The sequence below is a fragment of the Streptomyces sp. SD15 genome, assembly GCF_054462255.1.
Map to the genome: position 1 here is coordinate 1 of NZ_JBTLMO010000001.1, position 54441 is coordinate 54441.

The 54441-nt window shown below is 70.0% G+C and carries 59 protein-coding genes and 3 pseudogenes (1 of these 62 only partly in view); 30 read left to right on the forward strand and 32 right to left on the reverse strand.

The window, feature by feature from the left end; all coding sequences use genetic code 11:
* Positions 1-444: 444 nt before the first annotated feature.
* From ACX28W_RS00005 to ACX28W_RS00020, 4 genes are all read left to right on the forward strand, one after another.
* Entirely contained in the window at positions 445-870 is a 426-nt protein-coding gene (locus ACX28W_RS00005) for an STAS domain-containing protein (RefSeq protein WP_458996648.1), read from the forward strand.
* Between the two features lie 80 nt (positions 871-950).
* The gene (locus tag ACX28W_RS00010) at positions 951-1532 is read left to right on the forward strand and encodes a hypothetical protein (RefSeq protein WP_458996649.1); all 582 of its coding nucleotides are present in this window, start codon (positions 951-953) and stop codon (positions 1530-1532) included.
* Positions 1529-2290: an ANTAR domain-containing protein gene (locus ACX28W_RS00015; protein ID WP_458996650.1), complete on the forward strand. Its 762-nt coding sequence runs from the start codon at positions 1529-1531 to the stop codon at positions 2288-2290. The genes ACX28W_RS00010 and ACX28W_RS00015 overlap by 4 nt, the downstream gene beginning before the upstream one ends.
* 78 nt (positions 2291-2368) lie before the next feature.
* A complete protein-coding gene (locus ACX28W_RS00020; RefSeq protein WP_458996651.1) occupies positions 2369-3088 on the forward strand; it encodes an ANTAR domain-containing protein in 720 nt (239 codons plus the stop codon).
* A gap of 376 nt (positions 3089-3464) precedes the next feature.
* Here ACX28W_RS00020 and ACX28W_RS00025 read toward each other — a convergent pair.
* Both ACX28W_RS00025 and ACX28W_RS00030 read right to left on the reverse strand, forming a co-directional pair.
* A pseudogene (locus tag ACX28W_RS00025) lies at positions 3465-3641 on the reverse strand (YihY/virulence factor BrkB family protein); the annotation flags it as partial.
* A 191-nt stretch (positions 3642-3832) separates the two neighbouring features.
* Entirely contained in the window at positions 3833-4261 is a 429-nt protein-coding gene (locus ACX28W_RS00030) for a hypothetical protein (RefSeq protein ID WP_458996652.1), read from the reverse strand.
* A gap of 178 nt (positions 4262-4439) precedes the next feature.
* Here ACX28W_RS00030 and ACX28W_RS00035 point away from each other — a divergent pair, with 178 nt between their 5' ends.
* Positions 4440-4610, forward strand: coding sequence for a hypothetical protein (locus tag ACX28W_RS00035; RefSeq protein WP_458996653.1), 171 nt, complete (start codon positions 4440-4442; stop codon positions 4608-4610).
* A 162-nt stretch (positions 4611-4772) separates the two neighbouring features.
* Here ACX28W_RS00035 and ACX28W_RS00040 read toward each other — a convergent pair whose 3' ends face one another.
* Both ACX28W_RS00040 and ACX28W_RS00045 read right to left on the reverse strand, forming a co-directional pair.
* Positions 4773-5609, reverse strand: a complete 837-nt coding sequence (locus ACX28W_RS00040) for a DUF1206 domain-containing protein (RefSeq protein ID WP_458996654.1) — start codon at positions 5607-5609, stop codon at positions 4773-4775.
* Positions 5606-6424 (reverse strand): SigB/SigF/SigG family RNA polymerase sigma factor, encoded by an 819-nt coding sequence (locus ACX28W_RS00045; protein ID WP_458996655.1) that lies wholly within the window; start codon positions 6422-6424, stop codon positions 5606-5608. The genes ACX28W_RS00040 and ACX28W_RS00045 overlap by 4 nt, the downstream gene beginning before the upstream one ends.
* A gap of 325 nt (positions 6425-6749) precedes the next feature.
* Between ACX28W_RS00045 and ACX28W_RS00050 the strand changes: the two genes are divergently transcribed.
* Positions 6750-8129, forward strand: coding sequence for a diacylglycerol/lipid kinase family protein (locus ACX28W_RS00050; protein ID WP_458996656.1), 1380 nt, complete (start codon positions 6750-6752; stop codon positions 8127-8129).
* 188 nt (positions 8130-8317) lie between these two features.
* Here ACX28W_RS00050 and ACX28W_RS00055 read toward each other — a convergent pair whose 3' ends face one another.
* From ACX28W_RS00055 to ACX28W_RS00070, 4 genes are all read right to left on the reverse strand, one after another.
* Entirely contained in the window at positions 8318-8677 is a 360-nt protein-coding gene (locus tag ACX28W_RS00055; RefSeq protein ID WP_458996657.1) for an ANTAR domain-containing protein, read from the reverse strand.
* A gap of 40 nt (positions 8678-8717) precedes the next feature.
* Positions 8718-9074: a PRC-barrel domain-containing protein gene (locus tag ACX28W_RS00060; RefSeq protein WP_458996658.1), complete on the reverse strand. Its 357-nt coding sequence runs from the start codon at positions 9072-9074 to the stop codon at positions 8718-8720.
* Positions 9071-9472 carry an ANTAR domain-containing protein gene (locus ACX28W_RS00065; RefSeq protein ID WP_458996659.1) on the reverse strand — a complete coding sequence of 134 codons (402 nt, stop codon included), beginning with the start codon at positions 9470-9472 and terminating at the stop codon, positions 9071-9073. Before ACX28W_RS00065 ends, ACX28W_RS00060 begins: the two co-directional genes overlap by 4 nt.
* A 146-nt stretch (positions 9473-9618) precedes the next feature.
* Positions 9619-9825 carry a hypothetical protein gene (locus tag ACX28W_RS00070; RefSeq protein ID WP_458996660.1) on the reverse strand — a complete coding sequence of 69 codons (207 nt, stop codon included), beginning with the start codon at positions 9823-9825 and terminating at the stop codon, positions 9619-9621.
* 384 nt (positions 9826-10209) lie between these two features.
* On the opposite strand from ACX28W_RS00070, the gene ACX28W_RS00075 reads away from it, so the two are divergent.
* From ACX28W_RS00075 to ACX28W_RS00105, 7 genes are all read left to right on the forward strand, one after another.
* Positions 10210-10422 (forward strand): hypothetical protein, encoded by a 213-nt coding sequence (locus tag ACX28W_RS00075; protein ID WP_458996661.1) that lies wholly within the window; start codon positions 10210-10212, stop codon positions 10420-10422.
* A gap of 116 nt (positions 10423-10538) precedes the next feature.
* Positions 10539-10706, forward strand: coding sequence for a hydrophobic protein (locus tag ACX28W_RS00080; RefSeq protein WP_458996662.1), 168 nt, complete (start codon positions 10539-10541; stop codon positions 10704-10706).
* A gap of 92 nt (positions 10707-10798) precedes the next feature.
* On the forward strand, positions 10799-10972 hold the full coding sequence (locus ACX28W_RS00085) for a CsbD family protein (protein ID WP_458996663.1): 174 nt from the start codon (positions 10799-10801) through the stop codon (positions 10970-10972).
* Positions 10973-11096: 124 nt separating this feature from the next.
* Complete coding sequence (locus ACX28W_RS00090; RefSeq protein ID WP_458996664.1) at positions 11097-11720, forward strand: hypothetical protein; 624 nt, start codon at positions 11097-11099, stop codon at positions 11718-11720.
* The gene (locus ACX28W_RS00095; RefSeq protein WP_458996665.1) at positions 11720-12163 is read left to right on the forward strand and encodes a hypothetical protein; all 444 of its coding nucleotides are present in this window, start codon (positions 11720-11722) and stop codon (positions 12161-12163) included. Before ACX28W_RS00090 ends, ACX28W_RS00095 begins: the two co-directional genes overlap by 1 nt.
* A 288-nt stretch (positions 12164-12451) precedes the next feature.
* Positions 12452-13666: a ferredoxin reductase gene (locus ACX28W_RS00100; RefSeq protein ID WP_458996666.1), complete on the forward strand. Its 1215-nt coding sequence runs from the start codon at positions 12452-12454 to the stop codon at positions 13664-13666.
* A gap of 59 nt (positions 13667-13725) precedes the next feature.
* On the forward strand, positions 13726-14583 hold the full coding sequence (locus ACX28W_RS00105; protein ID WP_458996667.1) for a hypothetical protein: 858 nt from the start codon (positions 13726-13728) through the stop codon (positions 14581-14583).
* Here the strand turns inward: ACX28W_RS00105 and ACX28W_RS00110 are convergent.
* From ACX28W_RS00110 to ACX28W_RS00120, 3 genes and pseudogenes are all read right to left on the reverse strand, one after another.
* Positions 14577-15650: a fatty acid desaturase family protein gene (locus ACX28W_RS00110; protein ID WP_458996668.1), complete on the reverse strand. Its 1074-nt coding sequence runs from the start codon at positions 15648-15650 to the stop codon at positions 14577-14579. The two genes, ACX28W_RS00105 and ACX28W_RS00110, sit on opposite strands and share 7 nt — an antisense overlap.
* 725 nt (positions 15651-16375) lie before the next feature.
* Positions 16376-17176, reverse strand: coding sequence for a maleylpyruvate isomerase family mycothiol-dependent enzyme (locus tag ACX28W_RS00115; RefSeq protein ID WP_458996669.1), 801 nt, complete (start codon positions 17174-17176; stop codon positions 16376-16378).
* Between the two features lie 12 nt (positions 17177-17188).
* Positions 17189-17593: pseudogene (locus tag ACX28W_RS00120) on the reverse strand (carbohydrate kinase family protein); the annotation flags it as partial.
* A 141-nt stretch (positions 17594-17734) separates the two neighbouring features.
* Here ACX28W_RS00120 and ACX28W_RS00125 point away from each other — a divergent pair.
* The 4 genes from ACX28W_RS00125 (at position 17735) to ACX28W_RS00140 (ending at position 20843) form a co-directional block, all read left to right on the forward strand.
* Positions 17735-18028 (forward strand): transposase, encoded by a 294-nt coding sequence (locus ACX28W_RS00125; RefSeq protein WP_458996670.1) that lies wholly within the window; start codon positions 17735-17737, stop codon positions 18026-18028.
* A gap of 648 nt (positions 18029-18676) precedes the next feature.
* On the forward strand, positions 18677-19741 hold the full coding sequence (locus ACX28W_RS00130; RefSeq protein ID WP_458996671.1) for an aromatic ring-hydroxylating dioxygenase subunit alpha: 1065 nt from the start codon (positions 18677-18679) through the stop codon (positions 19739-19741).
* Positions 19738-19908 carry a hypothetical protein gene (locus ACX28W_RS00135; RefSeq protein WP_458996672.1) on the forward strand — a complete coding sequence of 57 codons (171 nt, stop codon included), beginning with the start codon at positions 19738-19740 and terminating at the stop codon, positions 19906-19908. Before ACX28W_RS00130 ends, ACX28W_RS00135 begins: the two co-directional genes overlap by 4 nt.
* On the forward strand, positions 19905-20843 hold the full coding sequence (locus ACX28W_RS00140) for a PDR/VanB family oxidoreductase (protein ID WP_458996673.1): 939 nt from the start codon (positions 19905-19907) through the stop codon (positions 20841-20843). Before ACX28W_RS00135 ends, ACX28W_RS00140 begins: the two co-directional genes overlap by 4 nt.
* On the opposite strand, the gene ACX28W_RS00145 is transcribed toward ACX28W_RS00140, so the two are convergent.
* Positions 20794-21612: an IclR family transcriptional regulator domain-containing protein gene (locus ACX28W_RS00145; protein ID WP_458996674.1), complete on the reverse strand. Its 819-nt coding sequence runs from the start codon at positions 21610-21612 to the stop codon at positions 20794-20796. The genes ACX28W_RS00140 and ACX28W_RS00145 overlap by 50 nt on opposite strands.
* A 189-nt stretch (positions 21613-21801) precedes the next feature.
* On the opposite strand from ACX28W_RS00145, the gene ACX28W_RS00150 reads away from it, so the two are divergent.
* Genes ACX28W_RS00150 through ACX28W_RS00165 form a run of 4 tightly spaced genes read left to right on the forward strand, consistent with a single transcriptional unit; the run spans position 21802 to position 25155 of the window.
* On the forward strand, positions 21802-22773 hold the full coding sequence (locus ACX28W_RS00150; protein ID WP_458996675.1) for an ABC transporter substrate-binding protein: 972 nt from the start codon (positions 21802-21804) through the stop codon (positions 22771-22773).
* Entirely contained in the window at positions 22770-23543 is a 774-nt protein-coding gene (locus ACX28W_RS00155; RefSeq protein WP_458996676.1) for an ABC transporter permease, read from the forward strand. Before ACX28W_RS00150 ends, ACX28W_RS00155 begins: the two co-directional genes overlap by 4 nt.
* A 5-nt stretch (positions 23544-23548) precedes the next feature.
* Entirely contained in the window at positions 23549-24328 is a 780-nt protein-coding gene (locus tag ACX28W_RS00160) for an ABC transporter permease (protein WP_458996978.1), read from the forward strand.
* Between the two features lie 20 nt (positions 24329-24348).
* On the forward strand, positions 24349-25155 hold the full coding sequence (locus ACX28W_RS00165) for an ABC transporter ATP-binding protein (RefSeq protein ID WP_458996677.1): 807 nt from the start codon (positions 24349-24351) through the stop codon (positions 25153-25155).
* Here the strand turns inward: ACX28W_RS00165 and ACX28W_RS00170 are convergent.
* The 12 genes from ACX28W_RS00170 to ACX28W_RS00225 form a co-directional block, all read right to left on the reverse strand.
* Positions 25127-27277: a discoidin domain-containing protein gene (locus tag ACX28W_RS00170; RefSeq protein ID WP_458996678.1), complete on the reverse strand. Its 2151-nt coding sequence runs from the start codon at positions 27275-27277 to the stop codon at positions 25127-25129. The genes ACX28W_RS00165 and ACX28W_RS00170 overlap by 29 nt on opposite strands.
* Positions 27278-27362: 85 nt before the next feature.
* Positions 27363-28973 carry a glycoside hydrolase family 13 protein gene (locus ACX28W_RS00175; RefSeq protein WP_458996679.1) on the reverse strand — a complete coding sequence of 537 codons (1611 nt, stop codon included), beginning with the start codon at positions 28971-28973 and terminating at the stop codon, positions 27363-27365.
* 39 nt (positions 28974-29012) lie between these two features.
* Complete coding sequence (locus tag ACX28W_RS00180; protein WP_458996680.1) at positions 29013-29888, reverse strand: carbohydrate ABC transporter permease; 876 nt, start codon at positions 29886-29888, stop codon at positions 29013-29015.
* A complete protein-coding gene (locus ACX28W_RS00185) occupies positions 29885-30847 on the reverse strand; it encodes a carbohydrate ABC transporter permease (protein ID WP_458996681.1) in 963 nt (320 codons plus the stop codon). The genes ACX28W_RS00180 and ACX28W_RS00185 overlap by 4 nt, the downstream gene beginning before the upstream one ends.
* Before the next feature lie 8 nt (positions 30848-30855).
* On the reverse strand, positions 30856-32202 hold the full coding sequence (locus ACX28W_RS00190; RefSeq protein ID WP_458996682.1) for an ABC transporter substrate-binding protein: 1347 nt from the start codon (positions 32200-32202) through the stop codon (positions 30856-30858).
* A gap of 144 nt (positions 32203-32346) precedes the next feature.
* On the reverse strand, positions 32347-33345 hold the full coding sequence (locus ACX28W_RS00195; protein WP_458996683.1) for a LacI family DNA-binding transcriptional regulator: 999 nt from the start codon (positions 33343-33345) through the stop codon (positions 32347-32349).
* 148 nt (positions 33346-33493) lie between these two features.
* A complete protein-coding gene (locus ACX28W_RS00200; protein WP_458996684.1) occupies positions 33494-34189 on the reverse strand; it encodes a GntR family transcriptional regulator in 696 nt (231 codons plus the stop codon).
* A gap of 59 nt (positions 34190-34248) precedes the next feature.
* The gene (locus ACX28W_RS00205; protein WP_458996685.1) at positions 34249-35250 is read right to left on the reverse strand and encodes a proline racemase family protein; all 1002 of its coding nucleotides are present in this window, start codon (positions 35248-35250) and stop codon (positions 34249-34251) included.
* Between the two features lie 32 nt (positions 35251-35282).
* On the reverse strand, positions 35283-36179 hold the full coding sequence (locus ACX28W_RS00210; protein ID WP_458996686.1) for a dihydrodipicolinate synthase family protein: 897 nt from the start codon (positions 36177-36179) through the stop codon (positions 35283-35285).
* A gap of 76 nt (positions 36180-36255) precedes the next feature.
* Positions 36256-37911: an FAD/NAD(P)-dependent oxidoreductase gene (locus tag ACX28W_RS00215; protein ID WP_458996687.1), complete on the reverse strand. Its 1656-nt coding sequence runs from the start codon at positions 37909-37911 to the stop codon at positions 36256-36258.
* Complete coding sequence (locus ACX28W_RS00220) at positions 37904-38203, reverse strand: (2Fe-2S)-binding protein (protein ID WP_458996688.1); 300 nt, start codon at positions 38201-38203, stop codon at positions 37904-37906. Before ACX28W_RS00220 ends, ACX28W_RS00215 begins: the two co-directional genes overlap by 8 nt.
* A complete protein-coding gene (locus ACX28W_RS00225; protein WP_458996689.1) occupies positions 38200-39351 on the reverse strand; it encodes an NAD(P)/FAD-dependent oxidoreductase in 1152 nt (383 codons plus the stop codon). The genes ACX28W_RS00220 and ACX28W_RS00225 overlap by 4 nt, the downstream gene beginning before the upstream one ends.
* Before the next feature lie 81 nt (positions 39352-39432).
* Between ACX28W_RS00225 and ACX28W_RS00230 the strand changes: the two are divergent.
* Positions 39433-40166: pseudogene (locus ACX28W_RS00230) on the forward strand (aminopeptidase P N-terminal domain-containing protein).
* A gap of 10 nt (positions 40167-40176) precedes the next feature.
* On the opposite strand, the gene ACX28W_RS00235 reads toward ACX28W_RS00230, so the two are convergent.
* Genes ACX28W_RS00235 through ACX28W_RS00250 form a run of 4 tightly spaced genes read right to left on the reverse strand, consistent with a single transcriptional unit; the run spans position 40177 to position 44169 of the window.
* On the reverse strand, positions 40177-40992 hold the full coding sequence (locus ACX28W_RS00235) for an ABC transporter permease (RefSeq protein WP_458996690.1): 816 nt from the start codon (positions 40990-40992) through the stop codon (positions 40177-40179).
* A 10-nt stretch (positions 40993-41002) separates the two neighbouring features.
* The gene (locus ACX28W_RS00240; RefSeq protein WP_458996691.1) at positions 41003-41893 is read right to left on the reverse strand and encodes an ABC transporter permease; all 891 of its coding nucleotides are present in this window, start codon (positions 41891-41893) and stop codon (positions 41003-41005) included.
* A gap of 3 nt (positions 41894-41896) precedes the next feature.
* The gene (locus ACX28W_RS00245) at positions 41897-43105 is read right to left on the reverse strand and encodes an ABC transporter substrate-binding protein (RefSeq protein ID WP_458996692.1); all 1209 of its coding nucleotides are present in this window, start codon (positions 43103-43105) and stop codon (positions 41897-41899) included.
* 26 nt (positions 43106-43131) lie between these two features.
* The gene (locus ACX28W_RS00250) at positions 43132-44169 is read right to left on the reverse strand and encodes an ABC transporter ATP-binding protein (RefSeq protein ID WP_458996693.1); all 1038 of its coding nucleotides are present in this window, start codon (positions 44167-44169) and stop codon (positions 43132-43134) included.
* Positions 44170-44282: 113 nt separating this feature from the next.
* Between ACX28W_RS00250 and ACX28W_RS00255 the strand changes: the two genes are divergently transcribed.
* The gene (locus tag ACX28W_RS00255) at positions 44283-45101 is read left to right on the forward strand and encodes a FadR/GntR family transcriptional regulator (protein WP_458996694.1); all 819 of its coding nucleotides are present in this window, start codon (positions 44283-44285) and stop codon (positions 45099-45101) included.
* Complete coding sequence (locus tag ACX28W_RS00260; RefSeq protein ID WP_458996695.1) at positions 45058-45846, forward strand: cache domain-containing protein; 789 nt, start codon at positions 45058-45060, stop codon at positions 45844-45846. Before ACX28W_RS00255 ends, ACX28W_RS00260 begins: the two co-directional genes overlap by 44 nt.
* A gap of 62 nt (positions 45847-45908) precedes the next feature.
* On the opposite strand, the gene ACX28W_RS00265 is transcribed toward ACX28W_RS00260, so the two are convergent.
* Entirely contained in the window at positions 45909-46565 is a 657-nt protein-coding gene (locus ACX28W_RS00265) for an MmyB family transcriptional regulator (RefSeq protein ID WP_458996696.1), read from the reverse strand.
* Positions 46566-46783: 218 nt separating this feature from the next.
* On the opposite strand from ACX28W_RS00265, the gene ACX28W_RS00270 reads away from it, so the two are divergent.
* The 4 genes from ACX28W_RS00270 to ACX28W_RS00285 are packed head-to-tail and all read left to right on the forward strand — an operon-like array spanning position 46784 to position 50679.
* Positions 46784-47443 carry a helix-turn-helix domain-containing protein gene (locus ACX28W_RS00270; protein WP_458996697.1) on the forward strand — a complete coding sequence of 220 codons (660 nt, stop codon included), beginning with the start codon at positions 46784-46786 and terminating at the stop codon, positions 47441-47443.
* Positions 47444-47475: 32 nt separating this feature from the next.
* Positions 47476-48006, forward strand: coding sequence for a toxin-antitoxin system, toxin component (locus tag ACX28W_RS00275; RefSeq protein WP_458996979.1), 531 nt, complete (start codon positions 47476-47478; stop codon positions 48004-48006).
* A gap of 14 nt (positions 48007-48020) precedes the next feature.
* On the forward strand, positions 48021-49235 hold the full coding sequence (locus ACX28W_RS00280) for an MAB_1171c family putative transporter (protein WP_458996698.1): 1215 nt from the start codon (positions 48021-48023) through the stop codon (positions 49233-49235).
* Entirely contained in the window at positions 49219-50679 is a 1461-nt protein-coding gene (locus ACX28W_RS00285; RefSeq protein WP_458996699.1) for an NAD(P)/FAD-dependent oxidoreductase, read from the forward strand. The genes ACX28W_RS00280 and ACX28W_RS00285 overlap by 17 nt, the downstream gene beginning before the upstream one ends.
* Positions 50680-50815: 136 nt before the next feature.
* Here the strand turns inward: ACX28W_RS00285 and ACX28W_RS00290 are convergent, their stop codons facing one another.
* A complete protein-coding gene (locus ACX28W_RS00290; RefSeq protein ID WP_458996700.1) occupies positions 50816-51859 on the reverse strand; it encodes an alpha/beta fold hydrolase in 1044 nt (347 codons plus the stop codon).
* Between the two features lie 239 nt (positions 51860-52098).
* On the opposite strand from ACX28W_RS00290, the gene ACX28W_RS00295 reads away from it, so the two are divergent.
* A complete protein-coding gene (locus ACX28W_RS00295; RefSeq protein ID WP_458996701.1) occupies positions 52099-52353 on the forward strand; it encodes a hypothetical protein in 255 nt (84 codons plus the stop codon).
* A gap of 5 nt (positions 52354-52358) precedes the next feature.
* On the opposite strand, the gene ACX28W_RS00300 is transcribed toward ACX28W_RS00295, so the two are convergent.
* Positions 52359-53141, reverse strand: coding sequence for a 4'-phosphopantetheinyl transferase family protein (locus ACX28W_RS00300; protein ID WP_458996702.1), 783 nt, complete (start codon positions 53139-53141; stop codon positions 52359-52361).
* Positions 53089-53997 carry a metallophosphoesterase family protein gene (locus ACX28W_RS00305; RefSeq protein ID WP_458996703.1) on the reverse strand — a complete coding sequence of 303 codons (909 nt, stop codon included), beginning with the start codon at positions 53995-53997 and terminating at the stop codon, positions 53089-53091. The genes ACX28W_RS00300 and ACX28W_RS00305 overlap by 53 nt, the downstream gene beginning before the upstream one ends.
* 381 nt (positions 53998-54378) lie before the next feature.
* On the opposite strand from ACX28W_RS00305, the gene ACX28W_RS00310 reads away from it, so the two are divergent.
* Positions 54379-54441, forward strand: the 5' end (the start) of a protein-coding gene (locus ACX28W_RS00310; protein WP_458996704.1) for an ATP-grasp domain-containing protein. Its footprint extends 1098 nt past the window's final position; only the first 63 of its 1161 coding nucleotides appear in the window; it begins with the start codon at positions 54379-54381; its stop codon lies off the right edge, out of view.

Consider the following 54441-nt stretch of genomic DNA (forward strand, 5'->3'; position numbering starts at 1 on the left):
TCGGCAACCGACGACAACGCCGCAGATCGGCGTGCCGGACCCCGCGTCTCCGGCATGATCCGCCGGACAGGCCCTAGCCCAAGTACCGTGCAGGGCACCGCATATGCGCGCGCCACCGCGTTTTGGCACTGTCCACACCCTGGGAATGGGCGACTTCCGGCCGTCCACCGGACCCGGTTGAGGACTATGCTGCGTTACGGACGTCCCAGACCCCGGCGGCTTGTCGTTGCTCGACACAGATGGCTGCAGGGAGCGGATCTTTCCTCCGTCACCCGGCGCATCCCTGGAGGGAACTGGGTGGGTCCGCTGTCCTGTCGCACAGACTGTCGGACCGGCCTTGCTCCGCCTCCTTCGAACGTACGCCCCTGCCGGAGCGCGCCAAGGGGGCCGGGAATCCCGGCGTCACCGCGTGCACTGCCGGATGGTCTTCTGAACCGAGGCGTCATGCCCCTACCGCAGCTCACCGTCTACCGTCATGACCGAAGGCACCGGGCGCTGATCACCCTGGCCGGTGAGATCGACCTGGAATCGGCGCCCTTGGTGCGCGCAGCACTGGTGCGGTGCCTGCGCGACGGCATGCGCACCATCGACGTCGACCTCACCCCCGTCACTTTCTGCGACTGCAGCGGCCTCAACGCCTTCCTGCACGCCGCGCAGCAGACCACGGAGGCCGGCGGAGCCCTGCTACTGCACCACCCGCCACCGATGCTGGGCCTCATACTCGACCTCACCGGCTCCGGGTTCCTGCTCCTCGGCGTTCCGTTCGGGCATCTGTCACCTCCTCTCGGAGGTGTTCCCGCCCCCGCCGCCCAAGCCCCGCCGCAGCGGACTGTTCCACTCGCCTCCGTCCTCTCGGGCGATGTGCGGTGACGGCCCGGCCGGAGCGGAGGCAGCCGCACAAGTCCCATGGCGGCGAGCCGTCCACCATGGATGCGGTCCGCTTACGTCGGGTGAACCGCTGGCAGGCGCAGGGCGTGAGCGGAGGGCTCGCGGACCTGTACGTGGACTCCCGCGAGACATCACCCCGTGAGGAGTACCGCCCTCCAGGCCGCCAAGACTTTCTGAACCGTCTCGCCGGCGACATCCGGCGGCCGGGGTTCGCCATGGTGATCGCGGAGACGGACCACCTGATGGGATGCGCCTACGGATTCCCGGTGCGCAGCGACGGCTTCTGGTGGCTCGGGTTCGACGGGGCACTGCCGCGCAGCATCGAGCAACTCACCGAGTCCGGCAGTGTCTTCGCGATCACCGACATCCTGGTCCGCCCGCACCCGCAGGACCAGGACGTGGCCCGCCGGTTGCAGGTGCGGCTGCTGACCGACCATCAGGCGTCGCTCGGCGCCACCTTGGTGGACCGGGCTGATCGCCCAACTCTCGCTGCGCTCCGCTCCTGGGGATGGCTGGACGCAGGAGAGATCTGGAGGCCGATCAGCGCCACGCTGCTCCGGGTGCTGGTCCTTCCCGTCGGGGAACGAACCGCGGCGAGACTGGAGGGCCTTACGCACGATGCCTGGACCCGGTGGCCAGGATGAGGTCCGACAGCCGCTCGGCGCGGATTCAGGTGCTGGTCGCCGAACAGGCGGCCCTGCGTGGTGCCCGGGTCGGTGTGGTGGATGTGTGCACGGCGGCGGTGGCCGCACTCCCGGTCGGCGGAGCCGGACTGTCCGCGATGTCCCGGACCGCGGCGAGCCATCCGCTGTGCAGCACCGACGACATCAGCGAACAGCTGGAGGAGCTACAGCTCACGCTGGGCGAGGGGCCGTGCGTGGACGCCTTCACCCACGGTTCGGCCGTCCTGACACCCGATCTGCTGACCGGTCGACTGCAGGACCGCTGGTCCGTGTTCGCCGATGCGGCCCTGGAGGCCGGGGCACGCGCGGTGTTCGCGCTCCCCCTCCAGATGGGGGCGATCAGCCCGGGAGTTCTCGACCTGTATGCCGACGTGCCGACTGTGCTGGGCGCGGAGGAGCTGGCCGATGCGTTGGCGTTCGCCGATCTCGCGACGCTGCTCCTGCTCGACGCACGGATCGAGGAGACGGGCGCACCGGTCGACGGAGCACTGGCAGATCGAGGCTTCGAGGACCTGGGCGGATACCGGGCGGAGATCGACCAGGCCACCGGCATCCTCACCGTCCAGCTCGGTGTCGGTATCGACGAAGCCTTTGTCCGGCTCCGCGCCTACGCCTATATGCAGGGACGCCGGCTCGCCGACGTGGCTGCCGACGTGGTGGCTCACCGGCTCCGCTTCTCCCCGGACACGGAACCCGAACGGACCGACGAGGAAACCTGACGCACCGGTGCCATCCGATGAACGTGCCGTGCTTCCCGCCCCCTCCCGGCGGGACTAGTCTCAATCGAGGGTGTCACGATGAATCAGCAGCTCCTGGCCAAGACCTTCGTCGAGCTGGCGGACAACCTGGTCGCCGACTTCGACCTGATCGACTTCCTGCGCCTGCTGACCGACCGCTGCGTGGGAATGCTCGACGCGAGCGCCGCAGGCGTGCTGCTCGCCGACCGAAACGGCGAACTGCGCGTCATGGCCGCCTCCGACGAACGGGTACGCCTGCTGGAACTCTTCCAGCTCCAGAACGACGAAGGCCCCTGCCTGGACTGCTTCCGCACCGGCACACCCGTGGCAGTCACCGACCTGACCCGGGAGATCGACCGCTGGCCGCGCTTCGTCGCGGCGGCCCACCGCAGCGGATTCGGGGCCGTCCAGGCCCTGCCCATGCGCCTGCGGGACGAGACCGTCGGCGCCCTGAACCTCTTCCACGCCGCCCCCGGCCCCTTCGACCCGGTCGGCACACTTGTCGCCCAGGCCCTGGCCGACGTCGCCACCATCAGCCTGCTCCAACAGCGCTCCGTACACCGCAGCACCGTCCTCAACGAACAGCTGCAGACCGCGCTGAACAGCCGCGTACTGATCGAACAGGCCAAGGGCAAACTCGCCGAACGCCAGAACATCGACATGGAACAGGCTTTCACCACCCTGCGTAGTTACGCCCGTGCGCACAACCGCCGCCTGTCCGATCTGGCCCGCGCCTTCATCGACGACTCCGAACCCCTTCCCGGACTAGGGGGCTTCTGATGGATCTCCGTGGGAGAAGGAGCAGCGTTCGGTGCGTGCTCTCGGCGTGCCGGGCGTCGCGACGCCGCGGAGATCCATCAGAAGCCCCCTAGCGGCCTGACTCCGTCGCCGAGGCGGTGACCGCACGCAGCTGCCCGAGCAGGAAGAACCACGCTCGGATCACGGGCCGTGCTTCTGGAGGCGCGGTGCGCTGCCGACTGACGCCCGCTGTGGTGCTCCGCCGGCTGCGGGGCTGATCCCGGGCTCCGGGCCCACGCCCTCGACTGTCTCGCCGGACCGCACCGCCGTCCCCGCTGCTGTTGCTGTCCAAGCGGCGCAGTACAGCAGCAGCCTGGCCATGAGGTTGATCCACAGCACGACGGCGACCGGCACGGCGCAGCTTGGCACCGATCGCCGCGCCCACGGTGATCAGCGGAAAGAGCGCGACGAAACTGGTGAAGGTGATGGCCGCGGCGAGCCTGGCCCAGTGGACGGCATCCAGCCGCTCGAACGCCCGCCAAGCGTGCGTACGCATCAGCTTTCCGATCACCGGCAGCCTTGCCGGCCATGCCATGAGCAACACCCGCTCCTGCGTCCAGCGGGGAACCCGCACCGCCTTCCGGCGTATGAGAGCCGCGCTGCCCGATGCTTGCCGAGGGCTGCACCGGAGCAAGCCGATGATGACCGCTGCGGCGCGAGGTCGTCCGGTGCGGCAAGGCCGTCTGTGGGGCGCGCGGCAGGTCGCCCGGCGGCCGACCGGGATCGTCAGTGAGCGGCCCGGTGGCGGAACCAGTGGTCCTTGTGACGGGGCTGTCCGACGGGTTTGGCAGGGTCTTCGTCACCCCTCTCCGTCTGCGCCGTCTGCGCACGGGCGGAGTCGCGTTCCTTGATCAGAACGCCCCGTTCCTGTTCGGCTGCGGCTGTCTCGCGCCGAGACTGCTTGAGCCCGCGCCGTGCGGTGCGGCCGCGACGAGCGGTGCGGCGTGTACCGGTCAGGAGCAGGCTCAGCCCGAGCAGAGCCGCCGCCCCGACGACGATGCCGTACAGGAAGAGAGTGCCGGTGGAGCCGGTGACATCGACTCCGAAGACGGAGAATCCGCCGGTGAGTTCGTGGGCGCTGCCGCTGTTGGAAAGAACGCCGGCGACGCCGATGACTACCGCGGCGACGAGAATGACGAGCCCGAGGATGATCATGACGTGCTCCTGGGAACTGCTCCCTGTCCTCACGGTAGAACCGTTCTACCCGGCACGCCACCGCCAGAGGTTGCGTCTACCCTGAAATTGAGGTAGGCGTACGACCGGAGGACGCTGGCACTACTGGTGGACGACCTCTGGTCCGCCCATCCGCCACGACCCCAGGAGGCGTAGCGCCATGGTCTTCTTCCTGGTTCTTCTCGGCGGCGCGATCGCGCTGGTCGTCATCGGCGCTGTCGTCGACGGCATGCTGTATCTGCTCTCCATCGGCGTGCTGCTCCTCATCGCCGCCGTGCTCTACCTGCTCGTGCGCTCGGTATCGCGCTCGCGCCGACGCCCGGCCCACTGACGCGTCGTGGTAGACGGCGGACCGCCGCTCCGCATGCCCGCATGCGGTCGGTGACGGGGGCGGGACGGTTCTCTGCTGTTGTGTCGACCATTGCGTGGTGACGGCTCGGGCCCAAGGGCGAGCCTGCGGGAGGAGCCGGCGGATCCGGCTTGGGTCGGGCGCTCACAGGCGGCGCCAGCGGGCCGAGGCGAAGGAAAAGACGCCGAAGAGAACCAGCCCGATCGCGACGGCGACCAAGAGCCATGGCCCCACCGGTGTCTGCGTGAAGCTACGGAGCGTCGCGTCCACGCCCTTGGCCTCGTCCGCGTCGAAGCGGACGGCTGCCACCAGGATGAAGATCCCCGCCGCGGCGAACACCGCACCACGCGCCACGCCGCCTCCCACGCCCAGGGCGGTGACGACCTGCTTCGTACGGTGGCTCATGGTGCCGGTGTCCAGTTGCCGCAGGAAGCGCCGCATGGCCGCCCGGACGGCGAGTACCCCGCCGACGCCGATCAGAAGGCAGCCCGCGGCACCCACCAGCACCCGGCCGTAGGGCAGTTTGAGCGCCGATGCCGTCCAGTCCTGCGACTGCGCATTGCCACTGGAACCCTGGCCGCCCCCGGCGGCGTACGCGGCGGTGGCCCAGCAGACCGCGGCGTAGAAGAGCGCCCGTCCGCCGTCAAGGACTCGCGAGGCCGCCTTACGCCGAAGCCCCCTGCCAAGGACCGCGCGAGCGCCCCGCCACAACGCCATGCAGCCGAACCCGACGACCAGCGCCCACAGCATGGTCTTCCCGAAGGGCTGCGCCGCGATCTGGGCCAGCGCGCCCTGGCGGTCCGCCGTCTCGCCGCCGCTGCCGAGGGCGATCCGGACGGCCAGTGCACCGATGAGGACGTACACCACGCCTCGCGCGGCGAAGCCCGCCCGTCCGGCGGCAGTCAGTGTCTGCCTCTCCACGGAACGACGGGCGTTGGGCCTGGCGGCCCGGCGCCGCCCGTGCACCCGGGATGTCGTCACGCTGCCCTCCTCAGAGCGTGGGTGTCGGCCATGACCTGGTCGCGCAGGCGTGCACAAATGCGAGTGATCAGACGGGAGACGTGCATCTGGGAGAGACCGAGCTGCAGGGCGATGCGGGCCTGTGTCATCTCGCAGAAGAACCGCATGTACAGGATCTGGCGGTCGCGTTCGGGCAGTGCCTTCAGCAGCGGGCGGAGCGCCTCACGGTTGACGATCAGGTCGAAGCCGGGCTCCATGCCACCCAGCGTGTCGGTCAGTGGATGGCTGTCCGCGGAGTGGCCGGGCACGGCGTCCAAGGACAGAGCGGCGAAGCTCTCCAGCGCACCCTGGCCCAGCTGTACCTCCGCCTCGGTCAGGCCGGTGTGCGCGGCGATCTCGGGGACGGAGGGTTCGTGGCCGTTGAGCGAAGCGCACTCATGGCCGGCGAAGCGGACCAGGCCGCGCAGCTCCTGTACACGCCGCGGCACATGCACGACCCAGAGGTCGTCACGGAAGTGCCGCTTCACCTCGCCGAGGATCGTCGGTATGGCAAAGCTCGGGAAGGCGGTGCCGAGACCGGGGTCGAAGCGGGACACCGCCTTGACCAGGCCGAGTTGGGCGACCTGCTTGAGGTCCTCGAAAGTCTCACCGCGATGGCGGAAGCGCCGGGCGAGCCGTACGGCCATCGGCATCCAGGCGCACACCACCTCCTGCCGCAGCGCGGACCTCTCCGGACCGTCCGGCAGAGCGGCGATACGGAGGAACGCGGCATCGGTGTCCGGCGCATCGTCATAGCGGTGCGCGCTTCGTAAGCCCTGCGTACGTACGTCCGGCATCGACACGTGTCTCCCTCATCGGTGGCGTCACTCACCGTGGGAGCCGGCAGACCGCAGCACACAAGGAAGCAGCGACAGCTGCTCCCACGGGCGTGCCTCCGGTCCGAAGCACCTCGGACGAGTTCCCAGGCAGCCCGCTTTCTAACAAGCTCTGTGCCACGCAACCGCGGCTGCCCACGGGACGCGCGGGCGGCGAAGTTGGAGACGCCCCTGGGCGGTCGCGTCTGGAACCTGATGGTCAACGGGCAACGCGGCAGGCACCGTTGACCAATTCGTGTGGGCAGGCGGCCGCGTGATCGGCATCGCCGCGGGTACGCAGTCGGGCATGAGACACCCCCGCGCACTCGATGCACGGCTCTTCGCGCGCGTCGCCTCCTCCCACACCCTGCTGCCGTGGCTGGCCGGCGCGGCCGTCATGGGTCTGTCCGGCAACCGCAGCGCACGTCGTGCCGCACTGCGCGCAACCGGCTCGCTCGCCCTGGCCTCCGCCGCCGTCGGCATCGCCGCCAAGTCGGCCTCCGGCCACCGGCTTCCACCTCGGCCCGCCACCCGGGCGTTGCCGTCCGGGCACGCGGCCGCCGTCGCGGCTTTCGCGACCGCCGTCACCCTGGAGTCGCCCAAGCTGGGAGCCGCGCTCATCGCCCTGGCCACGGCAGCCGCCGTCTTCCGCGCCCGCACCGGCACGTACTCGCCCGGTGAAGTGCTCGCGGGTGCCGCACTCGGGGTCGGTGTCGCGGCGGCGACCTGCCGTTGGTGGCCGCTACACGTGGACGAACCCGCCGACACCGCCCGGCCGAACGTCCCCGTACCCGCGCTTCCCGCCGGCCTGGGACTGATCGCCGTCGTCAACAGCGACGCGGGTGGCGACACCCCGGCCGAAGCCGAACTACGGACCCTCCTGCCGATGACGGACATACGGCTCTGCGCAAGCGGCGTCGACCTGCACCTGGTGCTCGACCAAGCCGCCAAGGACGTACTCGCCCATGGTGGCGCCCTCGGCGTCGTCGGCGGCGACGGGACGGTCAACGCGGCAGCGGTCCGCGCCCTCGAAAGCGGACTGCCACTGGCCGTGTTCCCCGCCGGCACCCTCAACCACTTCGCCGCCGACCTCGGCCTGCCGACCCTGAAATCCACCGCCGACGCCGTGGAGGCGGGCTGCGGAGGAGCCGTCGACCTCGGCCGGGTCACCTCCGCAGACGGTGCCAGCACGTACTTCCTCAACACCTTCAGTATCGGCGTCTATCCCGAACTCGTCCGGGCCCGCGAAGTCCGCGAGACGCGCCTGGGCAAGTGGCCCGCTCTGTGCATCGGCCTGCAACGCGTCCTCGCCGACGGCACACCCAGCCAGATCACCGTCGACGGGCGGCACCGGCGGCTGTGGCTGCTCTTCGCCGGCAACAGCCGCTACGACCCGCCCGGCTTCGCCCCCTCCTACCGCCGCAGCCTCAACGACGGACTCCTCGACATCCGCACGGTCGACGGCAGCCACCCCTTCGCCCGCACCCGGCTCGTCACCGCCTTCCTGACCGGAACCCTCGCCCGCTCCCGCGTCTACCAGGCCACCACCGTCACCAGGTTGCGGATCGACGGAATGAGCGAGGACGAGGACTACACCCGTGACGGCGAAGTGAGTCCGGCGGCTGACGCGCTCCACCTCGACAAAGCGGCACGTGCGCTCACCGTCTACCTGCCGCCACCGCAGTGACGCCGCCGGCGGAGTGGCGCTCTCGAGCGTTCTGCCCGCTCAACGGCTTCGGGATCGGGAAAGGCCAGGCCGGTGGTTGAGTTCCACGAGGTGGGCTACACAGCAGAGGCGTTCGACGGCCGTCCTGGACGAAGGCACCGGAGAGTTGAGCTCACAGCCCCGGTGCCGTCCGCCGGCCGCGCATGCCGTCACCGCCGGTCTGCCAGATGAAGGCGTCGCAGCCCCCGGCGCAGCTCCCGCTGTATCGGCTCCGGTAGCCTCTCGTCCTTCGTCGTGGCGACCAGAGCCGCAGCCACGTCTCGGAGCTTGATGTTGCAGTGCTGCGACACGTCCACCAGCAGGTCCCATGCCCTGCCGCTGGAACACGGCGCCAGGGCCATCACCATGCCGCTCGCCTGGTCGATCACCGCACGGCTCGCCAGCGCCCGCCCCAACTGCTCATTCCTGGCGCGCAGTTCGACAACTTCGGCCAGTAGAGCCGTTTCCTCCGCCGAAGCCACGGCCGTCAACAGCCGCCGTTCTTCGCGGGGTGTGGTCACCTGGTGCATGGTGCGTACCTCACAAGGCAGTCATCCTGTCCATAGGCGGTCAGCGGCGCGCCAGTTGCCGTTCGCCGGCCGCACCGGGCTTGTAGGCCAAGCCGTAATGCCTGAAGATCGCTTCCTCCTGCTCGGCGGGCAGCACGTCGTCGGTACCGATCGAAGGAGCCTGTTTCACCAGCGTTTTGACATAGCCGACCTTGAGATAGTCCGGCCCGGCGATCGCATCATCGATGGGGACGAAGAGCAGACGGTGCCGGGTGGGCAGTCCGGTCCGTACCGTGGCCACGGCCGGCTCGTCCGTGGTGGTGTCCACATAGACCGCTTCGAGCACACCGATCTTGCGGCCCTCGGTATCGACGACGTCGCGGTTGCGCCATTCGCGGACGTCTGCTGCGTGAATCATGGCCTTCCCCTTCCGGTCGGCTCATCCGCCGGTGGTGAGTCGCACCCCCGGTCTTCCGCGTAAAGCCGCCGCAACGCACGCCGCAGCGCACGCTGCATCAACCGCGAGAGCGGCTCGCCCTCCCAGGCGGCGACCACGGCCGCAGCCACCTCCGGAAGACTGGTGTGGCACTGCCGTGCCATGTCCACCAGCAGGTTCCTGGCCGGCCCACGGCGGCAGGGGACCAGGACCATCACCATGCCGCACGCCTGATCGATCACCGCACGGCCGGCCAGCGCCCGCCGCAGCTGATCGACCTCGGCGCGCAGCGCCACGACATCCTCACCCGCCGGGTCCTCTACCGAGGTCTCGGCCGTCAGATCCCACCAATCCCCCGGGAGCTTGGTTGTGCGGTGCATGGCACGTACCTCTCGACGATTGCGGTGCGTCCGGTGTGGCCGAAGCCGTCCCGGAGCCTCTGGATGCCAGGCCGGTGCATCGGTCACCCGCGGCGTTCGCGGTCCCGACGGTCCTCGCGCCTCCAGCGCGCCCGGTGCTGACGGCTCTAGCGACGGTCCCAGCGGTCCTGACGCTCCCGGCGGTCCCGGTACTCCCCGTAATCGGACCCGCCGCCACGGCCCCGGCCTCCACCACGATCGCGACCGTAGCGGGTGGCGCCGAAGACCAACACGGCCGCGGCCACCCACCAGAGGGGGTTGAGGAACCCGAAACCGAACAAGATCAGAGCGACGATGAGAAGCAGGACGAACACGGCGGGCCTCCCCGGAGCGGAACAAAGCATCACTGCCGGGGGCCAGGGCCTGTTCGAACACACTAGTCCTCCCCAGAGGTTGCGGATAGCGGCCCACGCCAGCGTCCTCCGCCGAGACCGGATGGCCACTTGCAGTCTGTCCAGGAGGCGCGGCAAGGGCTAGCGTGCACGGTACGGCCCGAGCCCCCGGCAGCGTCGATCACCTCTCGCGCTCCTTCGGGGGCGCACCTCGCGCATCAGTGCCGGAACCCACCCCGCCCCCCAACGGGCCGCTCCGGCACCCGCCGTCGCCATGCCGTCCCGGCACGGCCTCGATGCGCCCCATGCGGGCACCGTCCATCTGCTGCCCGCCGCGTCGCACGCATCCCACCACAGGTGGCACGCATGTACGTACTCATCGTTCCGGCGTCAGTCCCCTTCGTCCTCCTCGCCACCGTCATGGGCCTGTCCTGGTGGGAGGACCACGTCCTGCCGACGCCGCCGGCCGAGCCGGTCGACACTCCCGCCGAGGCTCTGTCTGTCCCAGCGGCCCCTGCCCCGCTCACAGAACTCCCGCGTGTCGACACTGCGTTGACAAGGGAAGTCGCCGGGCGTTGACTGACAGCACGGCGTAGGGCTATGCCGCTCCGGATCATTCCGCGGCAGCATTCCACCTTCCCGCTTCGCCAGGACCCCGCGGATTCAGGAACTTCCCGCGATCTGGAGGCCCGGCAATGATTCTGTGGATTCTTCTCCTTCTGCTGATCCTGGTGGTGTTCGGGTTCGGCTTCACCATGCAGGCCCTCTGGTGGGTCGCCGCCGTACTTCTGGTCGTCTGGATCGTCGGCTTCGCGATGCGCGGGCGCGGCGGTGGCCGTCGGTACGGCCGCAGCCGCGGGTAGTCCACACCAGGCCGTTCTCACGCCGGCGGGAACAGCGGCCTGTACGGCGATCACGCGCGAGAGCCCATCCAGCCAACGAACAGAGGACAACCATGAGCGTCGGACAGACGATCAAACACAAGACCCAGGCATTCAAGGGCCGGGTCACCGAACGCATCGGCCGGACCACCCGCAACAGGCGACTGCAGCGGCAAGGCAGGACCGACCAGATCTCCGGAAACCTGAAGCAGTCCGGCGACAAGGCCAAGGACGCCTTCAGGCACTGACCAGCACAGCCCTGGGTGGCGTCGAGATCGCGTGGACGCCACCCCCGGCAGGCCAACGCGGAATTGATGGGCGACGGCCAATGAAGCCGAACAACCTACGAGCCGAGAACCAGAGAAGGCCGTCATGCTCACCATCGTGATCATCGCCGTGATCGTCATCGCAGCGGTCGCCATCCTCATCGTCGGACGTGGACGCATCCGAGCCGGCGGTGGGCGCGGGCTGAAGCACCGCTTCGGACCCGAGTACGACCGTGCCGTCGCCGACCACGACGGCGACACCACGGTTGCCGAGCAGGAACTCGGCGAGCGCGTCAAGCAGCACGGCTCCCTTGATGAGAAGCCGTTGTCGCCCGAGGCCCGCGCGCAGTACAGGGCTCAGTGGGCCGACATCCAGGAACAGTTCGTCGACTCGCCGCAGCAGGCCGTCACCCAGGCCGACGCACTCCTTGCCGGCCTGGCGAGAGACCGCGGCTTCCCCGACGGCGAGCAGTTCGAGGAGCAGCTCGCCGCCCTCTCCGTCCACCACCCCGACCAGGTCTCCGGCTACCGCAGCATGCACACAGCCGCCCGCGGCCAGAGCGGCACCGAGGAAATGCGGGAGGCCATGGTCGAAGCCCGAAGCCTCTTCGAGGCACTGGTCGCCGAACAGGCAACCGACTTCGACCGGCACAGTCCGCCGGCCCATGACGACCAAGGCCACGCGCCACAGGCACGGAACCGCCGCCACGCGAAGGGAAGCAGCACCTGATGTCGCACAACGCCGAACACGCACGGCAGCCCCAGAACGGAAGCTCGGTCCCCGCGACGCCGCGCGCCCCGCAAACACCTCCCGCCGAAACCTCCGACGCACGGCGCGAGCCCGGCACCAACACCGACAGCCCCAGCCTCGATCGCAAGCCGACGCCGGAGATGCTCCCGCAGGGCGAACGGGACAAGCTCACCCTTCGCCTCCGACAGGCCCTCAGCACCTTCGTCGACAGCCCGCGCCAGGCGGTCGAAGAGGCTGACACCGTCTTCGACGACGTCACCACCCAATTCACCGACACCCTCCAGGAACGGCGGCGCGCCCTGCGCGCAAGCTGGCAGGACCCGGACACCGAAGCGCAGACCGAGGAATTGCGGCTCGCGCTCAGGCAGTACCGGGAGATCACCGAACGACTGCTGCACATGTCAGCGCCTGCCGGCCGGTGACACCGTCCTCCCCGCAGGAAACACCGCCGCCGCAGGAAGCCGGTACGTGGACCACACCGGCGGAATGCGGCGGCGGTGCTCTGAAGCACTCGCCTCTGGACCCGCGCCCGCCGCTGGCCGTGCCGGTGTGGTTCTCCGGCGGAACGCCGGCTGCGGGCCGCCACCCAGGGGCCGACGTACGTGACCGAAGCGATCCCGAGTACGCGACGCCGCGATGTGCCCGACGAGCCGATCCGCCCGACGCGCTCGGCCCCCGCGTGCGCCCTGTGGTGAGAGGGGTTCCTGCCCATGCCGGTTCTGCGCACACTGGCCCTCCCGTCGATGCCGACGGCCGTCTCCGATACGACGGCCCACCTCTTCGGCGCTCTCGCCGGTCTCGCCGACCGGGGCGGCGGCCGTGCACTGGCCGCGGCGGGCCGGCTTGCCGGCACCTTCGCGCGCCCTCTCGCGACTCCCCTCGCGCCGGACGACTACCTCGGCCTGATCGACCCGCTGCTGTCCGCGCGCCATCCCGCGGGCCGGGTGGTCGCCGTACGGCCGGAGTGCGCCGGGGCCGCCACGCTGGAGATCCGTCCCGGACGCGGCTGGGCAGGACACCGGGCCGGGCAGTACCTGCCGGTGGGGGTGGAGATCGACGGCGTACGGCACTGGCGTACGTACTCGATCACCTCGCCCCCGCCGCTCACCGGGGCACCGGGGCACCGGACGCTGACGATCACGGTCAAGGAGGATCCCGGCGGCCGGGTCTCCCCGCACCTGGTGCACCGGACCCGTCCCGGTACCGTGCTCCGACTCGGCCCCGCGCAAGGCGAGTTCACGCTGCCGGAGGATCCGCTGCCGCCGCGGATGCTGATGGTGACGGCGGGCAGCGGCATCACCCCGGTGGCGGGGATGCTGCGCACCCTCGCACGCCGCCGCTTCCCCGGGCCCGCCCCCGACGTCGTACTCCTGCACAGCGCACCCGGCCCGGACGAGTTCCTCTTCCGTGCCGAACTGGACGGGCTGGCAGCCCGGTTGCCCTGGCTGCGCGTTCACGCGCGGTACACCCGTACCACGGGCCGACTGGCCCCGGAGCACATGAGTGTGGTCTGCCCGGACTGGTACGACCGCGAGACCTGGGCCTGCGGTCCGGACGGGCTGCTCGACGCGCTGGAGCGGCACTGGGCGGCGGCCGGGGCGGGCGTGCGGCTGCGCGTGGAGCGTTTCCGGCCGGTGCCCGTACCGTCGGCGGACGCCGACGCGGCGCCGGGCGGCCGGGTCCGGTTCGAGCGCAGCGGCATCGAGGCCGACGCGTCCGCGTCCGTGCCGCTGCTGGAGACCGGGGAGGCGGCAGGTGTGGCGATGCCGTACGGGTGCCGCCGGGGGATCTGCTTCGGCTGCCTCGTCCCGCTGCTCCACGGCCGCGTCCGCGATCTGCGGACCGGCGAACTGCACGGTGAACCGGGCGAGTTGATCCAGACCTGCGTCAACGGTGCGGCAGGTCCGCTCGCCCTCGCTCTCTAGGGCAGGCGTCCCGTTGAGCCGTCCGCACCGCTTAAGAAACTGTCAAGGGATACTGATTGATGGGAAATCGCAGAGCCGAAGAGGCACGGGCGCCCAAGCGCAAGGTCCTCGACCTGACTCTCGTGCAGGTAGTGGCGAGCGCACTCGCGACGGTGGTCGGCGCGGTGCTGGCGTCCCTGCTGGGGGTGACCGGGACGATCATCGGCGCCGCCGTGATCAGTACCAGCGCGACCACCGGCGCAGCGGTCTTCTCGCATGCTTTCCGACGGACGGGCGAGGGGATCCGCAGCCGGGTGCCGCCCGTAGGGGTGCCAAGGACGCCGGGCGAGGAACGGGCGGAACACCGCGCGGACGCCCGGGCGGCGTTCGGTTCACCGGCGGACGCCACGGCTGTCGCCGCGAGGCCGCCGCCCTTCGGGCCCGGTGGCCTGGGTGGTGAGCACGGAAAGACGACGGGGGCCTCCGCGTCCTTCGGAGGTGAGTCGATCACCACCTATCGGGGTCGCTCCCTCTGGAGGTCCATCGGCTGGAAGAAGTACGCCCTGGCGACGGGCCTGGTGTTCGCCCTGGCGATGCTCACGGTGACCGCGGTGGAGCTGATCGCGGGCAAGCCGGTGGCGGCCGTGGTCAAGAACGAGCCGGGCAGGGGAACCTCGGTGGGCGGTGGCACGGCCGGTACCCCCGCTCCCGCCGACAGCCCCACACCCACCCCGGGTGCGTCCAGCGACACGGCACCACAGACGGACAGCCCTGCCGCGCCGGACGCGAGCGCGGCGCCGGACACCAGTTCTGGTCCCGGCTTCAGTTCCGGTCCCAGCTCCGGTCCCAGTGCCGGTCCCAGCGATCCGGCGCCGTCCGCTTCGTCCGCGCCGTCCAGCGACGGTGCCGTGAACAGTTCCGACGCCACCCCTCACTGAGCAACGGGGGTCGGTACGGCGAAGCGCAGTATGCGGCCCCAGGTGGAGCCGTACTGCCGCCACAACGGGCCGGTGACGTACGGGATGCCGTACTTCGCGCAGAGTTCGCGCACGTGCGGGGCGATCTCCGCATAGCGGTTGCTGGGCAGATCGGGGAAGGCATGGTGCTCGATCTGGTGGCCGAGGTTTCCGCTGAGGATGTGGAAGAGCGGGCCGCCCTCGATGTTGGCGGAGCCCTGGATCTGACGCAGATACCACTCGCCGCGGGTCTCGCCCTCGATGCGCTCCTCGGAGAAGGTCTGGACGGCCCCGGGGAAATGGCCGCAGAAGATGATGGTGTGGGTCCACAGGTTGCGCACCGTGTTGGCGGTGAGGTTCCCGAGCAGGCAGGGCAGCGCGGACGGGCCCGCGAGCAACGGGAAGACCACATAGTCCTTGGCGAGCTGGCGGGTGGCCTTGGCAAGAAACCCGCTCACGTCGTCCAGGAAGGAACGCCACGACTTGCGGCCGGCGGCGACGGCATCGGGCTCCAGGTCGTATAGCGCGATGCCCCACTCGAAGAGCGGAGCGAGGAGGAAGTTGTAGAACGGCTGGGCCAGATGGCGCGGACGCCAGGCCTGCTCGGCGCTCATCCGGAAGACGACGTACCCGAGGTCACGGTCGAGGTCCACGACGTTGGTGTACGTGTGGTGCAGGTGGTTGTGGGTGTGCTTCCAGGCCTCGGCGGGCGTGAGGAAATCCCACTCCCAGGTCGTGGAGTGGATGGCCGGGTCGCCCATCCAGTCCCACTGGCCGTGCAGGATGTTGTGGCCCAGCTCCATGTTCTCCAGGATCTTGGCGAGGGAGAGCATGGCGGTGCCCGCCGCCCAGGCGGGCGGAAACAGCGAGACGGCGAGCGCGATCCGGCCTCCCGCTTCCAGACCGCGCTGGGCGGCGATCACGGTACGGATGTAGCGGGCGTCCTCGTCGCCGCGCGCGGCGACGATTTCGGAGCGGATCCGGTCGAGTTCCTTGCCGAACTCCTCGCCGAAGGCGGCTTCGGTGGGCGCGAGAGCGGTAGCAGTCACTGGGGACTCCTTGCGTGGCTGGGCGTGCAGTTCGCCGGTACGCAGGTCGCGTACGCGACCTCCAGGGGGAGCCGGTCCGAAAGGCGGGCCAGGGATGCCGTCGGCAACTTCGGGGTGGCGCTCACCATGGTCGGCCACCGGCCGAGAGAAGGATCACGTCACGGTGCGCTCGATGCTCTGCCGCCGGACTGGGGCGTGGCACGTCGCTGATGTCGAGACCTGGGTGCACCGCGCGCCTCCCTGGAGCGGAGCGATTGAGCTGCTGCCGGGGGCTCGGGCCTCACAAGGCAGCCTAGTGCCACCCCCTGCTGTGCGGAAAGTGCCCCTGCGACCAGCCCCGGAGGGAGAGGGTTTGACCGGGCGGTCGTGCCACAGGCCGCCGCCCAGGGTGAAGGCCGGCCCGCTGCCAGCGCGCCACGGGTTCCGCCCGCTCCATCCAGCGCTCCCGTCGAGGATTCGTCACAGGGCCCGAGGGATGTGGCCGTACAGAGCGCCGCCCAGCCGACCGTCCGCGCTCGGAGGCACCCCTGTCGCACTCGCACTCGGCACACCCGGAACCTGGGTGCCAGCACGCTGCCCTGGACCAGTGAGCCGGCCTGGCCCGAGGCATCCAGGGGAACCTGGCCGGAGATCGCGATCAGCGGCCCCGAGGCCACCACGGCGTGGCTGTAGCCGTTGGCCGGAGGCATGCCCTCGGGGCGGACGAGGTGGCGCATCGTCACGTCCTACTCCTCCGGCTCCCAGGCGCGGAGCAGGTCGATCAGACCTGCGTCTCCGTCGACTTGCAGGGAGTCCGCCGGGATACGGTCGTACATGAAGAGGACCAGCTCACTGGCCGTGCCGCGGACGGAGGCGCCGGCCGCGTCCGGGCCCTCGTCGGCAGCGATGGCGGGCGTCATGCCGGGCGCGGGGAGACGTGTGGAGCGTGCGCCGTCGCCGTCGACCGTGAGGCGCCAGGAGTGGCCCTCGGTGGCGTGGAAGTCGAAGGCAGTGGGCTTGTGCGGCCAGGCGCTCGGAGTTGCGCAGCAGGTGGCCAGGAACTCGTCGACACCGTCGAGTGCCGCCTCGTCCGGCAGCGGCTGCGGGGCACCCGCGGTGATCTGGGCGTCGTAGGTGTGCACCGCGATCTCCTGGAGCTGGTGCCGGGCGACGGCGCCGCAGGTCTGCGGCGACTGCGACGTACCCCACCACGTCCAGCAGCCGCGATCCGGGCCGGCCTCCCGCAGTGCGTCCAGTAGCTCCTGCGTCGATGCGGCCAACCAGGCCAGCAGGGCCTCGCGCTCCCGAGGCGCAGCCGGGGCGCCCTCCGACGCGGACTTGGCCACGGCTGCAGGCCCTGCGGCGATGGTGGCGGCCCAGGAGCGGCGCCCCTCGCCCAGGTGCTGCACCAGATCGAACAGCGTCCACTCGGGGCAGGTCGGCACCTGCACGTCGAGGCTGGGCGCGGCGGCGACCGCGGCGCGGAAGGCGGTCGATCGTTCGTCGATCAGCTGCAGCAGATCGGGGAACTCCAGAGTCTTTTCCACTCCGGCTGTCTATCACTGTGCTCCGGCAACCGGACAGCGATTCTCATAGCCGCCGCGGCGGGCGTTGCGGCACGGGCCGCGTGCCCTCGGATGACGCACCGTGGGCAGGGCCACGGTGCGTGTTCCGTTCGGTTGCGGCCGCAACAGCGCCGCGAGCAGGGCCGCTTGGAAGGAGTCGCCGGCCCCGATCGTGTCGACGACGTCCACGGCGGGCGCGGGGCACCTGGCCTCGGCGCCGTCGACGACGCCGTAGGCTCCGGCGTGGCCGGAGGTGACCACGACCAGGCGGGAGCCGCTCTTCAGTAGTGCTCGCGCGGCCTGTTCGGGGGTCGACTCGGGGTAGAGCCAGGCGAGGTCCTCGTCGCTGGCCTTCACCACGTCGGCGTCGCTCACCATGGCGTGCACGGCGTGGAGGTAGGTGTCGCGGTCGGGCTGGGCCGAGGGCGGACATTGAGGGCAGCCCGACCCGGCCCGGGAGCTGCGCGGATATCACCCGCGCACGCCAGTTGGGGCTGGTCAGGCTCCTGGCTGGCGGGCCCGCGGTCGAGATCCTCGCCGATGCCGGCTACCAGGGGGCTGGGCGCACAGACCGGCGAACGCGTAGTGACACCACCGCACCGCAAGTTCAAGAAGAACGCCCCGGACTGGTACGAGGAAATGTACGAGCGCCAGCGCAAGGCACATTCGTCACGCCGTATCCGCGTCGAGCACGGCATTGCACATCTCAAGAACTGGCGGGCCCTGGCCCGCCATCTCGGCCGCCGCGAGCACATGAGCGACACGGTGCAGGCCATAGCCGACCTCCTGTCCCATCAGCAGACCGCGGACCTGACATCGGCTCAGCAGATCTGAACCCGGAGCCCAAGCAAACTTCTCGACGCCTCACCACCAACCATGTACGAGCTCGTTAAGCAAGTCTCTCCAGGGCCAAGGCAACAGTTGCGCTACAGGGGGCGTGAACGCGCCCTGGCTTCCCTACAGTTGATACACGTTCATGAGACTTCCCGGCCATGCTTGCGATCCTGGTCATAGGTCTCACCAATCCCCACTGGCTGGGATTCCTCAACGTTTGGGGACAGAGGTTCGCCCACGCGGTGGGCATGTTCTAGCCCGCCGAAGACGGAATACCTCGACTCCAACGGTAATTGGTAGGCCAATGGACAACTTTAATCAGCAGAAAACCCCGACGCTCGCCCCAACTCTGCCGATTACGCTCGATACCTGTTACCCCACCCTCATCGCCGACACCGCGGCCGCGCCGTGAGCGGATGCGGTCGTCGCGGCCGCCTGCGGTCACCTGGGAGGTGAAGGGAACGACCACGCCAGCCGGCGTCCGGTCTGGTGATCACCGGTAGGCAGACCAGCGCTCTGACCAGCACCTTTACAGAAGCCCTTCCGTCTGGAGGAAGCCGCCTTGCGCGGTGGACTCTCCCGTCAGGACCCTGAAGCCAACCAGGCACGCGGGGCGACGACGCCCCGCCGACAGGGACGGGAACTGCCATGCCGCACATGACCACTTTCGCCAGGAACCAGTGGTACGTCGCCGCCTACTCGCACGAGGTCGGGCGTGAGCTGCTCGGGCGGACGATCCTCGACGAGCCGCTCGTCTTCTACCGGACCGAGGACGAGCGGACGGCCGTCGCGCTGGCCGACCGGTGCGTGCACCGGCGCTTCCCGCTCTCGGAGAGCCGGCTGGACGGCGACCGGATCGTGTGCGGGTACCACGGGTTCACGTACGACATGACGGGCAGCTGCGTGTACGTGCCGGGCCAAAAACGCATACCGCGCACGGCCCGTGTCGCCTCCTACCCGGTGGTCGAACAGGACTCCCTGATCTGGGTCTGGATCGGCGACCCGGCGCTCGCCGACCCGGGGGCCATTCCGCGCGCCCGGCACCTCGACTCCCCCGACTGGGTCACCGTCTGCGGCATGGAGCCCATCGACGCCGACTACGGACTCCTCGTCGACAACCTCCTCGACCTCTCCCACGAGACCTATCTGCACGGCGGTTACATCGGCACGCCCGAGGTCGCCGAGACGCCGATCACCACCGAGGTCGACGAGGGCGCGGGCATCGTGCGGGTCAGCCGGCACATGGACGACGCCGAGTGCCCGCCGTTCTACGCCCGCTCGACCGGCATCGAGGGCCGAATCACCCGCTGGCAGGACATCGAGTACCACGCGCCGTGCCTGTATCTGCTGCACAGCCGGATCGCCCCGGTCGGGGTGCTTCCCGCGGCGGACGGCAGCGACCCGAACGGCTTCCACACCGAGATCACGTACGCGATCACGCCGTCGCGCGACGGTCATGTCTACGACTTCTGGGCGGTCTCCCGGGACTTCGCCCGCGAGGACGAGGACGTCAGCACGTTTCTGCGGGACTTCAACCACACGGTCGTCATGCAGGACGTCGACGCGCTGAATCTGCTGCAGAAGACCCTCGGCACCGAGCGGACCGGTTACCAGGAGCTGAGCATCAACATCGACACCGGCGGTCTCGCGGCCCGCCGCATCCTCGCCCGGCTGGTCGAGGAGGGCGCCAAGCCGATGGAGAAGGTCCAGTGACGTCGCCCACGGGCGAGATCTACCGCATCGACTGGCTGCCGGGCACGGACGTCCTGCACGGCACCTGTCACTGCGGCGCCGAGCACACCGCCCAGGACCCGATCGAGATGTGGGAGTGGATGCTCGCCCACCCCGAAGGTCACACGCCCCGAGGAAGCGGACAATGACCGAGTTGTACGAGGCCGAACTCATCGTGCAGCAACGGGAGTTCATGGCCGACGGGGTGCTCGCGCTCACCTTGCGCCACCCGCTCGGCGAGGAACTCCCCGACTGGGAGCCGGGCGCCCATGTCGACGTCGTGGTCGGGCCCGAGCTGGAGCGGCAGTACTCGCTGTGCGGCGATCCGACGGACCGTCAGGCGTGGCGCATCGCGGTGTTGCGGGAGCCGGACGGGCGCGGTGGATCGTCGTACGTGCACGAGAAGTTGGACCACGGCGACACGGTCCGCGTGCGCGGTCCGCGCAACCACTTCGCCCTCGCCCCCGCCCCTCGCTACCGCTTCGTCGCAGGCGGCATCGGCATCACGCCGATCCTGCCGATGCTCGCCGCCGCGGAGGCCGCGGGCGCGGAGTGGACGCTGCTGTACGGCGGGCGGACGCGCAACTCCATGGCTTTCACTGAGGAGTTGGGCCGGTACGGGGATCGGGTGACGATCGCTCCCCAGGACGAGAGCGGGCTGCTGGACCTCGACTCCGTGCTCACCGGGGTCCGCGAGGGCACCCTCGTCTACTGCTGCGGGCCCGGCGCGCTGCTGGACGCCATGGAGGAGCGGTGTCCCGCCGGGCTGCTGCGTGTCGAGCGCTTCCAGCCGAAGGTTCAGGACACGGGCGCGGACCGTGAGTTCGAGGTGGAGCTCGCGCGTACCGGCCGCACGCTGACCGTGCCCGCGGACGTCTCCGTGCTCGACACCGTGCGCGCCGCGGGTGTCGAGGTGCTCTACTCCTGCACCGAAGGCACCTGCGGAACCTGCGAGACGGAGGTCGTCGAAGGCACGCCGGACCACCGGGACTCGGTGCTGACCGAGGAGGAGCGGGCGGCGGGCGAGACCATGCTCATCTGTGTCTCCCGCTGCCGGGGGAAGCGGCTCGTGCTGGACCTGTAGACATTCGGAGATCGGCTTCGATCCGTGCGACTGTGGCGAGGAGAGGGGGCAGCAGCTCGCGGCGTACGGACGCGGCCGAGTTGCGGCCCGCGTGCACCGGGATGTTCACGGCCGCCACCACCTCGCCGTCCCGGTCCCGCACCGGGGCGGCGACCGAGCGCAGACCCTCCTCCAACTCCTGGTCGACGAGGGCGTATCCCTGACGCCGTACGCGGCGCAGCTCGGCCCGCAACTGCTGTGCCGAGACGATGGTGCGGGTGGTCAGGGGCCGTAACTCGACGCGGGCCAGCCGGGCTTCGATCTCCTCGTCCGGCAGCTGCGCGAGAATCGCCCGCCCCACGGAGGTGACGTGGGCCGGGAAGCGGGTGCCGAGGGTGATCGTCGCGGTCATGATGCGATGTGCGGGCACCCGCGCCACGTACACGATGTCGTCGCCGTCGAGTACGCACAGGGACGACGATTCCCTTACCCGGTCGACGAGTTGCTCCAGATGCGGTTCGGCGATCCTGGGCAGGGTGAAGCCGGAGAGGTAGGAGTAGCCGAGTTCCAGCACGCGTGGGGTGAGCCGGAACATCCGGCCGTCCGAGTTCACGTATCCGAGGTCGACGAGCGTCAGCAGGAAGCGGCGGGCCGCCGCGCGGGTCACCTCACAGCGGCGCGCCACTTCACTGAGCGTCAGTTCCGGGTGGTCGGCGTCGAAGGCGCGGATGACCGCGAGGCCGCGCTCGAAGGACCGGACGAAATGCGGTGCGCGTGCTGCGGCAGGCATCGTCGCCTCCAATTGGACGCACTGCGTGCGCGATCCGCGCACGTCAGGAACACATTTTGATAACTGTCAACAATATTGTCAGCCATGGCCATTGACCTCGTCGCTACGAGGGCTCTACCTTCCCGCTGAGCACCATTGTGCGGTGTGCGCACAGCCTGTCGGAACACTGTCGTCTGCACAGGAGGAGCCATGCGTCGTCTGTTCGCCGGTCTCGCGGCCGGAGCCTTGCTGGTCGCCGCGTCGGCCTGTGGCTCGTCCGACGACTCCGGAACGTCGGACAAGGGCACGTCGTCCGGCGGTTCCACCACGGTCAAGGTGGGAATCATCCCCATCGTCGATGTCGCGCCCCTCTACCTGGGCCAGGAGAAGGGCTTCTACAGCAAGCGGGGCCTGAAGCTGTCCATGACGACCGCACAGGGCGGCGCGGCGATCGTGCCGGGCGTGACCAGCGGTCAGTTCCAGTTCGGGTTCTCCAACATGACCTCGCTGATGGTCGCCCAGTCCAACGGCGTACCCGTGCAGGCCGTCGCCAACGGCATCGCCTCAACGGGCGCCCAGGGCAAGGACTTCGGCGCCCTCACGGTGAAGAAGGACAGCCCGGTCAAGTCGGCGAAGGACCTCGAGGGCAAGAAGGTCGCCATCAACACCCTCAAGAACATCAACGAGAGCGCGGTGCGCGAGTCGGTGCGCAAGGCGGGTGGCGATCCCGACAAGGTGAACTTCGTCGAACTCGCCTTCGACCAGATGCCCGCGGCCCTGGACGGCGGCCAGATCGACGCCGCCATGGTGGTCGAGCCGGCGCTGGCCACCGTCAAGAGCCAGGGCGCGCGCGAGATCGCCTCACCCCTGGTCGACGTCGCGGAGGGCCTGACCGTCGCGATGTACTTCACATCCACGCAGTACGCGCAGCAGAACCCGGACGTGGTGAAGAAGTTCCAGGAGGCCACGGCCGAGTCCCTCGCCTACGCCGACGCCCACCCGGACGAGGTCCGCGAGACCGTCACCACGTACACGAAGATCCCCGCCGACGTACTGGCGCAGGTGATCCTGCCGAAGTGGCCGGCCGAACCGAACCGGGCGTCGATCGACGCGCTGGAGAAGCTGGGCGAGCAGGACGGGCTGTTCAAGTCGACGCCCGACCTCGACAAGTTGCTGCCGTGAGGGGGCTGAACGCCGTACTGGGTGCGGCCGGGCTCGCGGCCTTCCTCGCCCTGGGCGAGGCGGTGCCGCGGCTCGGTCTTGTCAAGGAGGCCTACTTCCCGCCGACCAGCCGCATCGCCGACGCGCTCGGGCAGGAGGTCAACGACGACGCCTTCTGGACCGCCCTCGGTGACACCCTCACCGGCTGGGCGCTGGGCCTGGTGATCGCGGTCGGCGCGGGCGTCGCCGTGGGCCTGGTCGTCTCGGTCGTGCCGTATCTGCGGGAGGCCACGGCCTCGACGATCGAGTTCCTCCGCCCGATCCCCTCCGTCGCCCTCATCCCCGTCGCCGTCCTCCTCTACGGCACCGAACTCCGCTCCGTCCTCCTCCTCGTCGTGTACGCCTCCTTCTGGCAGGTCCTCGTCCAGGTCCTGTACGGCGTCCAGGACGTCGACCCGGTCGCGGAGGAGACGGCCCGCTCCTACGGCCTCGGCACCTGGGCCCGCGTACGGCACGTCCTGTGGCCCACGGCTCTGCCGTACGTCATGACGGGTGTCCGGCTGGCCGCCGCGGTCGCCCTCATCCTCGCCGTGACCGCCGAACTCGTCATCGGGGCCCCGGGGTTGGGCGCGCGGATCGCGGTCGCCCAGACCTCGGGGGCCGTCCCGGACATGTACGCGCTGGTGGTGGTCACGGGTCTGCTCGGCCTCGTGATCAACGTGGGCGCCCGCACGGTGGAGCGGCGGGCGCTGGCCTGGCACCAGTCGGTGCGCGGGGAGGTGACGGTGTGAGAGGGATCCTGCTGCGGGTGCTGTCACGGATCCTCTTCGTCGTCGCCCTGCCCGCCCTGGTCGTCGCCGGCTGGTGGCTGGCCTCCGACGGCAGCACCGACGTCTACTGGCCGCCCCTGCGCACGATCCTGAAGACCTTCCCGGACGTCTGGACGGGCGAGCGGCTGCGCGCCGACGTCCTGCCCAGTGTGCTGCGTCTGCTCGCCGGTTACCTGTCGGCGGCCGTCGTGGGCGTGGCGCTGGGCACGGTCATCGGCTCGTACCGCCGGGTGCGGGCCGTGTGCGAACCGGTCCTGGAGTTCCTGCGCGCGGTGCCGCCGCCCGTCCTCATCCCCGTCATCATGCTGTTCGCGGGCATCGGCGACACCATGAAGATCGCCGTGATCGCCAGTGGCTGCATCTGGCCGATCCTGCTCAACACCGTCGAGGGGGTACGGGCGGTCGACTCCGTGATGGCGGAGACGGCGCGTTCGTACGGCATCACGGGCGTCGCCCGACTGCGGACCGTGGTGCTGCCCTCGGCGAGCCCACAGATCTTCGCGGGCCTGCGCCAGGCCCTCTCCGTCGGCATCATCCTGATGGTCATCAGCGAGATGTTCGCGCCCAGCAACGGCCTCGGCTTCACCATCGTGCAGTTCCAGCGCGGCTTCGCGATCCCCGACATGTGGACCGGGATCCTCGTCCTCGGTCTGCTCGGCTTCCTGCTCTCCGTCGTCTTCCAACTGGTCGAGCGGCGTGTGCTCGGCTGGTACCACGGCCTGCGCTCCACCCGGCGGTCCTCGTGAAGCTCATGAAAGGGCGGTCCATGCTCGACGTACGCGGCCTGAAGAAGGTCTACGAGGGTTCGGGGCGCCGGGTCGAGGCGGTCCGCGATCTCACCTTCACCGTCGACGCCGGCGAACTGGTCTGTCTGGTCGGTCCGTCGGGGTGCGGCAAGACGACCCTGCTGAAGTGCATGGGCGGGCTCCTCACCCCGACGGCGGGCGAGGTGCTGCTCGCGGGCCGGCCGGTGAGCGGGCCGCCGCCCGGGATGGCGTTCGTGTTCCAGGAGTACGGGCGCAGCCTGTTTCCCTGGATGCGGGTCGGGGATAACGTCGAACTACCCCTCAAGCAGAAGGACTTGGGTAAGTCACGGCGGCGCGAACTGGTCGCGGACGCGCTGAAGTCGGTCGGTCTCTCGGATGCCGCCGGGGCGTATCCGTGGCAGCTGTCCGGCGGTATGCAGCAGCGGGTCGCCATCGCCCGCGCACTGGCGTACGAGCCCGATGTGCTGCTGATGGACGAGCCGTTCGCGGCGGTGGACGCTCAGACGCGGGCCGATCTGGAGGACCTCGTCCGGGGGCTGTGGCGGGAGCGCGGGATCACGATCCTGTTCGTCACGCACGACATCGACGAGGCCGTGTACCTGGGTGAGCGGGTGGTCGTCCTGTCCGCCTCCCCCACCGTGGTCCAGGAGCAGCTGAAGGTTGATCTCCCTGACGAGCGCGACCAGTTGCACACCCGGGTCGCCCCGCGCTTCGCCGAACTACGGACCCATGTGTACGAGCAGATCCAGGCGGCGAAGCGCGGAACGCCCTCCGACCTCAAGACAGATACGCCTCCACCTCACTGAACTGGGCTGCCGGCCAGCCCGTGTTGCCGGTGACGCTCACCCTCAGATAGCGCAGGTTCGTTCCGCTGGGCAGCGGCACGGTGACCGTGTTTCCGGTGGCCGGGTCGAAGCGGTAGCCCGCCGAGGCGACGACGGTCGAGTACGCCGTGCCGTCCGTGCTTCCCTGCACGGACAGAGTCTGCGTGCGCGCGCCCCAGGCCGCGGCGGGCGGGAGTTTCAGAACGACCTTGCGGGAAGCCTGAGTTGAGCCGAGGTCGACCGTCAAGGCCTGCGGGAAGACGTTGTTGGTGGACTCCCAGTAGGTGTTCGCGTTGCCGTCGACGGCGTTGCCGGGTGTGTAGACGTCCTGCGAGCCGGTCGCGGTGGCGGGGCGGCCGATCGCGAGGTTGCGCGCCGGGTCGGGGTCCGGGTTTCCGGAGCCGGGCTGCGGCCAGCTGTTGCAGTCCGACCAGGTGGTGTCCCAGCCGGAGTTGCCGCCGCCGTTGGTGAGCGTGAAGACACCCGAGCCGGTCGGGTACGGGCAGTTGTAGACACCCGCCGCGCCGACGCCGGTGGCCTGGACGTTGCTGAACTTCGCCGCACCCTGCGTCTCGGCCTGGACGACTACGGTGCCGACCCTGCTGACCGTCGCGCCGGTCACGTTCACGTTGCTCGTCGCGTAGCCGCGCCCGCCGCCCGACACGAACTCGAAGGCGCTGTACGGGCTGTCGGTGATCGTGGTGTTGGTGATGTTGACCGTGGCGTTGATCGCGCTGTCGTAGGAGTCGACGCGCAGCGCGCCCATCGGGTGGTTCCAGTTGGGGTTCATCGCGCCGGCGCGCACGAGCGTGTTGCCGTCGACCGAGATGGTGCCGGCCAGCGGGTGGAACGGGTCGAGGAACTTCTGGTTGGAGATGGCGATACCACTGCCCAGGGCGTTGGTGTCGGAGACCAGGTTGTTCGTCACCGCGATGTCGGTGCCGCCGTAGATCGCGATGCCGTTGGCGAGGTTCGGCTGCGTGATGGTGTTGTTCTCGAAGCTGCTGTTGGTGTCGGGCGCGTAGAGCGACCACATGGCGAGCGCGTCGTCGCCGTTGTTGCGCAGGAAGTTGTTGCGGACGCGGACACCGCGCGCGTTGCCGTTGAGGTTGAGGCCGTCGGCGGTGGTGTCGAGGATGCGGTTGTTCTCGACGACGAGGTTGTCGTTGTTGCCCGTCAGCCAGAGGCCGACCTTGAGGTGCTGGAGCCACATGCCGGAGACCGTCGAGTTCGTGCCCAGCGAGCCGTTGACAAAGTTGTCCGGGTTGGAGTCGACGCGTTCGGTGACCTCGCCGATGACCGCGAAGTCCTTGAGGTGGACGCCTCCGGACGAGCTGGTCTGGTCGATGAAACGCGAGGTGCGCACGGTGGAGTACCAGCTGCCCGCGCCTTGGAGGGTGACGTTCGCGACGCCGTTCAGCGAGGAGGTGATGCGGTAGTCGCCCGGCGGGATCCACACGACTCCCCCTTGCGCCGCGGAGATCGCGTCCCGGAAGGCCTGCGTCGAGTCACCCTGGCCAGTGGGGTCCGCGCCCCGGTCGGTGACGGACACCGAGCCCGCGGGTCTGGTGGCAGCCGCGGCGACCTGCTCGAAGTCGGCGACGTCCACGGTGACTTGGGTGGCGGCGGCCTGGAAGGCGACTTTGTCGCCCGCCTGCACGTTCTGGCCGAGGAGCAGCCGGGCGTTGTCGTAGAAGTGGTGGGTCTTGGCGCCGGCGATCCAGGAGGTGTCGACGTACGAGTACTTGGAGGTGACGGGGAGGGTCTTGGCGAGCTTGGTGCCGTTGACGTACACGTCGAGCGTGCCGGACTGGCCGTCCAGGACGCTGTAGGAGACGTTCACCGCGTTGGCCGCTCGGGGGACGGTGAACTCGACGCGCTGGCCCGCGTTCAGCTGTACGGCCTGCCTCCCGGAGGCCTCTGAGGCAAGCGTGCCCTGGGTGTAGTCGGGGCCGATCCTCGTGCCCGTGGAGGTGGCGGACTCGGCCTCGACGGAGGTGAAGGGCAGGTTGGCGCCCGCGACCGTCACCGCGGAGTGGGCCGTGGTGGCGCTGAGCATGTCGGCGGCGAGGGCTACGGCCACCGCCGTTGCCACTACTGGCATGCTCCTGACAGAACTCGACATCTGCTGATCCCTTTCATCGTGGGGTTGCGGGATAGCGGGGTGGTGCGGCGGCCGGGCTGCGGCGTCAGGCGCGCAGCCAGGCCGCCGTGTCCTGGGGGAGGTGGCCCTCGGCGTCCAAGGGGCCGCTGGTGAGGAGGAGTTGGGTGTGGTCGGGGAGTTCGGCGGGGGTGTCGGACAGATTGACCACGCAGAGCGTGCCGTCCGTGCGGGCGAAGGCGAGGACGCCGTCAGGGGTGGGCAGCCAGGTCAGTGGGCCGTCGCCGAAGCCCGGCTCGGTTCGGCGGATGCGAAGCGCCTCGCGGTAGAGGACGAGCATCGAAGCGGGGTCGGCTGCCTGGTGGTCGGCCGCGTAGGCCGGCCAGCCCGCGGGTTGCGGAAGCCAGGGCTCACCGCCGAAGCCCGCGTGGGGCGACGAGGCGGTCCACGGCAGCGGGACCCTGCACCCGTCCCGGCCCGGGTCGGTGCCGCCGGAGCGGAAGTGCATCGGGTCCTGGATGCGGTCGCGCGGTATCTCCGCCTCGGGCAGGCCGAGTTCCTCTCCCTGGTAGACGTAGACGGCGCCGGGCAGCGCGAGTGAGAGCAGGGCGGCGGCGCGGGCGCGCCGGGTGCCGAGGGCGAGGTCGGTGGGGGTGCCGAAGGCCTTGGTGGCGAAGTCGAAGCCGGTGTCGGTGCGGCCGTAGCGGGTGACCGTGCGCGTCACGTCGTGGTTGCACAGCACCCAGGTGGCGGGCGCGCCGACCGGGGCGTGCTCGGCGAGGGTCTCGTCGATCGACGTACGCAGCCGTCCGGCGTCCCAAGGGCAGGACAGAAAGGAGAAGTTGAAGGCGGTGTGCAGTTCGTCCGGGCGGAGGTAGCGGGCGAAGCGCTCGGTGTCGGGGAGCCAGACCTCGCCGACGAAGATGCCGTCGTAGGCGTCGGCGACCGTGCGCCAGGAGCGGTAGATGTCATGGAGTTCGTCGCGGTCGACGAAAGGGTGCGGGTCGCGGCCCTCGACGAAGTCGGGGAGGTCCGGGTCCTTCGCGGGCAGCGCGGCCGAGTCGATGCGGACGCCGGCCACGCCCCGTTCGAACCAGAAGCGCAGGACGTCCTCGTGTTCCTGCCGGACCGCCGGGTGCGCCCAGTTGAGGTCGGGCTGCTCGGGGGTGAACAGGTGGAGGTACCAGTCGCCGTCGGGCAGCCGGGTCCAGACGGGTTCGGTGGAGCCCGCGAACTGGGACGGCCAGTCGTTGGGCGGGAGTTCGCCGTGTGCGCCGCGTCCGGGGCGGAAGTGGAACAGCTCGCGCTCGGGGCTGCCGGGGCCGGCCGCGAGGGCCGCGCGGAACCAGGCGTGCTGGTCGGACACGTGGTTCGGCACGATGTCGACGAGGGTGCGGATGCCCAGCTCCCGCGCTTCGGCCATGAGCTTCTCCGCCTCGGCGAGGGTTCCGAAGGCCGGGTCGATGGCACGGTAGTCGGCGACGTCGTAGCCGCCGTCGGCCATGGGTGACAGGTACCAGGGGTTGAACCACAGGGCGTCCACGCCGAGTTCGGCGAGGTAGGGGAGTTTGGCGCGGACGCCCGCGAGGTCGCCGGTGCCGTCGCCGTCGCCGTCCGCGAAGCTGCGGACGTACACCTGGTAGATGACGGCGGAGCGCCACCATTCGCCCTGGGTGCGGGCAGGGGAATGCTGTCCCACGGTGCCTACCTTTCTGTGAAGCTCTGGAAGGGGGTGGGGTCAGCCCTTCGTGCTGCCCGCGCTGATCCCGGCGATGATGTGCCGCTGGAACACCAGGAACATCGCCACCATGGGGATACTGGCGATCACCATCGCGGCGAGCAGCACGGTCAGCGGGATGTTCTGCGACAGCTGGACGAGGGCCACGCTGATGGGCTGTTTGTCGGTGTCGGAGAAGACCATCAGCGGCCAGAGGAAGTCCTGCCAGACGGCGACCAGGGCGAAGATCGACACGACTCCCAGGACCGGCCTGGACATGGGCAGCACGATCGACCAGAGGGTGCGCAGCCGTCCGGCGCCGTCGATCTCGGCGGCCTCCAGGACATCGCGCGGGATCTGGTCGAAGAAGCGCTTGAGGAGGTAGAGGTTGAAGGCGTTGGCCACCGCGGGCAGCCAGATGCCGAGCGGGTCGTTGAGCAGGCTCACGTGGATGAGCGGGAGGTCCGCGACGGTCAGGTACTTCGGGACGACCAGTGCCTGCGCGGGGACCATCAGGGTGGCGAGGATGCCGCCGAGGACGATCTTGCCTAAGGCGGGCTTGAGCTTGGACAGGGCGTACGCGGCGGCCGTACAGAAGACGAGTTGGAGAATCCAGGCGCCGGTGGCCTGCACCACCGTGTTCCAGAGGTGGGTGGGCAGGTCCATCAGGTCCCAGGCGTCGGTATAGCCGGTGATGCTCCACCTGTCGGGGACGAGCGTCGGGGGTGTGCGGGTGACCTCGTCCGGCGACTTCATGGCGCCGGTGACCATCCAGTAGACGGGGAAGAGGAAGGCGAGCGCGAAGAGCAGGACCACGCCCGAGAAGACCGTCCAGTAGAGGGTCTTGCCGCGGCGGCGGGCCAGGGTGAGCGGTGAGACGAGCGTGCGGGTGCTCATGAGTCCTCACCTCCGGAGCTGGTCAGCTTCAGATAGAGCGCGGAGAAGGCGCTGAGCAGGACGAGGAGCATGACGCTCAGGGCGCAGGCTCCGCCGAAGTCGTTGTAGAGGAAGGCGTACTTGTAGATCAGGTACAGGACCGTCACGGTCGAGTTCTCCGGGCCGCCGCCCGTGATGACGAACGGTTCCGTGAAGATCTGCATCGTGGCGATGATCTGCAGCAGCATCAGCATGAGGATGATGAAGCGGGTCTGCGGGATCGTCACATGGCGGACACGCTGCCAGATGTTCGCGCCGTCCAGCTCGGCCGCCTCGTACAGCTCACCGGGGATGCTCTGCAGCGCGGCCAGGTAGATGAGGACGGTGCCGCCGAGGTTGGCCCAGGTGGCGACGATGACGAGGGAGACGAGGGCGGTGTCGGCGCCGTTGGACCAGTTCGAGGTGGGCAGGTGCAGGAAGCGCAGCGCCTCGTTCGCCAGGCCCGCTCCGGGATCGTAGAACCACTTCCAGAGCAGGGCGCTGACCACCGGCGGGATCATCACCGGCAGATAGACCACGACTCTGAAGAAGGCCTTCGCGTGCCGGAGTTCGTTCAGCACCAGCGCCATCACGAAGGGGACGGCGAAGCCGATGAGCAGGGCGAGGAGCGTGAAGGTCAGGGTGTTGCGCCAGGCGGCCGCGAACTCCGGGTCGTGGAAGACGCGGGTGAAGTTCTCTGTGCCGACCCACTCCGCCTCCGCCCCGGGCGTGTACTTCTGGAAGGCGATCACGACCGCGCGGATCGCCGGGTACCAGGAGAACAGCGCGAAGCAGAGCAGGCCGCCGATGAGGAAGCCGTACGCGCGGGACTGGTCGGCCAGGCGCCGGCGCAGTGGACGCCTGTGAGGTCCTGGCCTGGGTGCCTCCACCGGCCGTACAGCCGTCGGTGGAGGCACCGCGGGCTTCGATGCGGTCTTCATGAACGGTGTCAGCCCCGGGCCAGAATGGAGTCGATCTTGCCGGACGCGTCGCTCAGGAGCTTGTCGATGTCGGCGTCCTTCTTGGTGAGCACAGCGGAGACGGCGCCGTCCAGGACGGAGTAGATCTGCTGGGCCTGCGGCGGCTCGATCTTCATCTCCAGGCTCTGGTTGCCGTCGAGGAAGGCCTGGTAGTTCTCCACCGGGACGTTCGCGTTGGCTTCCTTGACCTGCTGGTCCTTCTCGTCCGCCGCGCCGGTGAACAGGCGGGGCTCGGGCAGTCCGACGGGTGCGTCGTTCTGCTTGGCGCGGGCGTAGTCACCGAGGAAGCCGTCGCCGGGGGTGAGGAACATCGAGTCGAGCCACTTCAGGCCCGCCTTGATCTGCTCGGGCGTCGCCTTCTTGTTGAACATGTAGCCGTCGCCGCCGATGAGCGTGCCCTGGCCGCCGGGCATGGGCGCGAGGGCGAGGTCGTTGTAGTTGCCGCCCTTCTCCTTGACCAGGATCGGGATGTTGTCCGGCGCGGAGAGGTACATGCCGAGCTTCCCGGAACCCATCATCTGCTGGACGTCGTTGATGACGAGGAGCTGCTTGCTGCCCATGGAGTTGTCGGTCCAGCGCATGTCCTTGAGGTTCTGCAGGACGGCCTTGCCCTCGGGGGTGTCGATGGTGGCCGACTTGCCGTCCTCGCTGACGACGTCGCCGCCCTGCGAGTAGAGCTCGGCGGTGAAGTGCCAGCCGCCCTGGTTCTGGGCGCTGTAGTCGGCGTAGCCGACGGTGCCGTTGCCGAGCCCGGCTATCGCTTTGGCGGCCGCGCGCAGTTCCTCCCAGGTCGCCGGGGGTTTCTCCGGGTCGAGGCCCGCCTGCTCGAAGAGCTTCTTGTTGTAGATCAGGCCCATCGAGTAGCCGGTGCGCGGGACGCCGTAGATCTTGCCGTCGACGGTGTAGATGTCGCGCAGCTGCTGCTGGATGGTGTCGTAGCTCTTGAGGTCCTTGACGTAACTCGTGATGTCGGCGGCCTGGTTGATGTCCACGACGTGCTTGGCGTCGGTGAAGTAGGTGTAGAAGACGTCCTCCATCTGGCCTCCGGCCAGCTTGGCGTCGAACGTCTTGGGGTCCTGACACGGGAACGCGTCATGCGCGACGACGTCGATGGCCGGGTTGGCCTTCTCGAAGGCCTTGATGTCCGCCTCGAAGAACGAGCGGTCGACCTTCGCGCTCTTGGGCGGCATGCAGTTGACGGTGATGCTGGTCTTGCCGTCGGCCGTGTCGTCGCTCGAACCGCAGGCGGTGGCGGTGAGCGCGAAAGAACACGCCATGAGCGTGATGAAGGTACGGCGGAACCCGGTGCTTCTCATCGGTGGACCCCTTCGGGCAGGAGCGGGTGGAACCCTTTGGCAACCCGTGGCCTGGAGCGGTGGGCGCCGCACACTCAAGCACCGACGACATCGGTCCGCAAGATGTCGCGCAGAATATGGAAATATTTGACAGCCACGCGTATCTCAGTGGCGAGGCGCTTGCGCAGTGGACCCTCGCACCACCAACTCCGGCTCGAACAGCAGCTCTTCGGCGGTGACACTGCTGCCGCCGATCTGAGCGTTCAGCAGCTCGACGGCAGCGCGCCCCATGGCCTCGATGGGCTGGCGCACGGTGGTCAGCGGGGGCTCGGTGCAGTTCATGAACGCCGAGTCGTCGTAGCCGACCACGGAGACCTCGCCCGGGACGGAGAGTCCCTTGCGGCGGGCGGCCCGTACGGCGCCGAGCGCGAGGGGGTCGCTGGCGCAGATGATGCCGGTGACACCCCGGTCGAGCAGCCGGGTGGCCGCGGCCTGTCCGCCTTCCAGGGAGAACATGGCCCGGGCGACGTGCTCGTCGGGCAGGTCGGGGGCGAGCACGCGCGCCGCCGCGAGCTTGCGCCCCGAGGGCATGTGGTCGCCGGGGCCGAGGACCAGCCCGATGTGCTCGTGGCCGAGCGAGTCCAGGTGGCGCCAGGCCTGTTCGACGGCGACGGCGTCGTCGCAGGAGACGCAGGGGAACCCCAGGTGCTCGATGGCCGCGTTCACCAGCACCACCGGGATGTTGCGGTCCGCGAGCTGCCGGTAGTGGTCGTGCGGCGCGTCCGCCTGCGCGTACAGACCGCCCGCGAACACCACACCGGAGACCTGCTGTTGGAGCAGCAGCTCCACGTAGTCCGCCTCGGAGACGCCGCCTTTGGTCTGGGTGCACAGCACCGGGGTGAGACCGAGCTGCGCGAGCGCCCCGCCGATCACTTCGGCGAACGCCGGGAAGATCGGGTTCTGCAGCTCGGGCAGCACGAGGCCCACGAGCCGGGCGCGTTCACCGCGCAGCTGCGTGGGCCTCTCGTAGCCGAGCACGTCCAGTGCGGAGAGCACCGCCTGCCGGGTGGAATCGGAGACTCCGGGCTTGCCGTTGAGCACCCGGCTGACCGTGGCCTCGCTGACCCCGACCTTCTTCGCCACCTGAGCAAGTCGTCGCGTCATGCACGCAAGAATATCGCAAGATATGCAAACGGCTTGCGTAGCGGCAGATGGATCGGCTGGATCCCGTGCGAGTGGATCAGCTGGATCCCGTGCGAGTGGATCAGCTGGATCCCGTGCGAGTGGATCAGCTGGATCCCGTGCCGGTGGATCAGCCGGGTCGGCGAGCGGCCCAGAGGCCTCGGACATGGCCCAGGTGACGGGTCATCACTTCGCGTACGGCGTCCTTGTCGCGGTCGAGGAGCGCGTCGAGGAGTTCGAGGTGCTCCTCCGCGGAGTCCTGCAGGCGGCCCGCCTCGACGAGGGCGTTGAGGCCGTAGAGACGGGAGCGCTTGCGCAGCTCGCCGACGACCTCGACCAGGTGCGCGTTGCCCGCGAGGGCGAGGAGGCCGAGGTGGAAGCGGATGTCCGCCTCGACGTACGCGATGAGGTCGCCGGCCACCGCGGCGGTCACGATCTCCCGGGCGGCCGGGCGCAGCGCCTCCAAAGAGACGGGGTCCGCGGTGGTGGCCAGCTCCACGGTGGTGGGAATCTCGATGAGTGCGCGGATGTGCGTGTACTCGTCGAGCTGCTTCTCGGAGACGGCGGTGACCCGGAAGCCCTTGTTGGGCACGGCGTCGACCAGGCCCTCCTTGGCGAGGTCGAGCATGGCCTCGCGCACCGGGGTGGCGGAGACGCCGAAGCGGGCGGCGAGTGTCGGCGCGGAGTAGACCTCACCCGCGCGCAGCTCGCCCGCGATCAGCGCGGCCCGCAGGGCGTCGGCGACGCGCTCGCGGTAGCTGCTCTTCCCGCCGAGCGTCGGCAGGGCGGGAGCGGCAGAGGGTGCGCTGCTGCGCTGGGCGGCCATGGGGTGTCTCCTCGTACGGCATATGCAATGTCACGCGCTACCAGTATCTCCGGAAGGTCCTAGAGGACGAATCCGGCCGGGAACGGATCGGAGGGGTCGAGCAGGTACTGGGCGGTCCCGGTGATCCAGGCACGGCCCGTGAAGCTGGGCAGCACAGCGGGGATTCCGGCGACCTCGGTGGTGCCGAGCAGTCGGCCGGTGAACTGCGTCCCGATGAAGGACTCGTTCACGAACTCGGTGTGGAGCGGGAGTTCACCCCGGGCGTGCAGCTGCGCCATGCGCGCGCTGGTGCCCGTACCGCAGGGTGAGCGGTCGAACCAACCGGGGTGGATCGCCATGGCGTGCCGGGAGTGGCGGGCGGTCGCACCCGGCGCGTACAGGTGGACGTGGTGGCAGCCGCGGATGGACGGGTCCTCGGGGTGCACGGGCTCGCCCTCCGCGTTGATGGCGTCCATCAGCGCCAGCCCTGCTTTCAGGATGTCGTCCTTGCGCGCCCGGTCGAAGGGCAGCCCGAACTGCTCCAGCGGCAGGATCGCGTAGAAGTTGCCGCCGTACGCGAGGTCGTACGTCACCGTCCTCCCGTCGGCGAGCGTGGCCTTGCGGTCGAGGCCGACGGAGAAGGACGGCACGTTCTTCAGGGTGACGGCTTTGGCGGCGCCGTCCTCGACCGCGACCTCGGCGACGACGAGACCCGCCGGGGTGTCGAGCCGGATGGTGGTGACCGGCTCGACGACCTCGACCATGCCGGTCTCGACGAGTACGGTCGCGACCCCGATGGTGCCGTGCCCGCACATCGGGAGGTAGCCCGAGACCTCGATGTAGATGACGCCGTAGTCGCAGTCGGGCCGGGTGGGCGGCTGGAGGATGGCGCCGCTCATCGCGGAGTGGCCGCGCGGCTCGTTCATCAGGAGCTGCTTGATGTCGTCGCGGTACTCGCGGAAGTACAGCCGCCGCTCGTTCATGGTCGCGCCGGGGACCGTGCCGATGCCGCCGGTGATCACCCGGGTGGGCATGCCCTCGGTGTGCGAGTCGACGGCGTGCAGGACGAGTTTGCTGCGCATGGGATCACTGACTCCTGACGAGGGAAGGCGGGTCAGGCGAGACCGGCGGCGACGGCCCGCTCCGTGGCGGCTCGGACGGCGGCCTCCTGCTCGGGCAGTAGCGGGACGCGCGGCGGGCGGACCGGACCGCCATGACGCCCGACGATGTCCATGGACAGCTTGATGGCCTGTACGAACTCGATCTTCGAGTCCCAGCGCAGCAGGGCGTGCAGCTGGCGGTAGAGCTTGCCCGCCGTGTCGAGGTCGCCCTCGACGGCGGCGTGGTACAGCTCGACGCTCGCGCCGGGCAGCGCGTTCGGGTAACCGGCCACCCAGCCCTTGGCGCCCGCGACGGCGAGTTCGAGGAGAACGTCGTCGGCACCGATCAACAGGTCGAGCCCTGGGGCGAGTTCGGCGAGCTGGTAGGCGCGGCGCACATCGCCGGAGAACTCCTTGACCGCGTGGATGTACCCCTCGTCGTACAGCTTCGCGAGCAGCTCGGGCACCAGGTCGACCTTGGTGTCGATGGGGTTGTTGTACGCGACGATCGGGATGCCCGCCTTGGCGACCTCCTCGTAGTGCGCGAGGACCGAGCGTTCGTCGGCGCGGTAGGCGTTCGGCGGCAGCAGCATCACGGACCGGCAGCCGGCGTCGCGGGCCTGTTCGGCCCAGCGACGGGACTCGGCGGAGCCGTAGGCGGCGACGCCGGGCATCACACGGGAGCCGCCGATGGCCGCGACCGCCGTCTCGACGACCTTGGCCCGCTCCTCGGGCGTGAGCACCTGGTACTCACCGAGGGAGCCGTTCGGTACGACGCCGTCGCAGCCGTTCTCGACGAGCCAGGCACAGTGTTCGGCGAACCTGTCGTGGTTCACGGAGAGGTCGTCGTTCAGCGGGAGCGCGGTGGCGACGAGGACTCCGCGCCAGGGGCGGTTCTCGGCGGTGGTCATGTACGGATCCCCTCTCAATAGGGTGTGACATTTTACTGATGGCCCCGGGGTACGGCGAGATGCCGCACGGTGTGGGTCAGCCGCCCTCGGGCTCCCCGGCGCGGGCGAGGACCCCAAGGGGCACCGGCCGGGCCAACAGCCGCCGCGCGGGCCGCTGTTCGCACCCGGCGAGCCCCGCGACCGCGGGTTCGCACATCCGGCCCTGGCACCAGCCCATGCCGGCGCGGGTGAGCAGCTTCACGGTCCGTAGGTCACCCGCGCCCAGTTCACCGACGGCCTCGCGAATCTCGCCGGCGGTGACCTCCTCGCAGCGGCACACCACGGTGTCGTCGGTGACCTGGTCCGTCCAGTGCGCGGGCGGTGTGTACACGGTGTCGATCGCGGCGAAGAACTCCCGCATGCTCGTACGGGACTTGGCGGCCGGGGCCCACCCGCGCGGGTCGGGTTCGTCGCCGTTCAGCCTGGCGGCGATCGAGCGTCCCGCGATGTGCCCCTCGGCGAGCGAGAGCGCGGCGCCGCCGATGCCGGTGGTCTCACCGGCGGCCCATACGCCGGGCACGTCGGTCCGCTGTTCCTCGTCGACATGGACGTTGAGCCCGTCGATACGGCAGCCGAGCGACTCGGCGAGATCGGTGTGCGGCAGCATGCCGTGCCCGACGGCGAGCGTGTCGCACGGGATACGCCGCTCGGTATCGCCCCTGACGCGCCCGTCGGCGTCGAGCGCGGCCACGGTCACGGCGACGAGCCGCTCCCCGCCGTGCGCTTCCACGACCGTATGCCGGGGGAGCAACTCGACGCGGTGCCACCGGAGTTGAGCCGCGTACTGTACGCCCTCGGCGACCTTGCCGGGCTGGGCGACCAGCGCCCCCGCCTTCCGCACGAACGCCTTCGGATCGGCCGACTCGACGAGCGCGACGACATCGACCCCGGCCGCGGCGAGCCCCGTCGCCACGGGCAGCAGCAACGGCCCGGTCCCGGCCACGACAGCCGTCCGTCCCGGCACCACGAGGCCGCCCTTGAGCATGGCCTGACCACCGCCGGCAGTGACGACACCGGGGAGGGTCCAGCCGGGAAAGGGCAGGACCTTCTCGTAACCGCCGGTGGCGAGGAGGACGGCGTCGGCGTGAACGGTGACGGGGACTTCCTGGAGAGGGCCGAGGAGGGCGTGAACAGCGAAGCCGCCGGGCAGTGACCGCGGGCGCCGCGCAGCGGAGGCGGCCTGCGCGCCGGACGCGGCAGCCCCTTCGGACGGCAGGCCGGCACGAACCACCGAGACCTCGCCGGACGCCTGCTCAACGCCCGGCGCCACCGGTCCCCCGGCCGGCTCCTGCGCGCCGTACGCGGCAGGACGCTCAGCTCCCTCCGGCGCGCGGAGCGTCACGTCATCGCGCTCCGCACCCGGGGCGCTCACCACGTGAAGCGCGCCCGCCCCGGGCGTCTTCCCGCAGCGCTCGACGAGCCACACATGGTGGTCCGTCAAGTGCTCGATCGTGCCCGCTTCCACTTCGCTGGCGAGCCCCCGCGCCAGCCGCTCCCAGGTCCGCCACTGGTGGTGCAGCGCCCTCGGCCGCCGTGCCCCGACTCCGGCCGCCGGCTGACGGTAGAACTGGCCCCCGGCCTCCCCCGCCGAGTCGACCAGCGTCACGCGGATGCCGCGCGCCGCCGCGGCCAGCGCGGCGGCGAGGCCCGCCGGCCCCGCACCGATCACCGCAAGGTGCGGACGCTCAGTCATCGTGGCCTGTCCCTTCCTGCGTGCGGATGGTGTCGCCCGGACGGACCGGTACGAGGCAAGCCCGTTGGTTGGAGCGGTCGTTGACGGTCACGAGGCAGTCGAAACAGACGCCGATGCCGCAGAAGACGCCACGCGGGCGGCCCGCCCCGCGAGTGGTGCGCCAGGAGGTGACGCCCGCCGCCCACAGCGCGGCGGCGACGGTCTGGCCCGGCAACGCCTCGATGTCCCGGCCGTCGAGCGTGACGGTGAACGCGGGCCCAGGCTGGGCCCGGACCAGTTCCAGGGGATTCACGCGGACTCCTGGGGGAAGCGGTCGGGCCGGAACGGCGCGAGGTCGAGGTCGGGTGTCTTGTCGGCGAGGATCTGTGCGATCAAGTGACCGGTACCGGTGGCGAGTCCGATACCCGCGCCCTCGTGCCCGCAGGCGTGGAAGAGGCCGGGCACCCGGGGGTCGGGCCCGATCGCGGGCAGGTGGTCGGGCATGTAGGGGCGGAACCCCAGGTACGTACGCAGCGCACGCACCTGCGACAGGAACGGGAACAGCCGAGTCGCCCCCGCGGCCAGGGCCCGTACGGCCGGCAGCGAGAAGGAGCGGTCGAAGCCCACCCGCTCACGGCTCGCGCCGATCAGGATCGGCCCGGCCGCGGTCCCCTCCACGACCGGCGAGGTCTGTAGCGCGGCCGAGTCGCTCGCCACGTCGGCCACATAGTCCGCGGCGTACACCTTGTGCCGCACCAGCCGGGGCAGCGGTTCGGTGACGAGGACGAACCCGCGCCGGGGCAGGACGGGCAGGGAGACCCCCGCCAGCGCCGCCACCGCCGAGCCCCAGGTCCCGGCCGCATTGATGAGGGCCGGGGCATGGATGTCACCCCGGTCGGTCCGCACCCCGCGCACCGCGCCCTCCGCCGTGCGCAGTACCTCGGTCACGGTCCACCCGGTCAGCAGCCGCGCCCCCGACGCCCGCACCAGATGCGCGGCGGCCAGCGCCGGCATCACCTGGGTGTCCTGCGGGTACAGCACGCCGCCCGCGAGGCCGGGCGCCAAGTGCCGCTCCAGGTCGTGGAGTTCGTCGGCCGCGACCGACGAAGCGGAGACCCCGGCGGCCCGCTGTCCCGCCGCGAAGGCTTCCAGCGCGGCCAGCCCCTCGGGCGTGGCGGCCACGACGACACCGCCCTTGGCCTCGTACTCGATCGCCTGCCCGAGCGACTCGGCGAGACCGGCCCACAGGCGCCCCGACAGCAGCGCGAGGTCGAGCTCGGGCCCCGGCTCCTTGTCGGAGACGAGCAGATTCCCCTCGCCCGCGCCGGTCGTGCCGCCGGCCACCGGACCACGGTCCACCAGGGCGACCTCCAGGCCCGCCCGAGCCGCGTACAAGGCGCAGGCCGCGCCCACCATTCCGGCTCCGACGACCACGACATCGCAGGTCAGTCGCTTGCTCACATCAGTACTATGTCACATGCTTCTCTCTCGGGGAATAACATCACCGGGACCAGCCGACGACACACGGAAGAGGTGCCCGACGTGGCCAAGGGCCGAAAGAACGGTCCGCACCGAGGAATCTCGACGAGCTGTCCGCCCTGACGCGGACGGGCTGGGCCGACACCGAGCGGCACGATCTACGGCCGGACGAGCAGGCGCCGTACACGGCCCGCCGCCGCGCCGCTCTCTCCGCCCGCTTCCCGGGCGAGCGGCTCGTCGCCCCCTCCAGAAGCCTCAAGACGCGGTCGAACGACACCCCCTACCCGTTCCGCTCGTACTCCGGCTAGGCCCATCTGACGGAGCGTCAAGCCGGGGATGGTGCCCTGGTGTTGGAGCCGCGCGCGGACGGCGGTCACGACGCGCACTGCTACCAGCTCCCCCGCGGCACCCGGGACAGCGACGAGTTCTGGACGGGAAAGACGGCCGAGCTGTGGATGGGCCGCCGACGTCACGCGCACGCTCCCCGTCAACGGCACCTTCACCCCGCTCCAGCGCGAGATTTACGACGCGGTGTACGAGGCCCAGGAGGCCGGCATGGCCGCGGTGCGGCCGGGCGCGCACTACCGCGACTCCTGGAGCCGGGCATGGTGCTCACCGTCGAGCCCGGCCTCTACTTCCAGCCCGACGACCTGACGGTGCCCGAGGAGTGGCGCGGCATCGGCGTACGGATCGAGGACGACCTGCTGGTCACGGCGGACGGGTACGAGAACCTGTCGGCCGCCCTGCCGCGCTCGGCCGGCGAAGTGGAGGCGTGGATGCGGGAGTTCGCCGGGTAGCGCCCCGTTGTCAGACCCTGCTCCCGGTCGCCGTGTCCGCCGACAGCCGCTGAGCCACGTAGATCGGAATCACCGAGAGCAGGACGAGTACCGCCGCCACGACGTTCACGACCGGTGCCTGCTGGGGCCGCGTCATGTTGTTGAAGATCCAGATCGGCAGGGTCTCGATGCCGGGTCCGGCCGTGAACGTCGTCACCACGATCTCGTCGAAGGAGAGCGCGAAGGCGAGCAGTCCGCCCGCGAGGAGCGCCGAGCGGATCAGCGGGAAGGTGACGTCGACGAAGGCCCGAAAGGTGTCGGCGCCCAGATCCATGGCCGCTTCCTCGTACGAGCCGGAGGTACGGCGCAGTCTCGCGACGACGTTGTTGAAGACGACGACGATGCAGAAGGTGGCGTGGCCGACGACCACGGTGAACATGCCGAGGCCGACGCCGAGCGGCTCAAGGACCGTACTGAACGCCGAGTTGAGCGCGATGCCGGTGACGATGCCGGGCAGCGCGATCGGCAGGACGACCACGAAGGAGATGGCGTCGCGGCCGAAGAAGCGGTGCCGGGCCACCGCGAACGCGATCAGCGTGCCGAGCACCAGGGCGATGGCGGTGGCGCCGAGACCCGCCTTGACGGAGACCCAGAGCGCCTCCCGGGCGCCCGTGTTCTCCCAGGCGACCGACCACCAGTGGAAAGTGAGGCCGGGCGGCGGCCAGCTCGCGCTGCGGTCAGGGTTGAAGGAGTTGACCAGCACGAGCGCGAGCGGGACGTAGATGACCGCGAGGCCGAGCCCTGCGGCGACGCGCAGCGCGATGCGCGCGGAACGGGACAGTTGCACAGCGGGCTCCTCAGAGACTGCTCAGGGCGCCGGTGCGGCGCATCGCGAGCAGGTAGAGCACGATGACCACGACGGGCACGGTGCCGAGCGCGGCGGCCATGGGGAGGTTGAGTTCGATGTTGGAGTAGACGAGGTTGCCGATGAGCTGGGTCTTGCCTCCGACGATCTGCACGGTGATGTAGTCGCCGAGGCTGAGCGAGAAGGTGAAGACCGAGCCGGCCGCCACGGACGGCAGGACCATCGGCAGCACGACCTCGCGGAACGTGCGTCCCGCACGCGCGCCCAAGTCGGCCGACGCGTAGAGCAGGTTGGCGGGCAGCTGCTCGAGTGCCGTGTGGATCGGCAGGATCATGTACGGCAGCCAGAGGTACGTCAGCGCGATGACCGTCGCGGTCAGCCCGTACCCGGGTCCACTCAGCCCGAAGGGCTTCAACATCCAGTCGGCGAGCCCTCCCTGAGAGAGGATCAGTCGCCAGGCGTACACCTTGACGAGGTAACTCGCCCACAGCGGCGTGAGGATGGCGACCACGAGCAGCGGGCGCCACTTCGGCTTGGCGATCCGGGCGGTGAAGAAGGCGACCGGGAAGGCGATCACCGCGCACAGGGCGGTGACCGCGAGTGCGACGCCGACACTGCGCAGGATCACCTGCCGGAAGACGGGTGTGGTGAACAGCGCCTCGAAGTTGTCGGTCGACCAGACCTTCACGACCTCGGAGGTGAAGGAGTTCGTCGTCCAGAACGCCGAGATGAACAGCACGGCCAGTGAGCCGAGGTAGAGCACCGCCAGCCAGAGCAGCGGTGCGGTCAGCAGCAGGGACAGCCTGAGCCGGGGGCGGCGGTGCAGGGTCCCGGCGAGCCGCCGGACGGGGGACCGTCCGGCGGCCTGCACAGAAGAGGTCATCGATCAGCCCTTGATCTCGGTCCAGGCCTGGACCCACTTGGCGTAGGGCACGCACTTCACGTCGGTGCGTCCGTCGAGGCACTGCTCGATGGGCGTGTTCCAGAACGCGATGTTCTTCCAGTAGCTCTCGTCGGTGGCGTGGAAGGTGTCGCAGAAGGACGCGTCGCTGGTCTCGTCGCACGCCTCGGCGTTGGCCGGTGCCTCACCGAAGTACTCGGCGACCTGGGCGTTCACCTGCGGTGAGATGATCCAGTCCATCCACTTGTAGGCGCAGTTGGGGTGCTCGGCCTTCGCGGAGAGCATCCAGGTGTCGGACCAGCCGGTGGAGCCCTCCTTCGGCACGATCGCCTTCACCTTGGCGCCCTCCCCCTCGGCGAGGTTGGCGATGACCTGCCAGGTGGTGCCGACCACAGAGTCACCGCTCTTGAAGGCGGAGATCTCCTTGAGGTAGTCGCTCCAGTACTCGCCGACGTTCGCGTTCTGCTTCTTCAGCAGGTCGACGGCCGCGTCGAACTGGTCCTGGTCGAGCGCGTACGGGTCCTCGATCTTCAACTCCGGCTTGGTCGCCTTGAGATACAGAGCGGCGTCGGCGATGTAGATCGGGGAGTCGTACGCCGTGACGTGGCCCTTGTACCGGGACGCGTCGTCGAAGACCGCGGACCAGGAGGTCGGGGCGGGCGAGACCTTCTCGGTGTTGTACATCAGCAGATTGGCGCCGCGCCCGTGCGGAATGCCGTACGCCGTGCCGTCGACGGAGTTCCACGCCTGCTGCTTCAGGCCGCTGAAGACGTCCTTGTAGTTGGGCACGAGGCCGGTGTTGACAGGGGCCGCGTCGCCGGAGGCTATGAGGCGCAGGGACGCGTCGCCGGAGGCCGAGACGGCGTCGTACTGGCCGGTCTTCATCAGCTTGACCATCTCGTCCGAGCTGGCCGCGGTCTTCGTGTTGACCTGACAGCCGGTCTGCTTCTCGAAGTCGCTGACCCAGTCGACCTCGGGGTCGTTGGAGCCGTCCTCGACATAACCGGCCCAGGCGATGAGGTTGACCTCGCCCTCGGTCTTGCCGAGCGCGGACTGCGCCTTGAGGTCAGGGGGGTTGAGGCCGGTGGACGAGGACGAGGCGGAGTCGGACGAGCCGCAGGCCGTGGCCGCGAGGAGCGCTGCGGCGGCTACCGCGACTTTGGTGGTTCGGTTGAGGCGCACGAGGGTCTCCATACGTGAGGGGCCTGGCGTGGTGGGGATCAGCGGGCGTCCGGGACCTTGAAGCTGTGGCGGCGGTGCCACTGGAGCCGGACGCGGGTGCCGCGGTATGCGGCGACGTCCTCGGAGGAGGTCTCCAGGTTCTGCTGGAGCGCGGTCAGGCGTCCTCCCGCGTCGAGGTCCACGAGGAAACGGGTGGCGTCGCCCAGATAGACGACCTCGACGACGGTGCCGGTGGCGGTGGAGTGCTCCGGCTCGTCCGCGATGGCGGACTCCTTCAGGACCCGGATCTTCTCGGGCCTGATGCTGTAGGTGCCCGGGGCGCCGACGACCTGCTGGGCGGACGCTCCTTCGAGCAGGTTCGAGGTGCCGACGAAGCCCGCGACGAACGGCGTGGCCGGCCGTTCGTAGATCTCGGCCGGGGTGCCGACCTGCTCTATGCGGCCCTGGTTGAAGACGGCGATGCGGTCGCTCATCGTCAGGGCCTCCTCCTGGTCGTGCGTGACGAAGACGAAGGTGATGCCGACCTCGCGCTGGATCGCCTTGAGTTCGACCTGCATCTGCTCGCGCAGTTTGAGGTCGAGCGCGCCGAGCGGCTCGTCCAGCAGGAGCACGCGGGGGCGCCCGACGAGGGCGCGGGCGAGCGCGACACGCTGGCGCTGGCCGCCGGAGAGCTGGCTCGGGCGCCGCCTGCCGAAGTCTTCGAGGCGTACGTCTGCGAGCGCCTTGCGGGCCCGTACGTGCCGCTCGGCCTTCGGCACCTTGCGGACCTTGAGGCCGTACGCGACGTTCTGCTCCACGGTCATGTGCGGGAACAGCGCGTAGTCCTGGAAGACGGTGTGCACGTCCCGCTCGAACGGGGCGAGCCCCGTGACCTCCTGCCCGGCCAGTTCGATGCTGCCCGAGGTCGGGCTCTCGAAGCCGGCGATCATCCGCAGGACCGTGGTCTTGCCGGAGCCGGACGGGCCGAGCATCGAGAAGAACTCTCCGTCGGCGATGTCCAGATCGACTCCGGCCACGGCGGTCGTGTCACCGAACGCCTTCCGCAGTCCCTGGAGCCGGACCGCACTTCCCTCCATGGTCGGGAACCTTTCTGGTGCACTCGAACGTTGGAGTGAAAGATATGAAGTCATAGTTCAAAGCTCAAGACCCCCTTAGAGTAAAGGTTGAGTCAACGGACAAGGCGGTGACCGTGAAGCAGTACAGCGGCGAAGGCGTCCGGCGAGCCGTTTTCACCCCGGTGGACAACCGGGCCCGGGTCGAGACGGTCGTGAGCAGGCTCGGTGACGCCATCGAGCTCGGCCTGCTCGCCGACGGGGAGCAACTGCCCGGCGAGAGCGAGCTGGCCGGACAGCTCGGCGTCTCCACCGTGACCCTCCGTGAGGCCCTGATGGCGCTGCGGCAGCAGGGCCTTGTCATCACCCGCAGGGGGCGCGGAGGCGGCAGCTTCGTGTCGCTCCCCGAGGATCCCGGCGAGGACCGGCTCAGGGCGCGGCTGGCCGCCTGGAGCACCGAGGAGCTGCGCGACCTGGGCGACCACTGGGCCGCCGTGTCGGGCGCGGCAGCCCGGCTCGCGGCACAGCGCACGGAGCCTGGCGACCTTCAGCAACTGCGGCGCACGCTCGACGAGTTGGCCTCCGCCGAGGAGGCCGCCGCGCGCAGCCGCGTCTACGGCCGGTTTCATGTCGAGCTGGCCGCCGCGGCACAGTCCGCCCGGCTGACCCGCGAACAGGTCGCCCTCCAGACGGAGGTGGGGGCGTTGTTGTGTCTCGTGCTCGGGAACGACGAATATCGTGAAGAGGTCTCGGACCGTCACCGCTCCGTAATCTCGGCGGTGCAGGATGGGGCCCACGAATCGGCCAGAGCGCTGGCCGAGCAGTGCGTGCAGGACTCGACGGCGCGGCTCATCGCCCTGCGCCTCGCGATGCCGCGCACCGCGTCCGGTCCCCGTCCGCTGGAGGGCACCCATGAGCAGGAGCCCCGCCCCGGCCGGCGCCGCGGCGACGCTTGACGCGACACCGGAGGCGGCCGTGGCCGCGCAGGTCCGTTCCACCGTGGAAGCCGTTTTCGAGGCCGTCGCCGCCACCCGGGCCGATACGGCGACCCTGCTCACCAGGGTCGCCGCGCAGAGCCGTCGCCCCGCGAGCGCGGACCTGGCCGCGCTGCGCCCCGGGCTTCACCTCCGGCTCGCCCGGCAGGAGTTGGTGTCGGGCGTCGGGTTCGTCGCGGCGCCCGGGCTGCTGAGTGACGCACCGGCGTGGCTGGAGTGGTGGCAGCAGGGCGCCGGCGGGGACGTACGACCGCTCCTGCTGGACCTCGACCCGAAGCACTCGGCGTACTCCGACTACACGCACTGGGACTGGTTCACCCTCCCCCGCGACACCGGGCAGCGCGCGGTCGCCGGGCCCTATGTGGACTACCTCTGCTCCGACGAGTACAGCCTGACGCTGTCCGCGCCCGTGCATGTGGAGGGCAACTTCGTGGGTGTCGCCGCGGCAGACGTATATCTGCGGCATTTCGAGTCGGCGGTGATCCCGCTGCTCCAACGGCTGCCGGGGGAAGCCTACTTGGTGAACGCGCGGGGGCGGGTGGCCGCGTCCGCCCATCCCGCGCATCTGGCGGGATCACTCACCAAGGGGCCGGACTTCGGCTCCGTGCTGACGCGGGCGCGGGCCGCGAGCTTCGAGGGGATGCGGCTGGTTCCGTGCGACGGGGTTCCGCTCGTACTCGTGGTACCGCACGTATCGCACGGCTGAGCGGCGCATGTATCGCACGGCTGAGCGGGCTCACACCGCCATGGCATGACCCTTCCGTCGGCTCACACCGCTCGCAGCTCCGCCGCGCCGTTCCGGGTTTTGCGCGCCTTGCGCGGTCCTGTCGCCGCGTGCCGCGCCTCGCGCAGGACCAACGTCATCCGTGTATAGCCCATGTCCTGAAGGGACTTGGGGGTCTCGCCGACGATCCGGCAGTCCGTACTACCCCAGCGCGGGTCGGGGTGCACCACTGGGCGTACGGCGCCGTCGGGCTCGACACCGTCCGGGCCGACCGCGCGGATCCAGTGCGGCAGGCCGTGCCGGTAGGCGGCCTCCATGATCGGGTCCTGGGCGATGTCCCGGCGGATCGCCTGCAGTCCGCGGTCCTGGCCGTGACGCTCCACCGCGGCCGCGAAGTGGGCCAGCATCGGCAGGCACCAACTCGACTCGTGCTCGCCGAGGATCATGGACGCGTCCGGATGAAACAGGACGAACCGGAGGAAGTTGTCGCCCGGCATGGCCGTCGGATGAGGGCCGACGCCGCCGAAAAGTGTCTCGAACCCGGCGTTGGACAGCACGACGTCCCAGCGATGGTCGAAGACGACGGAGGGGAACGGAACGGCCTCGAGGAGAGCGGCGTAGTCCTGGAGATACGCCTGAGCCTCGAGACTCTCGGGGACAGGTCGCGGCTGGGACCGCTGCCTTCCTGCCTGGTACGCCATCGGGAGGTCACCCCTCTTGCCTCTGCGGCCTTCTCGCGGCGCCCCGATCCTGCTGCCCGGAGCTCAGCCGTGTCAACTATCGTGGCATTTGGCGCTCGTTGACGGCTGAATCTGGCCACAGTTGTGGCGAGACCTGGATGTGAGTTCGAGCTACCGGCTAGTCTCCGGTTTCTGACCATCGTGAAAGAGACCTGTAGAGAGACGTAGGAGATCTGTCGGTGACGGAGGGCTTCGAAGTTCCGGGCGCCACGGCGACGGTTCTGCTTCCGGCCGTCGTGGCCCGGGTCACCGCACTTGCGAACCGGCTCGGTGTGCCACACACCGAAGTCTTCGACGTCCAGCGCCTGTCCGCCGAATGCGGTGTTCCCGAACCCGTGGTGCGGGCCCTGCTCTGCGGCCGCCCCGCCGGAGGGCCCGATCTGCAGGCCAGATTTCTGCAGCGCCTGGACCTGTTGCGGCGCACCCGGCTCAAGCCCAACGGGCGCAGATACACCCAGCAGGAGATCGCCGACGGCGCGGGCATGTCACGTCAGCAGGCGGGCGCCCTGATCAACGGCGACCGGCGCCCCACCATGGAGCACTGCGACGCCATTCAGCGCTTCTTCCGCGTGCACGCGGGGTTCCTCACGGCAGAGGACTCCGAGGCGCTCGTAGGTGCCTTGCAGCGCTCGGAGCAGGAGTTGCTGCAACAGCTCGCCGACCGTGAGCGCGAGGCGGCAGCCGCGGCCGCCGACGACCCGCTGGAGCGGCTGTTGCAGGACCACGGCGTCCGCGGAATCGCCTGGCGGGCCGCGCAGTTGCCCACCGATCAGCACCGCGACAAGGTCGCCGAGTGGCTGGACATGCTCTTGGAGAGCGTCAAGCGGCCCGAGTCGTGACCCGGGGGAGAACTGTGAGCATCGGAAAGGAAATGCGCCGTCTGTGCGGCGAGTTGGTCGCGGAGCTGTCGCTCCCGGCACCGGCGGAACCCGCCGACCTGTACGCCGCTCTGTGTGACGCCATGAGCAGACGCCGTGGTCGTCCCGTCCAGTTCCGTACGGCCGCGTTCCCGCCCGGGACCGCCAGCGGGCTGTGGCTCGACATGGCCGACCAGGATCTCGTCGTCATCGAGGAACGCACCGCCCCCGACCACCAGTTGGTGATCCTCGGCCACGAGCTGTGGCACATGAAGGCCGGACACTGCGGCCACCACGTCGAGGGTGCCACCGTCGCGGCCCGCTTACTCCGCGACAACGCGGACCTGCAGGCGACCGTGCTGAAGGTCGCCGCGCGCACCCGGTTCGACCTCGCGGACGAGCAGGAGGCCGAGAGCTTCGGTCTGCTGCTCGCCAGCAAGTGCCGTACATGGCTGGCCGGTTCGCCGCTGCGCGGACCCGCGCGGCGCGACGGCCTGGCCGGTCGGATCGAGGCGTCCCTGGGCTATCGCGGACCGCAGGGCTGAGGCACTTCCAGGACATGGACGGATCCAGCTACTACGCCCCGGCTGTCGCCATGGGCGTCGCCCTCGCCGTCAAGGCACCCACCCTGATCCGGGGTTGGCGAGACCCGCTGCTGCGGTCGGTCGGCGTTCTGCTCGCGATGGCCTGCCTGGTGTTCCTCTTCGCGGCCCCGCCGACGATCGCCGAGGTCAATCAGATCACCGGGATCACCAACATCTCGGCGCCACTGGTCTATTGCCTGCTGAGCGCCTTCAGCGCCTCCTGCCTGGTGCTGATCATCAACTGGCGCGGCGGGCCGCCGGAGGTGACCCGCCGGCTCTCGCAGCGCTGGATCATCGGGTACGGCGTGGTGAGCGTGGCCCTGATCGTGCTGTTCCTCCTCGGGGACGCCCCCGAGGAGCGGCTGCGGGACCTCGACACCTACTACGCCAACACGCCGTTCATCCGCGAGATGATCGTGCTCTACCTCCTCGCACTGACGGTCGCGGCGGTCGCGATGAACGTCATGTGCTGGCGGTGGGCCCTCCAGGTGAGCGGCTGGCTGCGGGCGGGGCTGCTGACCATCGCGGTCGGCTTCCTCTTCAACATCCCTTATGCGGCGACCAAGTTCACCGCCGTGGTGGCCCGCTGGAACGGCGCGGACCTGGACGGCCTGAGCACCGATGTGGCACCCGTGCTGGCCTCCGTCGGCGCACAGGTCAGCGCGGTCGGCTTCCTGCTCCCACTGGCCTGCCAGCGCATCCAGGACAGCTGGACCACCTGGTCGACCTACCGTCGGCTGGGGCCGCTGTGGCGCGAGCTGAGGCCGGTCTCGGCGCACGAGGACCACGCGGTGCGGATCTCCTGGTGGTCCCCCGCCGAACTCCAGGTCACCCAGCGGGAGTCCGACATCCACGACGGCATGCTCAGCCTGTACCCCTACTTCGACTCCGAGGTGCGCTCCCTCGCCTACGACGCGGCCCTGGCGGCGGGCTCCGTGCCCGCCCAGGCACAGGCCGAGGCCGACGCGGCGATGGTGACGGCGGCGGTACGGGCCAGGGCGGCCGACCCGGACGGCAGAGTCATCGGCGCGGCGGAGGCGACCGCCCCCACCACCACCTCCACCGGCGCCGAGGGTCCACGCCACCTCGTGCGGATGTCGATGGCCCTGCGTCAGTCACCCGTCGTCGCGGCCGCCCGAGGGCAGGCCCCGACCAGGTCAGAGAGCGACTTCCATGAACGAACCCGCTAGCGCCCCCCGGGGCGCGGCAGCAGCCGACCTCGGTACGGCCCCCCGTCGGGCCGTGGTCATCGGCGCGGGGCTGGCCGGCCTGCTGGCCGCCGCCGCCCTGCACCCGCACGCCGGCGTCACCGTCGTCGAGCGCGACGTCCTGCCCGCCGGGCCCGAACCGCGCAAGGGCCTCCCGCAGGCCCGCCACGCCCATCTGCTGTGGTCCGGCGGCGCCCGTGCGATGGAGGACCTGCTGCCCGGCGTGACCGCGGCCTGGCTCGCCGCGGGTGCCCGCCGCATCCCGCTGCCGACCGGTCTCGTCACGCTGTCGGCGCAGGGCTGGCTGCGGCGCTGGCCCGAGATGGAGTTCATGATCTCGTGCAGCCGCGATCTGCTCGACTCGGTGCTGCGCGAGCAGGTCGCCAAGAAGGACCGGGTGACCATACTGGAGGGCACCGAGTTGCTCGGCCTGGAGGGCGGCGCCTCCCGGGTGACGGGCGTGCGTGTACGGACGCCCGAGGGTGAGGAGCGCGTCCTGGACGCCGATCTGGTGGTGGACGCCTCGGGGCGCGGTTCACGGTCCACCGCCTGGCTCGACGCGCTGGGCGTCCCGCAGCCGCCGATGGACGAGGTCGACTCCGGACTCGCCTACGCCAGCCGGATCTTCCGGGCGCCGACGGGCACCGAGGACTATCCCGTGGTCAACGTGCAGCCGGACCCCGCACAGCCGGTGCCGGCGCAGTCCGCGACCATCGTGCCGATCGAGGGCGGACGCTGGCTGGTCACGCTGTCGGGCACGCGTGGCGGCCAACCGACCGGCCTGGTCGAGGAGTTCGAGGCGTTCGCGCGCGGCGTCAGGCATCCCGTGGTGGGCGAGCTGATCGCGCGCGCACAGCCGCTGACGGACGTCGTGCTCACCCGCAGCACGATCAACCGGCGGCGCTTCTTCGAGAAGGTACGGGACTGGCCCGAGGGGTTCGTCGCGCTCGGCGACGCCGTCGCCACGTACAACCCGGTCTACGGGCACGGCATGTCGGTGGCCGCGCAGGGCGCGGTGGCGCTGCGCGAGCAGGTGCTCGAGCACGGGCTGACGGCTCCGGGGCTCGGGCGGCGGGTGCAGCGCGCGGTGGCGCTTCCGGTGACGATCGCCTGGGAGTTGGCCACGGGCACGGACATCCGCTATCCCGGGGCGATCGGCACGCAGCCAGGGGGCGCGCAGAAGCTGCTCGGCCGCTATGTGGAGCGGCTCATGCGGACCGCGGCCGGACGTCCGCTGGTCGCCCAGGCGTTCCTGAAGGTGATCACCCTCTCCGGGCCGCTCGCCACGCTCGTCAAACCCGAGGTCGTCTTCGCGGTACTGCGTGGCCCCCGACGCCCTCCCCTGGCGGAACCGCCCCTCACCACCGAGGAACGGGAGACGGTACTCAACACCCCGGAGCCCTCGGGAACGCAGACGCACGGCTGAACGGGAAGACGGACGTCCCACCCCTCGCACGGCTGAGCCGGACCACGAGCGCCGCGAAGCGACGCACACACGGCTCGGTCGGACCGCGTGCCCGGGCGCCCCGTGCCGGGCACGCGGTCCGGCAGTGCGGTGGGGGTCATGTCGCGCTGCGTTCGCTGGCCTCTCGGAGGTCTCGTTCCGCCGCCCGGCTCTGCGCCGTGTCGGGCTGTCCGACCGTCGTGCCGGGGCGGCCCGCGCGGAGCAGCTCGCGCCAGTGCTCGCGGCTCCAGTCGGCCGGCCTGGTGGTGCTGACGAACTCATCGACGAGGGCGAGGAAGCGCGCGGGGTCGCTGTGGAAGGGGAAGTGACCCGCGCCCTCGAAGATCTCCAGACGGCTGCCCGGCATCGCCTGGTGCGCCCCGTACGCGTGCCGCACCGGAACCACGCTGTCGCGGTCGCCCCAGAGCAGCATCGTGGGCATGCCCTGGGTCAGATAGCAGCGGTCGAGCATGGTCACCGCCTGACCACGCCAGTCGACCACGGCCCGCAGGGTGCGGATGAACACGCTGCGGGACATCTCGTCGGGCAGCGCGTCCACGAGGTTCAGCAACTCCGGGGCGTCCTGGCCGACATCGGTGTCGAGGAGTCGCATCAGGCGCAGGAACAAGCCCAGTTGAAGGCGCATGCCGGGCAGCCTCAGCGTGGAGAGCATGAGGTAGGAACCCGGCAGCGACACCACCCGCAGTACGGGGTTGACCTCGCCGCCGACGCCGCCCGTGCTGACCAGGATCAGCCGTTCCGTGCGCTCGGGGAACTGGTAGGCGAACTGCATCGCGACGCCGCCGCCGAGCGAGTGCCCGACCAGCGTGGCGGACTCGATGTCGAGCGTGGTGAGCAGATCGCGCACCCCGTTGGCATACGCGGCCACCGAGTAGTCGGCCCGCGGCTTGTCCGACGCTCCGTGACCGAGCAGGTCCGGCGCGATCACCGTATGCGAGCGGGCAAGGTCGGGGATCAGCTCGGCCCAGGTCGCCGAGGAGTCGCCGATGCCGTGGATGAGGACGAGCGCGGGGCCCTCGCCGGCCATGCGGTAGGCGCGGCGGTAGCCGTGCACGACACGGTGGTGCAGGCGCACTTCTCCGTCGCCCACCGAGCGCAGCCGCAGGTTGCGCCGCGGACGTCGAGGCGGTACGTCGGCCACGGGCTCACCTCCTGTTCCCAGGCCGCCGTAAAGGCAGCTCACAGGCCTCCGCGAAGGAGGCCCCAGCTCTCCTCTCCAGCCTAGGGCGCTCGTCCCACAAGGGATTTCCGTGAGGTTTCGCCCCCGCTAAGCGGGCGAGCCTCCAGGGACCGAAAGGGGATTGTCAGTGCCGGACGGCAAGCTGGGGTCGGGGAGTGCCATGCACCGCTTCGACCAGCCGACCCAGGGAGGGCCGTCCGATGCCGACCGCCGTACTGACCGACCACGAACGCGCCGCCGTACAGGCCTATCTACGTCTCCTCCATACCGTTCGAGCCACTTTCGACGGCACTTTCGACGGTACACCGGACGGGCCTCGACCACCCGTCGTGCCGCCCTCCGCACTCGCCGAGGCGGAGCAGGCACTGGCGGCGGCCGGGCTCGCGGGCAACGAGGAGGAGTTCTTCCGGCTGCTGCACAGCTGGTGTCCGGAGCCCGGAGGCCGCCCGGCCTGAGGCTGTCAGCCGCGGACGGCGTGGGGCACGGCGACGGCCGTGGCGACCAGGCCCCGCCGGATCGTCCAGCGCCCGTCGAAGCTCTCGATCCGCCGCCCGCCGACCAGCGGTCCCGGCACGAGGAGGTCGGCGCGGAAACCGCCGGACCGGGCGGGGCCCCACGCCCCTGCACCCTGTCCCTCAAGATCTTTCTTCTCGAGACTACTCCGCCCGCCGCGACCCCGCCCGTCGAGACCCCTCCGCTCGACGCCGCTGTCCGTGAAGAGCTCGATGTCCGCCTCGAAGAATCCCAGCCACTGCCCGGTGAGGGGGAACCACGCCTTGTAGACGGACTCCTTCGCGCTGAACAGCAGCCGGTCCCAGTGCACGGACGGGTGCCGCACCGCCAGCCCCCGCAGACGGTCGCTCTCCGTGGGCAGGGCCACTTGTTCGATGACGTCCTCCGGGAGCTCCTCGTGGGTTTCGGCGTCGATGCCCAGGGAGGCGAGGTCGGTGGCCCGGGTGAGGGACGCGGCGCAGTAGCCGGGGCAGTGCGTCATGGTGCCGATCAGCCCGGAGGGCCAGACGGGCGCTCCGCTCTCGCCGCGCGGGACCGGCTGCGCGGGCACGCCGAGCTTCTCCATGGCCCGGCGGGCACACGCCCGCACGGCGGCGAACTCAGCACGCCGCTTGGGCACGAACGGCGCCGCCTGAGCCGCTTCCTCGGGGTACAGCGTCGCGTCCCCGGCCGCGTCGTCACCGAGTGCTTCCACGGTCACGACCGAATCCGGGAGCAGCTCCTCGATCACCGGTTTCGACCTCCATCGGCAGTATGCGGCGCAGGGTTCCCGGCGGGCCCGAGCGGGCGCGCCACTCGCGGGGGTATCCCACCGAGACCTCTTCGAAGCGGACACCCTCGTGATGGGTGGTCCGCGGGATGTGGAGATGACCGTAGACCATGACCTCGACACGGAATCGGCGGTGCCAGTCGGCGGTCAGCCGGGTGCCGCACCACATCGCGAACTCGGGGTAGCGCAGGACGTCGGTCGGGTGGCGGTCCAGCGGGTAGTGGTTGACGAGGACCGTGGGCAGGTCGTCGGGCAGTTCGGCGAGCCTGCGTTCGGTCTCGGCGACCCGGGCGTGGCACCAGGCATCGCGGCTCGGGTAGGGATCGGGGTGCAGGGTGACCTCGTCGGTGCAGATCACCCCGGTCTCCTGGGCGTAGGCCATCCCCTCGTCCTTGGTCGCGCAGCCGGGCGGCAGGAACGAGTAGTCGTAGAGCAGGAAGAGCGGTGCGACGACCGTGGGCCCGCCCGGCCCCTCCCATACGGGGTAGGGATCCTCGGGGGTCGTGACGCCCAACTCCCGGCACATGGCGACCAGATGCTCGTAGCGGGCGACGCCGCGCAGCTTCACCGTGTCCTTCGGATGGGTCCACAGTTCGTGGTTGCCGGGCGCCCAGATCACCTTGTCGAAGCGGCCGGCGAGTGTTTCGAGAGCCCATCGGATGTCGGCCACGGTCTCCGCGACGTCACCGGCCACCAGGAGCCAGTCGTCGTCGGACTCGGGGCGCATCTTCTCCACCAGGGCGCGGTTCTCCGCGTACCCGATGTGCAGGTCACTGATGGCCAGCAGGTTTCCATGTCCGCCGACCGTCGACCGCACCTGCGCCACCTCCGAGAAAACGAATGGAAACACAAGAACACATTCGCCCCCGTGGAACAAGAACGGCCCGCCCCAAGGCCAGATCCCGCGCATCGCGAAGGCCCGATCCCGCGCATCGCCAAGCCCTGATCCCGCACGTATCGCCAAGCCCCGATCCGGGGCGCAGCCAGGGCCGATCCACGGCATCCGAGTGCCCGCGATCGCCTTCTCCGGGAATCCGTAACACGCCTGTAGCGTCACACCCGGCCCGCGCCCCTTATGATCGCCCCAACACGACCGTCTTGAACTTCTTTTGGCGTCCGGCGGTTTCGTGTACCTCCCTCTCCCCTGGCCGGGCACGGCCTGCTTCGCTGTGCCCGGGAACCGTGAAAGGCGGCCTGCATGGGTTCTCGCGTACGCGTCTGGCTCAACCGCACGTACGCGGAGAACGTGTTCTTCATGGAT

Coding starts and splice junctions, on each gene's coding strand:
- ACX28W_RS00005 (WP_458996648.1), top strand. CDS start 445: ATGCCCCTACCGCAGCTCACCGTCTACCGTCATGACCGAAGGCACCGG.
- ACX28W_RS00015 (WP_458996650.1), top strand. CDS start 1,529: ATGAGGTCCGACAGCCGCTCGGCGCGGATTCAGGTGCTGGTCGCCGAA.
- ACX28W_RS00020 (WP_458996651.1), top strand. CDS start 2,369: ATGAATCAGCAGCTCCTGGCCAAGACCTTCGTCGAGCTGGCGGACAAC.
- ACX28W_RS00030 (WP_458996652.1), bottom strand. CDS start 4,261: ATGATCATCCTCGGGCTCGTCATTCTCGTCGCCGCGGTAGTCATCGGC.
- ACX28W_RS00035 (WP_458996653.1), top strand. CDS start 4,440: ATGGTCTTCTTCCTGGTTCTTCTCGGCGGCGCGATCGCGCTGGTCGTC.
- ACX28W_RS00045 (WP_458996655.1), bottom strand. CDS start 6,424: ATGCCGGACGTACGTACGCAGGGCTTACGAAGCGCGCACCGCTATGAC.
- ACX28W_RS00050 (WP_458996656.1), top strand. CDS start 6,750: ATGAGACACCCCCGCGCACTCGATGCACGGCTCTTCGCGCGCGTCGCC.
- ACX28W_RS00055 (WP_458996657.1), bottom strand. CDS start 8,677: ATGCACCAGGTGACCACACCCCGCGAAGAACGGCGGCTGTTGACGGCC.
- ACX28W_RS00060 (WP_458996658.1), bottom strand. CDS start 9,074: ATGATTCACGCAGCAGACGTCCGCGAATGGCGCAACCGCGACGTCGTC.
- ACX28W_RS00065 (WP_458996659.1), bottom strand. CDS start 9,472: ATGCACCGCACAACCAAGCTCCCGGGGGATTGGTGGGATCTGACGGCC.
- ACX28W_RS00075 (WP_458996661.1), top strand. CDS start 10,210: ATGTACGTACTCATCGTTCCGGCGTCAGTCCCCTTCGTCCTCCTCGCC.
- ACX28W_RS00080 (WP_458996662.1), top strand. CDS start 10,539: ATGATTCTGTGGATTCTTCTCCTTCTGCTGATCCTGGTGGTGTTCGGG.
- ACX28W_RS00085 (WP_458996663.1), top strand. CDS start 10,799: ATGAGCGTCGGACAGACGATCAAACACAAGACCCAGGCATTCAAGGGC.
- ACX28W_RS00090 (WP_458996664.1), top strand. CDS start 11,097: ATGCTCACCATCGTGATCATCGCCGTGATCGTCATCGCAGCGGTCGCC.
- ACX28W_RS00095 (WP_458996665.1), top strand. CDS start 11,720: ATGTCGCACAACGCCGAACACGCACGGCAGCCCCAGAACGGAAGCTCG.
- ACX28W_RS00100 (WP_458996666.1), top strand. CDS start 12,452: ATGCCGGTTCTGCGCACACTGGCCCTCCCGTCGATGCCGACGGCCGTC.
- ACX28W_RS00105 (WP_458996667.1), top strand. CDS start 13,726: ATGGGAAATCGCAGAGCCGAAGAGGCACGGGCGCCCAAGCGCAAGGTC.
- ACX28W_RS00125 (WP_458996670.1), top strand. CDS start 17,735: ATGCCGGCTACCAGGGGGCTGGGCGCACAGACCGGCGAACGCGTAGTG.
- ACX28W_RS00130 (WP_458996671.1), top strand. CDS start 18,677: ATGCCGCACATGACCACTTTCGCCAGGAACCAGTGGTACGTCGCCGCC.
- ACX28W_RS00140 (WP_458996673.1), top strand. CDS start 19,905: ATGACCGAGTTGTACGAGGCCGAACTCATCGTGCAGCAACGGGAGTTC.
- ACX28W_RS00145 (WP_458996674.1), bottom strand. CDS start 21,612: ATGCCTGCCGCAGCACGCGCACCGCATTTCGTCCGGTCCTTCGAGCGC.
- ACX28W_RS00150 (WP_458996675.1), top strand. CDS start 21,802: ATGCGTCGTCTGTTCGCCGGTCTCGCGGCCGGAGCCTTGCTGGTCGCC.
- ACX28W_RS00165 (WP_458996677.1), top strand. CDS start 24,349: ATGCTCGACGTACGCGGCCTGAAGAAGGTCTACGAGGGTTCGGGGCGC.
- ACX28W_RS00170 (WP_458996678.1), bottom strand. CDS start 27,277: ATGCCAGTAGTGGCAACGGCGGTGGCCGTAGCCCTCGCCGCCGACATG.
- ACX28W_RS00180 (WP_458996680.1), bottom strand. CDS start 29,888: ATGAGCACCCGCACGCTCGTCTCACCGCTCACCCTGGCCCGCCGCCGC.
- ACX28W_RS00185 (WP_458996681.1), bottom strand. CDS start 30,847: ATGAAGACCGCATCGAAGCCCGCGGTGCCTCCACCGACGGCTGTACGG.
- ACX28W_RS00190 (WP_458996682.1), bottom strand. CDS start 32,202: ATGAGAAGCACCGGGTTCCGCCGTACCTTCATCACGCTCATGGCGTGT.
- ACX28W_RS00195 (WP_458996683.1), bottom strand. CDS start 33,345: ATGACGCGACGACTTGCTCAGGTGGCGAAGAAGGTCGGGGTCAGCGAG.
- ACX28W_RS00200 (WP_458996684.1), bottom strand. CDS start 34,189: ATGGCCGCCCAGCGCAGCAGCGCACCCTCTGCCGCTCCCGCCCTGCCG.
- ACX28W_RS00205 (WP_458996685.1), bottom strand. CDS start 35,250: ATGCGCAGCAAACTCGTCCTGCACGCCGTCGACTCGCACACCGAGGGC.
- ACX28W_RS00210 (WP_458996686.1), bottom strand. CDS start 36,179: ATGACCACCGCCGAGAACCGCCCCTGGCGCGGAGTCCTCGTCGCCACC.
- ACX28W_RS00215 (WP_458996687.1), bottom strand. CDS start 37,911: ATGACTGAGCGTCCGCACCTTGCGGTGATCGGTGCGGGGCCGGCGGGC.
- ACX28W_RS00240 (WP_458996691.1), bottom strand. CDS start 41,893: ATGACCTCTTCTGTGCAGGCCGCCGGACGGTCCCCCGTCCGGCGGCTC.
- ACX28W_RS00245 (WP_458996692.1), bottom strand. CDS start 43,105: ATGGAGACCCTCGTGCGCCTCAACCGAACCACCAAAGTCGCGGTAGCC.
- ACX28W_RS00250 (WP_458996693.1), bottom strand. CDS start 44,169: ATGGAGGGAAGTGCGGTCCGGCTCCAGGGACTGCGGAAGGCGTTCGGT.
- ACX28W_RS00260 (WP_458996695.1), top strand. CDS start 45,058: ATGAGCAGGAGCCCCGCCCCGGCCGGCGCCGCGGCGACGCTTGACGCG.
- ACX28W_RS00265 (WP_458996696.1), bottom strand. CDS start 46,565: ATGGCGTACCAGGCAGGAAGGCAGCGGTCCCAGCCGCGACCTGTCCCC.
- ACX28W_RS00275 (WP_458996979.1), top strand. CDS start 47,476: ATGCGCCGTCTGTGCGGCGAGTTGGTCGCGGAGCTGTCGCTCCCGGCA.
- ACX28W_RS00280 (WP_458996698.1), top strand. CDS start 48,021: ATGGACGGATCCAGCTACTACGCCCCGGCTGTCGCCATGGGCGTCGCC.
- ACX28W_RS00285 (WP_458996699.1), top strand. CDS start 49,219: ATGAACGAACCCGCTAGCGCCCCCCGGGGCGCGGCAGCAGCCGACCTC.
- ACX28W_RS00295 (WP_458996701.1), top strand. CDS start 52,099: ATGCCGACCGCCGTACTGACCGACCACGAACGCGCCGCCGTACAGGCC.